Source organism: Coprococcus sp. RTP21428st1_C9_RTP21428_210409, from assembly GCF_040227395.1.
GTDB classification, from domain to species: Bacteria; Bacillota; Clostridia; order Lachnospirales; family Lachnospiraceae; genus Coprococcus; species Coprococcus aceti.
In genome coordinates, this window is sequence record NZ_JBEHVV010000010.1 from 1 (window position 1) to 44,531 (window position 44,531).

At 40.1% G+C, this 44,531-nt stretch carries 39 protein-coding genes and 2 pseudogenes; 5 read left to right on the forward strand and 36 right to left on the reverse strand.

What is annotated here, in order from left to right; all coding sequences use genetic code 11:
• Both ABUA34_RS03460 and ABUA34_RS03465 read right to left on the reverse strand, forming a co-directional pair.
• On the reverse strand, positions 1 to 1,655 hold a 1,655-nt coding region (locus ABUA34_RS03460), incomplete at its 3' end, for an HAD-IC family P-type ATPase (RefSeq protein ID WP_349822833.1).
• 37 nt (positions 1,656 to 1,692) lie between these two features.
• Positions 1,693 to 2,013 (reverse strand): DUF6110 family protein, encoded by a 321-nt coding sequence (locus ABUA34_RS03465; protein WP_022217250.1) that lies wholly within the window; start codon positions 2,011 to 2,013, stop codon positions 1,693 to 1,695.
• 387 nt (positions 2,014 to 2,400) lie between these two features.
• On the opposite strand from ABUA34_RS03465, the gene ABUA34_RS03470 reads away from it, so the two are divergent.
• Entirely contained in the window at positions 2,401 to 3,375 is a 975-nt protein-coding gene (locus ABUA34_RS03470) for a putative ABC transporter permease (protein ID WP_022217249.1), read from the forward strand.
• Positions 3,376 to 3,462: 87 nt separating this feature from the next.
• Here ABUA34_RS03470 and ABUA34_RS03475 read toward each other — a convergent pair whose 3' ends face one another.
• Positions 3,463 to 5,553 carry a transglutaminase domain-containing protein gene (locus tag ABUA34_RS03475; protein WP_349822834.1) on the reverse strand — a complete coding sequence of 697 codons (2,091 nt, stop codon included), beginning with the start codon at positions 5,551 to 5,553 and terminating at the stop codon, positions 3,463 to 3,465.
• Between the two features lie 33 nt (positions 5,554 to 5,586).
• On the reverse strand, positions 5,587 to 8,358 hold the full coding sequence (locus ABUA34_RS03480; protein WP_349822835.1) for a transglutaminase domain-containing protein: 2,772 nt from the start codon (positions 8,356 to 8,358) through the stop codon (positions 5,587 to 5,589).
• A gap of 415 nt (positions 8,359 to 8,773) precedes the next feature.
• Between ABUA34_RS03480 and ABUA34_RS03485 the strand changes: the two genes are divergently transcribed.
• The gene (locus tag ABUA34_RS03485; protein WP_349822836.1) at positions 8,774 to 10,810 is read left to right on the forward strand and encodes a beta-galactosidase; all 2,037 of its coding nucleotides are present in this window, start codon (positions 8,774 to 8,776) and stop codon (positions 10,808 to 10,810) included.
• Between the two features lie 119 nt (positions 10,811 to 10,929).
• Here ABUA34_RS03485 and pap read toward each other — a convergent pair whose 3' ends face one another.
• The 4 genes from pap to ABUA34_RS03505 form a co-directional block, all read right to left on the reverse strand.
• On the reverse strand, positions 10,930 to 12,414 hold the full coding sequence (pap, locus tag ABUA34_RS03490) for a polyphosphate:AMP phosphotransferase (protein ID WP_349822837.1): 1,485 nt from the start codon (positions 12,412 to 12,414) through the stop codon (positions 10,930 to 10,932).
• 719 nt (positions 12,415 to 13,133) lie between these two features.
• Complete coding sequence (locus ABUA34_RS03495; RefSeq protein WP_022215872.1) at positions 13,134 to 13,850, reverse strand: glutamine amidotransferase; 717 nt, start codon at positions 13,848 to 13,850, stop codon at positions 13,134 to 13,136.
• A complete protein-coding gene (locus ABUA34_RS03500) occupies positions 13,850 to 15,220 on the reverse strand; it encodes a Mur ligase family protein (RefSeq protein WP_117874498.1) in 1,371 nt (456 codons plus the stop codon). Before ABUA34_RS03500 ends, ABUA34_RS03495 begins: the two co-directional genes overlap by 1 nt.
• A gap of 91 nt (positions 15,221 to 15,311) precedes the next feature.
• Positions 15,312 to 16,073 (reverse strand): helix-turn-helix transcriptional regulator, encoded by a 762-nt coding sequence (locus ABUA34_RS03505; protein ID WP_349822838.1) that lies wholly within the window; start codon positions 16,071 to 16,073, stop codon positions 15,312 to 15,314.
• 174 nt (positions 16,074 to 16,247) lie between these two features.
• On the opposite strand from ABUA34_RS03505, the gene ABUA34_RS03510 reads away from it, so the two are divergent.
• A complete protein-coding gene (locus tag ABUA34_RS03510) occupies positions 16,248 to 17,279 on the forward strand; it encodes a glycoside hydrolase family 5 protein (protein WP_055147475.1) in 1,032 nt (343 codons plus the stop codon).
• A gap of 82 nt (positions 17,280 to 17,361) precedes the next feature.
• Here the strand turns inward: ABUA34_RS03510 and rlmD are convergent, their stop codons facing one another.
• From rlmD to ABUA34_RS03550, 8 genes are all read right to left on the reverse strand, one after another.
• Positions 17,362 to 18,726 carry a 23S rRNA (uracil(1939)-C(5))-methyltransferase RlmD gene (gene rlmD / locus ABUA34_RS03515; RefSeq protein WP_349822860.1) on the reverse strand — a complete coding sequence of 455 codons (1,365 nt, stop codon included), beginning with the start codon at positions 18,724 to 18,726 and terminating at the stop codon, positions 17,362 to 17,364.
• Between the two features lie 11 nt (positions 18,727 to 18,737).
• Positions 18,738 to 19,280: a prolyl-tRNA synthetase associated domain-containing protein gene (locus tag ABUA34_RS03520; protein ID WP_349822839.1), complete on the reverse strand. Its 543-nt coding sequence runs from the start codon at positions 19,278 to 19,280 to the stop codon at positions 18,738 to 18,740.
• A gap of 252 nt (positions 19,281 to 19,532) precedes the next feature.
• Entirely contained in the window at positions 19,533 to 20,030 is a 498-nt protein-coding gene (locus ABUA34_RS03525; RefSeq protein ID WP_349822840.1) for a low molecular weight protein-tyrosine-phosphatase, read from the reverse strand.
• 156 nt (positions 20,031 to 20,186) lie between these two features.
• On the reverse strand, positions 20,187 to 21,386 hold the full coding sequence (locus tag ABUA34_RS03530) for a site-specific integrase (protein WP_118669649.1): 1,200 nt from the start codon (positions 21,384 to 21,386) through the stop codon (positions 20,187 to 20,189).
• Between the two features lie 120 nt (positions 21,387 to 21,506).
• Positions 21,507 to 21,839 carry an excisionase gene (locus ABUA34_RS03535; protein WP_444108083.1) on the reverse strand — a complete coding sequence of 111 codons (333 nt, stop codon included), beginning with the start codon at positions 21,837 to 21,839 and terminating at the stop codon, positions 21,507 to 21,509.
• 176 nt (positions 21,840 to 22,015) lie between these two features.
• Entirely contained in the window at positions 22,016 to 23,449 is a 1,434-nt protein-coding gene (locus tag ABUA34_RS03540) for a relaxase/mobilization nuclease domain-containing protein (protein ID WP_349822841.1), read from the reverse strand.
• A gap of 14 nt (positions 23,450 to 23,463) precedes the next feature.
• Positions 23,464 to 23,799 (reverse strand): plasmid mobilization protein, encoded by a 336-nt coding sequence (locus ABUA34_RS03545; RefSeq protein WP_118669647.1) that lies wholly within the window; start codon positions 23,797 to 23,799, stop codon positions 23,464 to 23,466.
• 13 nt (positions 23,800 to 23,812) lie between these two features.
• The gene (locus ABUA34_RS03550; RefSeq protein WP_243102804.1) at positions 23,813 to 24,649 is read right to left on the reverse strand and encodes a DUF6017 domain-containing protein; all 837 of its coding nucleotides are present in this window, start codon (positions 24,647 to 24,649) and stop codon (positions 23,813 to 23,815) included.
• 411 nt (positions 24,650 to 25,060) lie between these two features.
• Between ABUA34_RS03550 and ABUA34_RS03555 the strand changes: the two genes are divergently transcribed.
• A complete protein-coding gene (locus ABUA34_RS03555) occupies positions 25,061 to 25,873 on the forward strand; it encodes a helix-turn-helix domain-containing protein (protein WP_118669646.1) in 813 nt (270 codons plus the stop codon).
• Between the two features lie 54 nt (positions 25,874 to 25,927).
• Here ABUA34_RS03555 and ABUA34_RS03560 read toward each other — a convergent pair whose 3' ends face one another.
• The 9 genes from ABUA34_RS03560 to ABUA34_RS03600 form a co-directional block, all read right to left on the reverse strand.
• Positions 25,928 to 26,380: a GNAT family N-acetyltransferase gene (locus ABUA34_RS03560; protein WP_118669645.1), complete on the reverse strand. Its 453-nt coding sequence runs from the start codon at positions 26,378 to 26,380 to the stop codon at positions 25,928 to 25,930.
• The gene (locus ABUA34_RS03565; protein WP_118669644.1) at positions 26,377 to 27,153 is read right to left on the reverse strand and encodes a P-loop NTPase family protein; all 777 of its coding nucleotides are present in this window, start codon (positions 27,151 to 27,153) and stop codon (positions 26,377 to 26,379) included. Before ABUA34_RS03565 ends, ABUA34_RS03560 begins: the two co-directional genes overlap by 4 nt.
• Before the next feature lie 18 nt (positions 27,154 to 27,171).
• A complete protein-coding gene (gene abc-f / locus ABUA34_RS03570) occupies positions 27,172 to 28,701 on the reverse strand; it encodes a ribosomal protection-like ABC-F family protein (protein WP_118669643.1) in 1,530 nt (509 codons plus the stop codon).
• A gap of 424 nt (positions 28,702 to 29,125) precedes the next feature.
• Positions 29,126 to 30,184: a hypothetical protein gene (locus tag ABUA34_RS03575; protein WP_349822842.1), complete on the reverse strand. Its 1,059-nt coding sequence runs from the start codon at positions 30,182 to 30,184 to the stop codon at positions 29,126 to 29,128.
• 86 nt (positions 30,185 to 30,270) lie between these two features.
• Complete coding sequence (locus ABUA34_RS03580; protein WP_118669781.1) at positions 30,271 to 30,534, reverse strand: hypothetical protein; 264 nt, start codon at positions 30,532 to 30,534, stop codon at positions 30,271 to 30,273.
• A complete protein-coding gene (locus tag ABUA34_RS03585; protein WP_349115487.1) occupies positions 30,518 to 30,931 on the reverse strand; it encodes a hypothetical protein in 414 nt (137 codons plus the stop codon). The genes ABUA34_RS03580 and ABUA34_RS03585 overlap by 17 nt, the downstream gene beginning before the upstream one ends.
• Before the next feature lie 2 nt (positions 30,932 to 30,933).
• Positions 30,934 to 31,803, reverse strand: coding sequence for a TIR domain-containing protein (locus ABUA34_RS03590; protein WP_182439181.1), 870 nt, complete (start codon positions 31,801 to 31,803; stop codon positions 30,934 to 30,936).
• A gap of 10 nt (positions 31,804 to 31,813) precedes the next feature.
• Positions 31,814 to 33,760 carry a S8 family serine peptidase gene (locus ABUA34_RS03595; RefSeq protein WP_349822843.1) on the reverse strand — a complete coding sequence of 649 codons (1,947 nt, stop codon included), beginning with the start codon at positions 33,758 to 33,760 and terminating at the stop codon, positions 31,814 to 31,816.
• A 294-nt stretch (positions 33,761 to 34,054) separates the two neighbouring features.
• Positions 34,055 to 34,663, reverse strand: a complete 609-nt coding sequence (locus tag ABUA34_RS03600; protein WP_349822844.1) for a hypothetical protein — start codon at positions 34,661 to 34,663, stop codon at positions 34,055 to 34,057.
• Positions 34,664 to 34,958: 295 nt separating this feature from the next.
• Here ABUA34_RS03600 and ABUA34_RS03605 point away from each other — a divergent pair.
• Positions 34,959 to 36,232, forward strand: a pseudogene (locus ABUA34_RS03605) (IS110 family RNA-guided transposase).
• Between the two features lie 155 nt (positions 36,233 to 36,387).
• On the opposite strand, the gene ABUA34_RS03610 reads toward ABUA34_RS03605, so the two are convergent.
• The 11 genes and pseudogenes from ABUA34_RS03610 to ABUA34_RS03660 all read right to left on the reverse strand — a co-directional run bounded on the left by ABUA34_RS03610 (position 36,388) and on the right by ABUA34_RS03660 (position 44,430).
• A complete protein-coding gene (locus tag ABUA34_RS03610; protein ID WP_118669776.1) occupies positions 36,388 to 36,678 on the reverse strand; it encodes a DUF7669 domain-containing protein in 291 nt (96 codons plus the stop codon).
• Positions 36,679 to 37,250: 572 nt separating this feature from the next.
• On the reverse strand, positions 37,251 to 38,072 hold the full coding sequence (locus ABUA34_RS03615) for a hypothetical protein (protein WP_349822845.1): 822 nt from the start codon (positions 38,070 to 38,072) through the stop codon (positions 37,251 to 37,253).
• 130 nt (positions 38,073 to 38,202) lie between these two features.
• Complete coding sequence (locus ABUA34_RS03620) at positions 38,203 to 38,415, reverse strand: tyrosine-type recombinase/integrase (protein ID WP_349822846.1); 213 nt, start codon at positions 38,413 to 38,415, stop codon at positions 38,203 to 38,205.
• A 227-nt stretch (positions 38,416 to 38,642) separates the two neighbouring features.
• Entirely contained in the window at positions 38,643 to 39,452 is an 810-nt protein-coding gene (locus ABUA34_RS03625; RefSeq protein WP_349822847.1) for an endo alpha-1,4 polygalactosaminidase, read from the reverse strand.
• Between the two features lie 333 nt (positions 39,453 to 39,785).
• Positions 39,786 to 39,899, reverse strand: a pseudogene (locus ABUA34_RS03630) (transposase); the annotation flags it as partial.
• Positions 39,887 to 40,306: a recombinase family protein gene (locus ABUA34_RS03635; protein WP_349822848.1), complete on the reverse strand. Its 420-nt coding sequence runs from the start codon at positions 40,304 to 40,306 to the stop codon at positions 39,887 to 39,889. The gene ABUA34_RS03635 and the pseudogene ABUA34_RS03630, both read right to left, overlap by 13 nt.
• 194 nt (positions 40,307 to 40,500) lie before the next feature.
• Positions 40,501 to 41,202: a hypothetical protein gene (locus ABUA34_RS03640; RefSeq protein WP_349822849.1), complete on the reverse strand. Its 702-nt coding sequence runs from the start codon at positions 41,200 to 41,202 to the stop codon at positions 40,501 to 40,503.
• Between the two features lie 81 nt (positions 41,203 to 41,283).
• Positions 41,284 to 42,090: a hypothetical protein gene (locus ABUA34_RS03645; protein ID WP_349822850.1), complete on the reverse strand. Its 807-nt coding sequence runs from the start codon at positions 42,088 to 42,090 to the stop codon at positions 41,284 to 41,286.
• 65 nt (positions 42,091 to 42,155) lie between these two features.
• Positions 42,156 to 42,443 carry a helix-turn-helix domain-containing protein gene (locus ABUA34_RS03650; RefSeq protein ID WP_022263216.1) on the reverse strand — a complete coding sequence of 96 codons (288 nt, stop codon included), beginning with the start codon at positions 42,441 to 42,443 and terminating at the stop codon, positions 42,156 to 42,158.
• Positions 42,430 to 42,795 (reverse strand): type II toxin-antitoxin system RelE/ParE family toxin, encoded by a 366-nt coding sequence (locus ABUA34_RS03655; protein ID WP_349822851.1) that lies wholly within the window; start codon positions 42,793 to 42,795, stop codon positions 42,430 to 42,432. The genes ABUA34_RS03650 and ABUA34_RS03655 overlap by 14 nt, the downstream gene beginning before the upstream one ends.
• A 297-nt stretch (positions 42,796 to 43,092) precedes the next feature.
• Positions 43,093 to 44,430, reverse strand: a complete 1,338-nt coding sequence (locus ABUA34_RS03660; RefSeq protein ID WP_055280443.1) for an aspartate kinase — start codon at positions 44,428 to 44,430, stop codon at positions 43,093 to 43,095.
• Between the last annotated feature and the right edge of the window lie 101 nt (positions 44,431 to 44,531).

A 44,531-nucleotide genomic window follows, 5' to 3' on the forward strand; every position in this document is an offset into this window, starting at 1 on the left:
GCAATAGCCTTGGCCGTTCTGTCACTGTCTCCTGTCATCATGACAACCTTCTTGATTCCCAGCTTCTTGAGCCTTGAAACAACCTCAGCCGACTCAGGTCTGACCGGATCCTTGATGGATATGACTGCTGCCAGCCTGCCATCGATTCCCATGAACAGATGTGAATGAGTCTTGGACAACGACTCGTACAGCTCTATCTTATCCTCAGGTATCACACAGCCCTCATCCTCAAATACGAAATGATAGCTTCCTATGACAACCTTCTTGCCGTCTATGCTTGATGAGATACCGTGAGCCACAACATACTCAACCTTGGAGTGCATCTCCTCATGCTCCAGCCCCTTGGCTGCAGCTCCTGCCACAACCGCTCTTGCCATGGAATGAGGGAAATGCTCCTCCAGACATGCAGCTATCCTGAGCAGTTCATCAGGATCTCTTCCGTCAAATGATACGACGCGTACAAGCGTAGGTGATGCCTTTGTAAGTGTTCCTGTCTTGTCAAATACTATCGTGTCTGCATCAGCTACAGCCTCCAGGAATTTGCCGCCCTTGACTGTGAGGTGATGCTTGTTTGCCTCCTGTATAGCAGACAATACCGCTATAGGCATGGACATCTTCAGTGCACATGAATAGTCGACCATGAGCACCGCAAGTGTCTTGGTGATATTCCTTGTTAAAAGGTATGTGAGGATAGTTCCACCGAGAGTCCATGGCACAAGACCATCTGCAAGATGCTCTGCCTTGCTCTCAAGTCCTGACTTAAGCTTCTCAGACTCCTCTATCATCGCAACAACTTTATCATATCTGCTGGTCTTACCAGTCTTTACAACTCTGACTACCAGCTCACCTTCCTCAACAACTGTACCTGCATATGCACTGTCTCCGTGTCCCTTGTGGACCGGTACTGACTCTCCGGTGAGGGATGCCTGATTGACCATGCCCTCGCCCTGATCCACAACACCGTCAAATGGAATGACATTGCCCATATGAACCACTACCAAATCATCCTTTGCGATCTTCGCACTGTCCATAAGTACATCACAATTATCCACACGCACCCATACCTTATTGATATTGAGTGACATGCTTCTTGCCAGTCCATCCACCGACTTCTTATGTGTCCACTCCTCAAGGATCTCACCGATCTCCAGAAGGAACATGACTGATCCCGCTGTCGCGAAATCATTTGTCAGAATGGATGCTGTTATGGCTGTTGCATCGAGAACCGGCACCTCAAGCTTCCTGTTCGCAAGACACTTGAGCCCCTTGCCTATATACTTGAGAGCTTTGACGGATGTCAGACAATACCGAAGCGGCATTGGCATGATCCATTTCTTGGTCATGTACCAGGCGGTCTTCCAAAACAGCTTGTCCTCATACTGTCTGTTCATGACTCTGCCTGATGTCTCTGTGAGATCCGCCGGAACCTCCACCCTGTCATATCCAAACTGTCTCAGCGCATCTATCACCGCTGCACGGTCACCATCATATATGATGATCGCGTCACAGGTTCTGTCGTGCACCTTGACCTCTTCCACTGCCTCACAGTTCTCCAGATAATACTGAAGTATGTCGGCCTGTGCCATGGTCATACGGCTCTGTGCCATGTGTATACGCAGACGATTCTTTGTTTCATTTAAAATAGAAAACTTCAAGATCTTCGCCTCTTTCTTATGTTTTGTCTTATACTGATTACTCTTCTACAGTCTCTGCTGCGTCAGCGCTCTCAGCCTCTGTGCACTCAGTATCCTCAAAGTCAGCCTCTGCTGCCTTCTGTGCTCTTGCCTCGTTGATATCCTTTGCTCCTGCGTAGATATCACCACAGTTCTCCTGGATAGTATTTGCTGTCTTCATGACACAGTCCTTTGCTCTAAGAACACCAGCTGTACAATGTGTATATACGTTCTTTGCATCCTTGCTTGAGAGAACCTTGATACCAGCTGTTCCAAATAATACTCCACCTGCAAATATTCCAAGCTTCTTCCAGTTTACCTTCTTTAATGCCTTCATCATGATTTTGTCCTCCTTGATTATATATTTATTCTGATTAATGATATGACCACTTATACGCATGATAGATTATATGACAGGCTTCGCCGTGATTCGATTTTTCTAATCACGGTTTGTTCAATCAAACTCTCCTTAACGTAAAAAATGCATTCTCGATCTTCGTACTGTAGAAAGAGTCTGCATCTGTTTCGTGGCTTTTTATTTGCTGTAAGTATAGCACTGTCCCCGGCGTTAGTCCAATATAACATTCGCAATTTAAATGACTTTTTTTCTCAATAAGTATCAACAAGCTATCTTACACTTGTGACATTTTGTAAGGTTGCTTTTTTTCCTTCTATATACTATCTTATTACTATTGGCAAAGTCATATATACAAAGGAGATTCCATGTATGGATAATTTCAATATCAAAAGTATTCTGGTAATATTATTTTTATTTTTCATAGGATGCATCATGGGCTGGTGCATTGAAGTCATATTCAGAAAGTTCTTCTCCAAGAGCAACCCAAGCCACAAATGGATCAACCCGGGATTCCTCATCGGGCCTTACCTGCCTCTCTACGGTTCAGGCCTTGTGGTGCTGTATCTCCTGTCCCTGATCCATATAGATGCTGTTGACGCCCATCCTGTTTTGCAAAAGGTTCTGGTGGTACTGATCATGGCCATCGCCATGACCGTTGTGGAATACATTGCCGGACGTATATTTATAATAGGAATGAACATCAAGCTGTGGGACTACTCAGATGAGTGGGGCAATATACAGGGCATCATATGTCCGCTGTTCTCATTCTTCTGGGGTGTGATCGCGGCACTGTACTATTTCTTCCTCCATCCACACATACTGAACGCTGTGTACTGGCTGGCGGATCACCTGACATTCTCCTTCTTCATCGGTTTTTTCTACGGGGTATTCGTAATCGACTGCGTTGTATCATTCAACCTGATGAACAAGGTGAAGAAATTTGCGAAAGAGAATGATCTTATTGTCCGTGTTGAGGAACTCAAGTCCCGACTGGCTCTGGATCGTGAGAAGTTCAAGGAGAAGCCAAGCTTCCTTCTCTCTCTTCACGATACAGCATCGATCAAACGAGCATTTGAGAATAACCCTGAAAGCTTCTCCATAACAAAGAAGATCAAACTGAAGGCTGAGCAGCTTACAGAGAACGTAAAGGAAAAAAGCGCTGTGATAAGTGAAAATCTCAAGGAAAAGAGCGAGGTGATCACCGAGGGTATCAAGGCTGCCGGAACTGAGGCAAAGGCCCGCATAGGCGAGACCCTGAATCGAAATGATTCATCAGATGTGGCCGACACAGATCTGTTCGACAATTCCCACAGGGACATAACAGAACACAAGAATGAAAAATAATATCATTCTAAGCATATAACAAAAGCAAAAATACCATGTACAGGCGAAATGCTGTACATGGTATTTTTTACGCGCTCTATTTACTTTTTATCTGTACTTGACACTAGCCTTCTTGTAGGTTCCTGCCGTCTTTCCTTTGTATGGTTTTACAAAGTATGTGTACTTTGTTCCTGACTTCACACGGCGGTCAAGATATGTTGTGGTCTTTGCTTTCACAACCTTCACACATTTGAATCTGCCGCTGCCTGTCTTTTTGTATATCTTATAGCCGGCGGCTCCCTTTGTCTTCTTCCAGGAGACTCTTACTCCCTGTGAGGTATTCTTTGCTCTTGCGGTCGTGCAACCTATATAATACTGGCTCTTTGCCTTGGAGCCGCCCTTTGTATAGCTGTTGTATGCCGATACTCTGTATGTGTAGGTCTTTCCTCCTACAACAGATCTGTCTACCATTGATCTCACAGAGCTTCCCTTCACTGTCTTTATAAGTCTGTATGCACCCTTGCCTGTGCGTCTGTATACCTTATAACCGGTGGCTCTTGAATCGGTATTCCAGGTGAGGCTTATTCCCTTACCTGCATTCTTCGTTTTGACCGTCACCGTCGCAAGCTTCAATTTGTCAAGTGTGACATTCTTGGTATATCCGCAGTTGCTGCATTTGTACTTCTGCGATCCCTGGGATGTGAATGTCGGATGTTTTGTAACCTCTCCCGCCTGCCATTTGTGGCTCATACATGCTCCGAGATAGTAAGCGTCCTTTCTTTTACAGGATGGAGTGTCGGAAACCCAGATCACAACATCATTTCCGTAATATCCCATTCCATATATGTTTACACCTGATACATACTTCTGTCTTATGTCATATATAGCCCACGCCTTGCGCTCATTTACCTCAAGATCTATCCATGCAACATACCTCGATGTGCAGAAATAGAGCTTTTCCTGTGCAAGGAACAGTGTTCCATACTGTTTGTTAAGTGCCGTACCATCTGTATCCAGCCATTCATCCTGCCCGGTAAATATCGTTGTATTTACACCGTTGCTGAAGCTGTACTTGTTTATCTGATAGTATGTTGACTGGCTGCCCTGCTTTATGCTGTACCAGTAGCCCTTTCTATAAAAGATGACCTTCTCAACGCCATTCCAGAACTGGCCTTTTTCATATCGCTTATCCGTGGCATTGCTGTATGTTCCCTTCCATACATTTCCCACCTTTGTGTCATATCTGCCAAGATAATAATCGCTGCTGGCGGCCTTAGTCTTACTGTTCAAGGTGTCAAAGCTTACAAGGAAATAATCATGCATCGACCTTCCCGGTATATCACTTGCGGGATCATCCCAGGTTGCGTCAACGTGATACCACTTTCCACCTATATTTACAACATTCCACGCATGGTTTACATACCGGCTTGTGGCAACTCCACTCGGAACCCCGGCTTTCCTGAGGAAATACCACATGGTCTCCGCATATCCCTGACACACGCTGCTCCTCTTAACCAATACACCATACATATCATACATGTGGTCTCTTCCGGTTGTTGGATCAAATTCCTTAGCCCCGCTGGTGTCATATGCAACTGTAGATGTCAGGAACTCATGATATGCAAGCACGATCTCTGCCGGCTTCATGTTCTTTGTATTTATCTGCTTGTTCACTTCCGCTATGGCTGCATCCAACTGCTTCTTTTCGGTTCGGGCATTTGGCTTGTATGAGAACTTCAGATACACGACCTTTCCTGTGGTCTGGTCATACAGATAACTGTATCTTGCCACATACACGACCTCGGGATGCGCATTCATTGCGGTTGTGACTACATTTGCAACATTTCGTGTGGTCAATCCCCAGCTCTTTACATTGAGTCTCGGTGAAAATTTCTCCACAGCGCCGACAATGGCACTCTCATATTTCTTTGAATTTGCCGCTGCCAGTGACGCTTCCGATGAATCCGATGCTTCATCTTCTATTATCTGTCCGCCAAATTGCAGGATACCTGAAGTATCGCCCTCCTGCTCAAGCAACTGACCATAGCTGCTCTGTGATGAGTCATACTGTTCCTGAGTATCTTCCGCAAATGCTGGTATTTTTCCGCCGTACAGCACACACGCAGCGATGACGCCCACCACAAATATCATCCTGATACGCCGCACAGCTTCTGTGAGTCTTACATTTTCATATTTCATTCTTTTTCTCCCTTATAATTACGCAGTAAGCATCTACCTTTTTATTTTCTTCTGCGGTGACGCTACACTGTATGTCTTATTATTCACTGCCTTCACAATGTAATAATAAGTCTGACCTTTCTTTGCCGTTTTGTCTGTCCAACTGAGAGTTTTCGCTGTTACAGTCTTGACTGCCCTGTATTTGCCTGTTGGTGTCTTTCTATACACAATGTATTTTTTTGCACCGGCAGACTTTTTCCAGGAAAGTTTCACTCCCTGTGCTGACTTCCTGACCGTGACAACCGGAGCCTTGATGTAGAGAATACTTGCCTCTGTATATCCACTGAGTACATTTCCATTATATGCCTTTACACAGTAGTAATACCTGTTTCCTGACTTGACTGTCTTGTCTACATAGCTTGTCGTTCCCGACTTGACTGTCTTGATGCATACATATCTTCCCTTGGCGGTTCTCCTGTATATCTTGTAACCAGATGCCCCTGACGCTTTATTCCAGGTAAGCTTTATCGCGCCGGCCTGCTGTGCAGACTTTACGGTTACCTTCGCAAGCTTCAGCCTTGCAATTGTGACCTGCTTTGCTGCGCCACATGTCTTGCACGTATATTTCCTGACTCCTGTAGCTGTATATGTAGCTTTCTTAGTAACCGTTCCATTATCCCATGCATGGGTCGTACATACAAGCTTGGCTATAGTCTTGGTCTTTGTCTCGCCACAGTTTGTACAGGTGTACTTTCTTGTTCCCTCTGTCTTGTATGTTGGCTGTTTTGTCACTACTCCGGCATCCCATGCATGATTTATACATACAAGCTTGGCTATAGTCTCAGTCTTTGTCTCGCCACAGTTTGTACAGGTGTACTTCCTGGTTCCCTCTGTCTTGTATGTTGGCTGTATTGTCACTACCCCGGCATCCCATGCATGATTTGTACATACAAGCCTGGCTATAGTCTCAGTCTTTGTCTCGCCACAGTTTGTACAGGTGTACTTTCTTGTTCCCTCTGTCTTGTATGTTGGCTGTATTGTCACTACTCCGGCATCCCATGCATGCTTTGTACATACCAGCTTGGCTATCGTTTCGGTCTTGGTTGTTCCGCAATTCTTACACGTATACTTCTTGGTTCCCTCTGTCTTGTATGTCGGCGCTGTCACAACCTTGCCGCTATCCCACACGTGGCTCGTACATACAAGTTTGGCTATCGTTTCGATCTTGGTCTCACCGCAGTTTGTACAGGTGTACTTCTTGGTTCCTGTACTTGTGTAGGTCGGCTCCTTTGTCACCACTCCAGCATTCCACTTGTGGCTTATGCATATCTCGAATGTATACTCGGCATACTCCTTGTTATACTTGCTTGAATTGCTTGAATCCTTAGTTTTCTTTATATTAGGAGAATCTGTAATAAAATACACCAGCTTACCATACTGTTCTCCAAACGCATATAAATTATTTCCTGTTGAACTATTATACTGTGTTCGTATATTTATAAGCTCTGTAGGAATTACATTTGTCGATGTTATATCTATCTTGTTCAAGCTATCCGGAGTAGTAAAATATAAATTATCACCTCGGAGATATATTGAACTATAAACACCAGGATAATACCCACCACTCGGAGTTGTCCATTTTGCAGTGCCCGAATACAAAACCTTGTTTATGTTAGTCGAATACTGGTACTTATTTATGTTAAATGATGTTTTCGAACTGCCCTCACTTATGCTGTACCAATAACCGTCTTTATAAAAAATAGCTTTCTCAATACCATTCCAGAACTTACCACTCTCATAAGTGGTGTCCACCGCTGTCGTATATGTATCTCCCCACTGTGCGCTGACAACCATATCCGTTCTGTCCTTAGTATGGTTGATGAGTGTATTCTTATTCATTGTATCAAAGCTGACAAGGAAATAATCATGATATGATCTTCCAGGCATATCCCACACCGGATCATCCCACGTCGCATCTATGTGATACCAGTTGCCACGGATCTTAACTATGTTCCATGCGTGATTGATATTTTCACTTGATGCGATTGCACATGAAAGACCAGCCTCTCTTAGCAGATAAAACATAGTCTCGGCATATCCCTGACACACACAACTATGTTTAACCAAAGCTCCATACATATCGTACCCGTGATTTGCAGCGATCGTTCCATTGAAATAATCCTCATATGCATATGCAACTGTGGATGTGAGATACTCATGATATGCAAGTACTATCTCTTCAGCGCTCATTCCACTGGTATCTATCTTGCTCTTGACTTCCTGAAGTGCAGCATCAAGCTCCTGCTGCTCCTCCTTTGCATTTGTCAAATATGTAAATTGTATTTTGGTGATTGAAGAGCCAGAAGTCCAATATGTATAGCCTCCCGACAGACTGATAAACTCGGGATGAGAATTGATAATAGATCTTACTGCCCCGTTATCAATATCGTCTCTCGTAAGGCCAAGTTCCGATACATCTATACTCGTCTGCCACGCCTTGATTCCTTCAACAATAAGCTTCTCAAGTGCTGTTGCATCATATGTAGATGCCAGTGAAGCCGCACCATCCTGCTGCTCAACGACAACGCCAAGTCCGCCTTTCTGCAAAGTGTCGTCCAGATCATCATACCCTACCGTAACCTGACTCTCATCTGAACTTACCCGTGTCTGATCAGATGCATATGCTCCCACTTTACCGCCTGGCAATAGCACAACCGCCGCTGAAAATGCCAAGGCACCGATACAGATTTTTCTGCTCAGCCCCCTTAACAACTCAGACCTTATACTGCCTGCCACCACTCTATATGATTTCCTCTTTTTTATCATAAAACTCCTCCTTAAACGATACGTTCCAACCTTATATTTCCGTTCATCCCTCAATACTTTTATTATATAGATTTTTGACACTGTTCGATAGCTTTTTACCTCACTTTTGTACATCTTGTAGGAATTGACAAATTGCGCAACTTTGAGCAATTCATGATATCTTAATCATAAGCAATTATATCTCTTATTTCAAGCCGTTTTTCTTAATTATATACAATATTGTCCTGATGAATGGCAGTGTATATATTTTGTATATTTTGCACAAATTAAAATGTATTGTCAAATTACAATTGAATTATTTGTCTATTTGTGCTACCTTTAAATAGCAAGCTGTGCAACCGTTTGCGCATATATTCTACACTAAAAACAGATCACATAGAGCACATTACCTTTATTTATAGGAGATGACAGATAAATGAACAAAAACAAGCTTTTTCCACAGATAAACGGAATACTACACGGCGGTGATTACAATGCTGAACAGTGGCTCGACCGCCCTGATATTCTGGCAAAGGATATCGAGATGATGAAGGAGGCAGGAATGACTTCCGCTACTCTTGGGGTTTTCTCATGGTCAGCATACGAACCTGTTGAGGGCAAATACCATTTTGACTGGCTGAAGGATGTTATGGACAACCTGTATAATGCAGGCATTTACACCGTTCTTGCCACGCCATCAGGCGGCAAACCGGCATGGATGGCACAGAAGTATCCTGAGATCAGGCGTGTGGATTCATATGACGTCAGGGAACATCAGGGCGTCCGTGAGAACCACTGCATGAGCTCACCTGTATACAGAGAAAAAGTTGCCAATATCATCCGTCAGCTCCACGCCCATTTGGGAAACCATCCGGGACTCATCATGTGGCATGTGTCAAATGAGCTTGGCGGGGAGTGCTACTGTCGTCTCTGTGTGAAAAGATTTCAGAATTACCTCGCAGAGAAGTTCGACCACGACATAAACAAGCTGAACAAAGCATGGTGGACCACCTTCTGGAGTCACTCATACAACAGCTTCTCACAGATTGAGCCGCCATACAAAAATGGTGATTTCAGTATCATGGGGCTGAACCTCGAATGGAAGAGATTTACCACATGGAACATGAACGATTACATGAAATCAGAGATAACGCTCCTCCGTGAACTCACCCCTGAAATACCTATAACAACCAACTTTATGCAGCTCTATGACGGTCTCGACTACAGACCGATGGCAAAGGAGCTGGATGTGATCTCATGGGATTCATACCCTAGATTCCACAATGACTACGAGAGTCTTGCGGATGTCATGGGCCAGAATACATTTGACCACGCGGTCATGAGATCCATGAAGAAGGATAAGCCTTTCATGCTCATGGAGAGTGCTCCGGGGCTTGTAAACTGGCATCCATACAACAAACTCAAAAGACCGGGCATCCACAAACTGTTCTCATACAACGCTATAGCCTGCGGTTCTGACACTGTTCAGTACTTCCAGTGGCGAAAGGGCAGGGGCTCATTTGAACAGTATCACGGTGCCGTTGTTGACCATCTCGGAACAAATGACACCAGAATATTCAAGGAGGTTGCCGCCCTCGGCGCAGAGCTTGATGGGCTCTCCGAGATAACCGGCACACTCATCAGATCAAAGGTTGCACTGCTGTTCGACTGGGACAATATGTGGGCCATAGATGATGTCAAGGCTCTGGGGCAGGAATCAAAAAAATATCCTGAGACCTGTATGTCTGTATACAAAGAGCTGACAAAGCGCGGCGTTGACGTGGACGTCATTGCATCCGATGAACCACTCGACGATTACGATGTGGTTGTTGCACCTATGCTCTACATGCTGAGAGATGGCGCAGCCGAGTCTCTTGCCGCATTTGTAAAGAGGGGCGGACAGCTTCTATCCACTTACTTTACGGGCTATGTAGACAAGGATCAGCTCTGTATACTCGGTGGATTCCCGGGAAATGGACTTGCAGATGTATTTGGAATCATCAGTGAAGAGATAGACACCCTGTATCCATCTGACAGAAACAGCGTGAGCTTCACAGATGGCAGTTCATGCGAACTCCGTGACTATGCTGAGATCCTGAGAGTCGGAACGGCGGATGTACTTGGAACCTACGATTCTGATTTCTACGCCGGAAATGCAGCAGTGACAGTGAACAGCTACGGCGAGGGCAAGGCCTACTACGTGGCTGCAAGAATAGATTACAGTAAACTCGGTGAGATCATGGAGCAGATGATGGTGAACGCCGGTATCGCCATAAAAGATCTCCCTGACGGAGTTCAGTATCACTGCAGATATGCAGATGACGGAACTGCATATGGATTTTACCTGAACAACACCAACGAACCTCAGACAATATCTGAAGTTCACGGAACCGACATTCAGACGAAGAATATATTTGATGGCAAAATGGAATTGGCTCCGTTTGGAGTATCCATCATCAAGGAAAATAATTAAATCTGATAATAACTTTTTCCTTCCTTAAACCTTTTTGAAAAAGGCGGTGATACTTCTGTTGTGTATCACCGCCTTATGTGTTCTATTTCCAGCATGGACTCTCAGTCCTATATGCATTTTTAGTTCTTTTCAACCTGCTCCAGCTTATCCTCTATCGCCTTGATAACGATCTTGAGGGCTTTTATTCTGGCATACTTCTTGTCATTTGACTCCAATATGTGCCATGGCGCAAAGCTGGTGTTGGTCTTTTCCAGCATCTCATCCACCGCAGTCTCATAGTCATCCCATTTGTCACGGTTGCGCCAGTCCTCATCTGTGATCTTCCAGCGTTTCTCAGGCGTGTTCTGTCTGAGTGTGAATCTCTCAAGCTGTGTATCCTTGTCGATCTGAACCCAGAATTTGATGACGATCGCACCCCAGTCGTGGAGTTCCTTCTCAAATTCATTTATCTCATTGTACGCCCGCTGCCAATCATTCTCCGAGCAGAAACCCTCAAGTCTCTCAACCATGACTCTGCCATACCATGTTCTGTCAAATATAGCCACATGCCCAGACTTTGGAAGTCTTGTCCAAAATCTCCACAGAAAATGCCTTGCCTTCTCGTGTGGCTCCGGACTTGCTATAGGATTTACCACATAACCTCTCGCATCAAGTGCCTCCGCTATCCTTTTGATATTTCCACCTTTGCCTGCCGCATCCCAACCTTCGTAGCCTATGATAACAGGTATCCTCTTCTGGTAAAGCTCGTTGTGCAGTCTGCCGAGTTTCTTCTGCAGCTTGTCAAGTTCCTCCTTGTACTCCTCATCCGTCAGTTTCTTGTCGAGAGACACCTCGGAAAGTTTCGGGATCTTCTTGAGCGCAAATGTATTCTGCAGTATAGGTACAGCATGCCCCTGATTGAGCAGCGCAGTCTCTATTCCCTGATTGATGATATCGAGTATCTGAAGTTCTGCCCATTTTCTCTCCTTTGCATCTATCATGTACCACGGTGCATTTGACAGATTGGTGTCATACATAAAGCTGTCAAATGCCTCAAGATACTCGTCATACTTTTTGTTCTGCTTCAGATCATGCTTAGACACTCTCCAGTTTGTCGTATCATCTTCAAGAAGTGTTTCAAGCCTCTTCTTCTGCTCGTGCTTGTCTATCTGGAAGAAAAATTTCATGACCAGATATCCGTTGTCCGCCAGAGTCCTCTCAAATCTCTTGGTGCTGTCAACTCTCTTCCGGTATTCCTTATCTGACAGCTCCCCGGACATCTTGCCACCTACTATGTCCCTCATCCAGCCACCATCCAGAAATGCAAACTCCCCCTGTTCCGGTATTCTCGTAAAATACTTGTACAGGAATGGTCTGCGTTTTTCCTCGTCTGTGGAATATTTCACTGACTCAACGTTGAAAAATCTCGGATCCATATTCTTGATGATCCTTCCGACAAGACTTCCCTTACCTGCAGCACCCCAGCCTTCAAATATGACAAATACAGGTATCTTGCCTTCCTTTACCTTGATCTGATTGCGTGTCAGATTCTCTCTGGCGATCTTTAACCGAGTGTCTATCTCATCATCCGATGGACGCTCCGGCTTGTTCCAGTCCTTTAACATGTAACCCACTGCTCCTTTCACATTGTCTCTTCATTTGTTTTTATGAATAATATACCCCGATTTACAGAAACTAATGCCGCTTCGCATTTACTAATACAAATGCCGCTTCGCGTCGCGCATTTTTCTTCTTGCTTTTGGCAGACTCGAACCCTCGCGCTGCCGCGCTCCATGTTCGGCTCCGCCGAACGGGTTCTCGTTGATATCGCAAGAAAAAAACAAATGCCGCTTCGCGTCGCTTGTTTTTTCTTCTTGCGATATCATTATACTACTTTCTTTTGAGTTGATACATCTGAAAAAACATTAAGATATGTGAGGAAAATGAATGTTGCGAAGGTAAAATTCATATGATATAATGTCAGCAACAATGAAACAAGAAATTCTGACATATGCTTTCCCAAAAGCATAACGAAAACCCCAGTAGTTGGCGCTACTGGGGTTTTCTCCGTCTTTTAAAGGCGACGTACTCCTTGGGCTGATTACCACTTACTTATCTCCGTTCTGCCACTGCAATCCTCCCTTTCCTAGCCTGTCTAGGGGTGGCAACATCTGTATTGTGACATATTATCTTTTTCTTTTCAATGGGTTTACATAACTATACAAAATGTATAGTTTTATACATTCCTACATATAAAATCCCCGGCAGCATACTGACATGTGTCCTGGATTTCAGGTACATATCAAAGGCCACCGGGGCTTAATTATCACTATAATTCTCTATATTATGACAGCTCCAGATCAGGCTTGCCATACTCAGCAAGCTTCACATCATATGCCTTGCGCATAGCTGCCTCAAATGGTATCTCTTTCATAGGAGCATCCAGTTTTTCCAACAGATAATGTACAAAATCAGGATTCTGAATGAGCAGTGGTCCATGAATGTATGTCGCAATTACTCTGTTCTTGCAGATTCCCTCATTCATGGTATCAGGATTGCTGCCCTGTCCGATCTCCACCTTGCAGAATGTCATATCATCAGGTATTCCGTAAGTGTGGGCAAATCGGCTTGTGTATCCGATGAGTGTCATATCGTTGAACTTCGCCTTGATGAGCGTGTTGAAACGATTCGGAGTCTGGCGGACTGAGTACATGCCCGGAACAACGCCAAGTCCTGTAACTCTGGTTCCATCCTCTCTCTTGATATAATCACCAAGGAGTTCCATGGAATTGCCAACCAGAAGGAAAAGCGCCTTTCCATCCTTCATGCATGCTGCGATCTCGTCCTTGTACTGCATCAGTCTGTCAAGCACGAGCTCCTGGCTCTTCTCGCTCATGGAACACATATACACCATGTCTATATTCTCTTTGAGGAAGAGTGGCTTCTCATTAAGTCCTGTTGTCACAAATTCCGCATCCGGCAGACATTTCTGCAGGTACATTGTATTTCCTTTGTCACCGTAGAGTGTACATATTTCCGGATATAAAATCTCAATCTTCATTATTTGTCACCCTCCAGTCTCTTGATTATCTTCTTCTTCATCTCACATGACATTCCGTAATTCTCACAGTCGTACAGGATATATATTCTGTCAACACCATCTATAGTCACATCGTCTGCCGCAGCGACCTCGCTGAGATTTGTGAGTATCTTCTCCTCAGGGATACCAGCCAGTAAGCATCTCACCTTGTGGTCGTAGCATCTAGGTCCTGTGCAGACGACCTGTACAACATCATCCCTGTTGAACTGCTCATACTCCAGATCGTATATCCAGCCTGAGAACTCTATACTCTTCTGTCTGTCCTCAAGATCGTCCATCGCAAGGAGGATAGCCTTCTTGCCCTCCTCATTTGCCACATACTCAAATGTTCTGGATGAAGAAACCGCACTCTGTCCCTTTGAGAGCGCCTGGATTACTGTAACACCATTCACTGTAGTCTCGTTGTGGCGGGAATCCGGTATATGGATCTGACCCATGAGTTCCTTGATTCTCTCAGCCGAGAGACCGATCTCGCGCAGTGCCGAGATAACTGTAACTTCATTATATATATTGAAGAGAGCTGTATGGATCAGCGGATAAACTGTCTTCTTGTCTCCCTCCTGTATAGTAATTGTCATCTTCTCTCTGTCTATGTCGGTTGCCAGATACTTCTTGTCTGGTGAGTGAAGTCCACACTTCGGGCATACCACATCGCCGATGTGATGATATCTGAGGTAATTGTACTTCAGCTTCTCGCCGCAGTTAGGGCAGATCTGGTAATCCGCGATAAGGTTGTATGGCTCGGTCTTGTCATCAGGCTGCTTGCCGATTCCATAGAACACTCTGTAGCTGTCTTTCTTCAACATGCTTGAGCAAAGCTCGTCCGCATTCAGGATAACCTTTGCAGAATCAGGGCAGTAGGTATCTATGACACTGAAAATATAGTCAGGGTGAGCATTTCTCTTGAGTGAATCTCTGAAAAGTCCTGTTACAACAAGATAATCCGGCTTCACATATGGAAGTATCAGCCTTGAAGCACGCTCGTCCACCTCAAATACAGTGGCATCCACTCTGACCTTTCCCGTAAATGTAAGGCTGTTGATGACATTTGTCGTACAGCCAGGGACGATATTGGAACCTGTTCTGTTGCTGACAACTCTTCTTCCATCCTTCTCCAAAACATCAGTTATCAGGTTACTACAGGTGGTCTTACCATTTGTTCCTGTGACACATATCGTAAGCGGTGCCTTGGGCGCCTGTGCCAGGAAATCCGGACATATCTTCAGGGCGATAACTCCAGGTGTATGCGTACCGTTCCTACCCAGGAGCTGGATGAGTCCCTTGCTCAGTTTTGCGGCTGCGAGAGCCACATGAAATCTAAAAGATGACATAGCTATTCATTCTCCTTATATATACAAATAAAACTCATGTAATTCTACAACCTTTGACAGATGTTGTCAATTATACCAGCACATAACAAGACTATGATTTCGCCTCTTTCCAGTGTTTCCTGTAATTTATCCTGCGATATGAATTCGGAGTCGATCCATATTTTGTCTTGAAGCATTTTGCAAAATAGCTTCCGCTGGCAAATGCCAGATATTGCGATATCTCCATACAGGAAAAATCTGAATACAGGAGCATATTTCTGGCAGTCTGAAGCTTCTTCTCCATGATGTAATCTGAGATTGTCTGACCGACCTCCTTATGAAATAGTTTGCTCAGATAAGAGCGTTCCACTCCCACAAATTCTGAGATCTCTGTAATTTCTATTCTTTCATGCAGATGATCATACACATAGTCCATCGCCCTTACACAATGAGGTGATATAGCCGCTTTCTTTTTCACCTTTTTCATCCGCCTGGCATAGTCCATAATCAGTTGGTTATGTACATCTATGATCTGCCGTTCTGTCTGCGCCTTGTCCAGCTTATTAATATAGAAGTCACTGAGATTGTAACTCTCCATCTCCTCCATCCCCTCTTCTATGCAAAATCTGGAAATCATTGCCACTAGCACTATCTCGTGATATCTCCTATTGCGAACCTTGTCATCTGACAATATTCCTCTTGCAGCAAGAACAGCCTCATCCTCATCGCCTGTCAGCAACATTCCAGACAAAGCTTTCACATCACCGCTGCTCACAAGCTGATAAAAATCAAGCTCATTGTCGTATGTGGAATGTGCCAGTCCATATTCCCTCTGGACAAACTGCTGTTTTACTATCTCATTCGATATCTTCATTGTCTTTCTGCCTTTCCTCTGTGATATTCATATATCTCTATCACACATTTGTTATATAATTAACACATTTATTATATTCTCTTATCAACGCAAATGCTACTATAAACTCACAGAAAACGAAACAGACAAATGAGTGCAATATATATTTTATTATTTCACAGGAGGTTAAAGATTATGAGAACTTTAGACGGATTCAAAAAAGGCGTAAATTTAGGTGGATGGCTTTCACAGGGACCACTTGACAAGGAGCATCTCGACACATTTATCACAGAAAAAGATATTGCAAGAATAGCATCATGGGGACTTGACCACGTTCGTCTTCCTATCGATTACGATAATTTTGAAAACGAGGACGGAAGTGATAAGGAATACGGCTACGCTTACATCGATTCATGCATTGAGTGGTGCCGGAAGTACAAACTCAACATGGTCCTTGACCTGCACAAGACATATGGATATATATTTGACGACGAGGCTCATCTTCTTGAATTCTTCCATGAGAAACCTCTTCAGGAAAGATTCTATGGAATATGGAGAAAGCTCATAGACAGATACGCAAAGGATGCAGACATAATGATGTTCGAGCCGCTGAACGAGGTCGTAAGTCCGACCGTTGTAAACGAGTGGAACGAAATATCAAGCAAATGCATCGAGATCATCCGTGCGAAAGCACCTACTGCCAAGATCCTACTCGGTGGGGTTGGCTACAATGCTGTTACATCTATAAAGCTTCTCCCTCATCACAACGATGAGAACATAGTTTACAATTTCCACTGTTACGAGCCAATGGTATTTACCCACCAGTCTGCTTACTGGGTAACAGGTATGCCTTCAGATTTTCATATCGAATATCCGGGGGATTTCAATGACTACATGGAGAAATCCCGCCAGATCGAAGGGTGTATGCATGGGGCCATCACCGAGAGTAGCCTTGGACTTAATTCCATCGGACCTGATTTGTTCGAAAAAATGTTTCTCGACGGCATCAAGGCTGTTGAAGAAAGAGACGGATTTATGTACTGCGGCGAATATGGTGTTATAGATCAGGCACCACTTGACGGAACTCTGAACTGGTACAAAGATATCCATTCTGTATTTGAAAAGTACGGAATAGGCCGCGCCGCATGGAACTACAAAGAAAAAGACTATGGTCTTGAAGGCGAACACTACGCTCCTATCATCGATGAGCTTGTCAAATATATGTAACGTGATTTAATTTACGATAAAACCTTCCATTTTTATAAACGGAGCCGGTTCTCACTCATAGAGAACCGGCTTTTTGTTAATTTTATCCACGATGTACCGCACCCGCCCTTGTGAGGAGCACCACGGTCTCTACCCCGCGGGTGAGCGGGAACATGTCCACAGGGGTCATCTTGATTACCTGATAGCCGTGCTTTGTCATATATTTCAGATCCCGGGCAAGACTCTCCGGGCCGCAGGATATATACACAACCCTTTTAGGTCCAAGTGTGATGACCGATGACATGAACTCCTCTGTACTTCCAGATCTTGGAGGATCCATGAATACCACATCTATGCTGTCACCCTCCTCAGCGACATCGACCATAAATCTGCCGGCGTCGTTGCTGTAAATATCAACATTCTGTATCTTGTTCATCTTCACATTCACCCGGGCATCGTGCACAGCGGCTTCATTCAACTCCACGCCTATGACCTTCTTTGCACGGTCGCTTGCAGCTATGCCTATGGTTCCTATACCGCAGTAGGCATCGATCACGGTCTCCTTCTTCTTGAGATCCGCGTACTTGATGGCTTTGCCATAGAGGACCTCCGTCTGCTCCGGATTCACCTGATAGAAACTGCCCGGTGATATACGGAAACGCTTTCCGCACAGAATATCCTCTATATGCCCCTTGCCGTAAATGACCTGGTTCCTGTCTCCAATGACCATGCTTGTGTCCTTCATGTTTATATTCTGGACAACCGTTGTGATCTCCGGATGAGCTGTCACAAGTGCATTTGCAAGGTTCTTCTTGGACGGAAATACCGGCGATGCGGTGACTATGATCACCATGATCTGTCCGGTCTTTCTTCCGACTCTTATCTGCAAATGCCTTATGAGCCCGGTTCCTGTATCCTCGTTGTATATCTGCAGCTTGAACGACTTTATCAATTCGGCAAATGTTCTGATGATGGCCGCAGCCTTCTCATCCTCCACATAACAGTTCTCGACTGGAAGTATATTGTGCGTCCCCTCCTCGTACACCCCGGAAATTATTTCTCCGCTCTTCTTTCTCCTGAATGCCGCAGTGACCTTATTCCTGTAGTGATACGGATTCTCCATGCCTATTATCTTGTCCACCGGGCCAAATGCTCCGAGCAGGCCATCTATATACTTCTGTTTCTCGGCGAGCTGCTGCTCGTATGGAATGTCCACATACTGACAGCCACCGCACAGATGGGATATAGGGCATTTGCTGTTTGGGTTGGGCTTATATTGTGATGAGTGTGCCTGCCGCGGTTTTCCCTGTACATTTTTACCTTTGCTTCCTGTTTTTATTTGTTTCTCTCCACCTGTTACATCGTACTTTCTGCTATGTGTCTGTCTTTTTCTTTCGTTTACGCTGCCACTCGTTTTATTGTTTTCTTCTCTGCGAGGCTTGCCCCCGTTTCTTCGCTCTGCCATCATTTTTACCACTCCTATTCTCCAGTGAGCGTCACCTTGATCATATCGTGGTGAACCGCCTCAAGAAACTTCCCAAATATATCCTCCGTCCTGACCTTCATACTTGATGTGTTCACACACGGATGGCATCCAAGATACTCGCCCTTCTTAACATCCTCGTCAACAAGCAGCTGCACATGATTCTCATGGTCATTCATGAGACCCATGACGCTGACCGCCCCCGGCCTGATATCCAGATACTTCTCCATATCCTCCGGCGATGCAAATGAAAGTCTCGCGCTGCCTATCTGCGATGTGATCTCCTTTGTCTTGAACGGCTTGTCGCCCGGCATCATGAGCAGATAGAACTGTGTCTTCTGCCTGTTGCACAGAAACAGATTCTTACAAATGGTTGCCCCAAGCACCGCATCTATCTCGCTGCAAACTTCCATTGTGTCTGCTGGTGCATGATCTGTGCGCCAATACTCTATGCCGTGATCATCAAGGAAATCATAAACTCTGATCTCCCTCTCAAGTCGTCCTTCATTTGTATCCGGTCTGCCTTTGTATAATTCCATTTGTGTGCCCTCCGTTGGTGGTTTATATATTTTCTCTCATGCATTTACGCGTAAATCATATCACGTTTCTTGTGGTGTTGCCATATAAAACAAGCAATATAAAATCAATATAAAACCATGCCTTCGAGAGTGTAAACACATACCGGCAATACCTTGTCAGAATAAAAAGGAACAATCTGACAATATCAAATGCACCTGCGTTCAGCTGGTGCACTCAATAATATCCCATTGTTCCCATTTTGATAATATTATCTACAGCCTATTGCCTTGCCTGAGATAATCAAGAAAGCCCTCACATCCCTGACACACATCCCTGTATGTCTCATCAAATCGTCCTGTATACCACGGATCAGCTATAGATTGTCCATGTCTTCCCGCGTAATCGAGCAGCAAATGTATCTTGTCCTGGTAGTCCGGACCGGTTATGCGCATTGTGTTCCTCACATTTGCTGTATCTGCGCAGAGCAGGTAATCATAATATTCATAATCCCGCCTTGTAGCCTGTCTTGCCCGCTTGCCACTAAAGTCTGTATAAGCCGTCTTACCTATGCCATGCGCCCTCAGCACTTCCTTCGCCGGCGGATATATCGGATTGCCTTTTCCGCCCCAGATCTCCTCAGTGCTGGTGGCCGCAGAGGCTATCTCAAATTTATCTGCTATGCCGAGCTTTTCTACCATGTCCTTGAGGACGAACTCGGAGATGGGGGAACGGCAGATGTTGCCGTGGCAGATGAATAAGACTCTAATCATACGCTTTTTCCTTTATTTTCAAGTGTTTCAGCCATTTTTATACTCTGCTAACTTGGCATATATTGGTATAACATGGCATAGTTTTGTAAGCAAAAGGTGTAAAATAAGGTGTAAAAATATCGCCTTTACACCTCGGTATTTTACACGGTAAATGGATTAGACATTTGCAATTCTTTCAATCTCAGCCTTGGCATCCTCAAACTTAACATGGGTATAAACATTAAGTGTCACACTTATATCAGAGTGCCCCATAAGGTACTGTAAAGCCTTAGGATTCATTCCGGACTTAGCCATGTTTGTACAATAGGTATGACGGCATACATGCGAAGTAATGGTCGGAAGCTGCACCTTATAGATGCCATTGTATTTATCAAGAGCATGCTTGAAATAATGCTCCCAATGAAGCGAATAAGAAATGCTTCCATCCTTATCAAAAAATAAGAAACCACTTCTGCCATCCACCATCGGCTCAATCTTCGGAGGATTACGATTCTCAATAATACGCTTAAAGCATTCCTCTACATCCGCTGACATCGGCAATACTCTTGTTCCGCTGTCAGTCTTGGTTTCCTCAATATAGTATCCATGCTTCCCCTTTTTCTGCAGCTGATGATCTACATTAATTCTGTGATTCTTGAAATCAATGTCTGACAAAGTTAAACCGCAAAACTCAGAGATTCGAAGTCCCGTCTTAAAAAGAATATACATTCCGTCATAATATCGACAGTAATGTGCATCTTCTTTTATAAACTTCATAAACTTTCGTTCTTCCTCTCTGCTGATGGCTTCTCTTTTGATGCTGTCATTGATAACCACATCAACAAGCTGAAATCCAAATGGATTTTTGCGAATCAAATCATCGTCAACTGCTAACTGAAATGCAGGTCGAAGCACTCCACGAATTGTATGAATGGAGCTGTAACTCTTTCCATCCTTCTGCTGAAGCTTAATAAGCCATGCCTTTGCATCTGAGATTTTCACAGTATCAATTCTCTTTCTGCCAAACGGATCCTTCTTAAGAAGATTAATTACTGTTCCATATCCAGCCATTGTAGTAGGTCTTACTCCGTTCTTTACCGAAATATACTTTTCTACAAGTTCAAGCACATTAAGTTTGCCTCCGTTTACAACAATGTGATCAAACTGATCTGCTTCGATTTTCTTTTCCATTTCTCTGAGAGATTCTGTATGTTTCTTTCCCACCAGCATTCTGTCATTATGGTCAAGTCGCCAACTGTAACAATAACGCTCATCCCCATAATTATCTACATACTTATATCTGTACTGTCCGGTGGAAAGCTGAACCTCTCCTGTGTGTAAAATACGTCCTCTGTTATCTCTTCTCTTTTCGCTCATATTCGGTCTCCTTTCTATTTTCCAAGTAAATAAGAAAGGACCATCCCGTGATTGTAATTCTACCATAGGAGGTCCTTAGTGTCACGACATTTGCCGTTTGTGTCATTATATTTTCTGTTGTCATACTACATACGCTGTGCTTAAATATGTTTCAAACTCAGGTCTTTTTATTCTAATCTGAGTTCCAATCTCCATAATATATTCCGCTCCGGCATTTTCTGCTGCAAGCTGTCTTAGCCTCTTCTCACCTATGCCAAAATAAGATGCTGCTTCCTCTATGGTAAGCAGATATTTTTTCCATACCGGGATCGTCTGTGATGATTTCTTTAACGCTTTGTCCGCTTCTGCAAGTTTGCCATTCAGTCTGGCTATTGCATCATAGGCTAACGGAATACATGCAGGTATTGCTTTGGGTGCCATGTTTATTTCTTGCAAAAATAATACTTCTTTCATTTTTAAATTCCTTTCTTTTCTCAATTTATTTTTTCTTATTAAGTTCTTTATAAAAGATTGCAAGCAATGATATCCGTTAGCGAATATCGATTTTGCTTGTTGGGGACGAATTCCCCAATCCCCCCAAACCTCACCTTCGGCTCGGAGCTGCAAAACACTTTTATCAAAATCAACTCCTATAATGAGGTATCACCTTTCTTCTTTTGAATGTCTTGCTCCAGCCGATTCTGCTCTCCAAGAAAATGTTCTACATTCTGTTTTGCAGATAGAAGTTCCCCCATCTCTGTTCTTGCAATCTTGAATTCTGAATAGATTTGATTTTTCTCTTTAACCAACTTTTGAAATTCTGCATCCAGTTCCCTGATTGTAGGAATCGGTCCATCATATTTTTTGAATGCATCTTTTGCCGCCTGATATAATGTCAATGGTTCTCGATGTTCTTCAAAAAAGTTGGCATCAAATTTCCTTGTCTTATATTCCATATAGATTTTCCTCGACTTAGAATAATTGAAAATATGCTGACGAAGAGCTTTTATTTCGGCCAAACGTGCTTCAATTTCCTTTTGTCTTGCAGATAAATAATCAAATTTATCAGTTGCTTCTTTTGCTGCTTCGCTCAACTTTTCATAATCTCCAAGGCCTTTTTCACTTAAGAAAATCAAAGTTTTGGAAATAGCCTTTATATTGTGAAGCTTTGCCCAACGCTCATATCCAGGACCTTTATTCTTTGCAATGATGCTCTGAATATCAAGAACGGTATCTACCTTCTTTTCCGTTTTTTGCTCCGCTCTCTTCCCTGCAATCACATTTCTTGGATCATCTGAAACAATATCAATTACTTCACCGGCAATTCTCTTTTCAATATCTTTTTCTGTATATCCGTTTCCAAGTGAGCGAAGTCGCAGGAAATTCTTCTGTTCTTTTCCTTTAACAGAAATATATTTTCCCCGTTTAACTTCATAGCCGTTACCTTCAAGTGCTCTTAAAAATTCATCAAAGCTATCTGGCCTTTTCCTCTCAAAAATCGAATCTATCAGATTGCGGATATCATCTCTTTTGGTTTCTTTTTTCGGATAAGTTGTCCGGTTTTGCCACTCCCCCGGCTTCTTCTCAGGAATAACAGAAAGGCCATGTTCCAAGCAGATAAGATCACTTAATCGCCTTAGCGAAAATGACGACAGGAAGAAATTCTTATACTTATGCTGCGCATCCAGTGTGGTGGAATTGTAAACAATGTGGTTATGGATATGTGCCTTGTCCACATGAGTTGCAACAATAAAAGCATGTTTTCCTTTCGTCCATCGCATCGCCGTTTCGTATCCTATCTGGTTTGCCTCTTCCGGTGTAGTTTCACCGGGCTTAAAGGATTGCCTAATCTGATAAGCAATTACATCCTTTTCTTTTGGATTTCTTCCGGTGTTAACCGCATACTGATTCTTTGTGATTTCAAATTCCAAATCCACGGTACTGGGATCACATTCATAAGATGAAACAAATTGCCCGGCTTCGGTCTTCTCATCATTTTTTGCATAATCAGTTCTTTCCTTTAAGCACTGTCCCATACTCCTGCTCTTTTGCAGATGCATGGGAATTAATCTCGTCGCCGCCATAGTACCGTTACCTCCTACTGAATCTTTGCCAGTTCAGAAAAAATGCCACGGAGCAGTTTCTGGATTTCTTTCTGACCTGCGGTAAGTTCTTCAACATCACTCTTATAAACAGCTCCGGTTTCATTTGCATGTTTTGCAATCTGATTTATATTGTTGGAATTGATTCTTGCCAGCCTTTGAATCTCCTGTAAATCACCCAAATCAAGCTTTAAGATATATCCATCCATCGCCATTTTTCTTAAATATGCAGAAGGATGGTTGACTCCTGCCTCCTGCATTCTCTCACTGATACGGGCATATTCACTTTCTGTAACCCTGAAATTAATCTGTTTCGTTCTGTATTCCTTCATTTGTCATTTCCTCCTAAACAAGCCCATTCGCATGGTCATTGTTATACATTGCTTGATAATAATTACTGATTGTCAGTGGTGCATTGTAAAGCGCAGCTAACAGATATTGCTTAATGTTTCTAACCTGTGTGGAATTCTCCTTAAGACAGGACAACACATAGGATATATGGCTATAATCCAGCTTCATAAATCTGCTTTTGACTACCTCTAGTGGCTTGTCATCACCAGCAATCCGTATTGTCTTTCTCTTAGAGCAGACCGTATCAAGAATAAGCTCCATTATTTCCGTAATACTTTCTCTGTCATAAGGATTATCATGATAAAGAGCATCTACACAGAGCTGTTCATCAAAATACTGTTTATATGACCGTCTCTCATCCATATCCACATCTTCATCCGCTGATAAGATAGGATTAGTATTATTAATATCAATATAATTTTTATCAGTATTATTACCTGATGATTTTAAGCACTCTGTAGTGCTGATTTTCAGCTCTCCGGAATGATGATTTTCATCACTCTTGAATGCTGAAAACAGATTATCTGCAAAGTTCATAACATAGATAATATCCGGCTTTCCAAGCCCTTGTTTCTTACGTTCAAGCAGTCCCGCTTTTTCTAATTCACGCAATAACTTAGTTGCCTTTTGATGTGCACATCCCAACGCTTCCTGTATGCTTTCTAAAGTGCAGTAGATAAATACCCTGCCGGCTTCATCTTTCCATTCGTTCATTGCTGACAAAGATACCCGGTCTAAAAGAATTCCATATAGAATCTTTGCTTCCGCCGATAAATCTTTGTATTCGTCACTTTGGAAAAATGCTTTTGGTGTTCTATAGAAAGCAAACAACTGCGCTTGATCTCCATAAAATTAATTAAATCGCTTCTTCATCTTTCCTCCTGTTAATATTTCTTTTTGTCGTCTCCCCTCCTCAATTCCTGGCAGGTAACCTCTGGTTTCTTTAGCCCTGTGGACTGTTTTGGACTGTGCCGTTATCACGACCTTGGCTCGCTCACGGTTTTCCGGTCATCGCTTAGCTTCCCCGAATCGGTATTGATTTGGAACGCTCATTTAGTTTTTTTGTTTGTATAGCGATTTTCTCAAAATCAGAGGCCGCATCCCGTATATCCAAAAGGTAGGATTTTTTGCAAAAAAATAAGAATTTCCACGCTTATGGAAATCCTTGTTGATGTGAACTGTTGTTCTGCTGTATAATGTGTCGGTAACCTTTTGTGAGTATAAATGAAAGAAGTGATATAGATGAATTGCAAGCTAACGCTTGGAGAGAAATTAAAAGATTTAAGAACAGCTGCAGGGCTGTCCCTAGTAGAACTTGAAGAAGCTACCGGAATATCAAAATCCGCACTTGGCAGCTATGAAAGTGATGATACCAAGAAGGAAATAACCATTGCACCACTTATTACCTTGGCAAAGTATTATGGAGTAACAACTGACTATCTACTTGGTATGACAGATAATAAAGAACAGCATCTATTTCCGGTTGATGAACTTGGTCTCGATGATGCCACTGTAAAAATACTGAAAAGCGGTGATTTAAATGTCAGGCTTATTTGTGAAATGATTAAGAATCCTGCTTTTGCTAATTTCATGTCTGATATGGAGATTTATGTTGATAATCTAGCTGCTATGCAGATTCATAACATGAACAAATATATTGAATATACCAGAGCAAAACTTCAAGAAAAAGGGACGAATACTAGCGACCACTTCATGAAAACGCTTGAAGCTGCCACTATAAAGGAAGATGACTATTTTGCAAATCTTCTCGGCAACGATATCACCGGAATTGCAAAGGATATTAAAGAAGCTCATAAAAAAGATTCCAATACCGGAAGTGACACAACCGAAGTTGATGAAATCGAAGATGCCTTTGAACAGGTACAGAAGGCTGATAATGCTACACAGGCTCAAATGATTATGTACAGTAAAATGTTCAAAATCAACTTTTCCAAAATGGATCCCCATGAATTCAAGACCTTTACAGATATTCTTCAAAGATATTCAGACGCTTTTAAGGTGCCAAAAGGCAATGGAAGAGGCAAAAGAAAATAGACTTTACTACAACAAAAGGCAGATTAATACCATCTGCCTTTTGTTGTTATATTACTATCTGTGAATGTACATTCTTGTCTTTTCCGGTTCACCATCCCCTTGAACCATACATACGAATTCCCATCCATAACGTTCATAGAAACCAATGTGGTCCGTCACTAAATATAAGGTTGCTACTCCTTTGTTTGCCATATCATCAACTACTTTATTTAGCAGTTTTCCGGCTAATCCCTTTTTACGATGTTCTTCTTCCGTGTATACAGCGCATACATTCGGAGTCAAATCCTTTCTATCATGAAAGTCATTATCTATTACCCCAAGCCCAGCAACTATGTTTTCACCATATAAGCATAACCACCATCCATTCTCTGTCTTACCTGATAAATATGCTTCCATACATTCCAAGTATGCCTCTGTCGGTACGCCCCACTTGCAATGAAACCACTCAGCTGCAATTGGCGCTAATTCTGGCCTTTCTCTTAATATTATAATTTTATATTCGTTCATATATTTGTGTTCTCCAGTCCTATTTTCCTTTCTATAATTTCATAATATCCCTCAAAAACTTCTCGAAGAATTCTTCTTTCTAAATCCACTCTGTGCTCCAGATGCTTAACTAACCCTTCCATTCCTATATAGCCATGCGCTTTGAAGAATGGTGCTCCTTCAAGATATTTTATCATAACAGGAAACCACATCTCATTTCCAGCCTCATCACTTCTCTCTTTTTTTATTATTTCTTCAGCCTCTCTGACATTGTCTACAGAAAGATAAATGATTTTATATTTTTTACCTTTAAGCGTATCCTTTACTCTCCTATAAAAATCCACTATTTCATCGTCATTCATCTGTAAATATAAAATCTGATTCTCAATAATGTTCTGAAAAATAGAGCATTCAAATAATTGATTGTCCTCGCTCCAGCTAGTAAATCTACTTAAAACAATTTCTTCAAATTCTGCCTTAGATTTTAGTCCATTGTATATCTCATACTGCTCCAGTTCTTTATGGAAGTCAGGAATATCTGTGATGATTCGTGTATATGTAATAATATACATTTCACCTTCCTTCACCGTATTCTTTTTTATTTCTCCTGCAAGATTGGCATATTTCTTTATTATTATTTCATATTGTGAATGCGAAACATATGCACACCACGCCAGTTCAACTGGCGAAAAGTCGCCTTCTCTATACGCTTTAAGTTTAGGATTGTCCTGAGTCATTTTTTCAAGCATGGTGGTCTTTCCAGAACCTTGTATTCCTTCAATAAAGTAATTCATATAGCCACAATCTCCCTTCTATAATCTAATAACCTTATTTGCTATTTTTTCTTTAAAAGTCACATCATGCTCTACCAAAAGCATGGTCGGTCTATAAGTTTCAATAAGCTTTTCTATCTGCATTCTTGTAAAAACATCAATGTAATTAAGGGGTTCATCCCATATATATAAGTGTGCTGATGTGAGTAAACTTGCAGCAATCAGAACTTTTTTCTTTTGCCCCTCTGAATACTGTTCCATCGGCTTTACAAACTGGACTCTCTCAAAATCTAATTGTCGAAGAAGTGATAAGAAAAGCGTGTAATCAAGCCCCTGTAATTCACAGTAATCCTTAAGAAAGCCCTTTAAATGGGATGTATCTTGGTTAATGTATGAAATAACTAGATTCTCAGGAACTTCGAGTATTCCTTCCCCTTCATAATTTGCATTCTCTTTAACAATTCCACGATTCATATCAAGAATTGCCTTAATAAGACTTGATTTGCCGGAACCGTTTTCACCATCAATAACTACGCGGTCGCCATTATTAATTTCAAAACTTAATCCATCAAATACATTATTATCTGAATCCTTATATTTAAACGAATAATCTCGCCCAAACAGCAAACGCTCTTTATGATATTTAAGTGGCATTAATTTAAGGTCCGTCACCTCTTCGATGTCATTTAAAAGTCCTTCTTTTTTTTCAATTTCTCTGTCAATCCTACCTTCGTAAGCCTTCACCCGCTTTTGCATTTTCTTGGTTTTGGCACCAATATATCCTCTAGTATCTATAGACCGGTCGTGCTCCTTAATGGGATCAAATCCTATCTTTGTGTTTTCACTTTTCTCTGCCCATCTGCCTGCTCTTTCTGCTGCTACCTCAAGTTTTCCGATTTCTTTAAGATGCTTTTCATTCTCAACACGTGCATTGCTATCAGCTTTTTCCTTATTCTCCCACCACGAGCTAAAGTTACCTGTCTGAACTTCAATTGAAGCGCGATTAAGTACCAACACATGGTCAATACAAGCATCAAGCACATCACGATCATGAGAAACCAAGATAAATCCCTTCTTTTTCTTAAGGTAACTTTTGACTATCTCCCTAGCTTCTTTATCAAGATGATTTGTTGGTTCATCTATCAAAAGGAAATCGTTGCCGCCGGAGAATAATATTGCAAGCATTATCTTCGTTCTTTCGCCAAAACTTAATGTACCAAAAGGTCTGTACAAAAGTTCTGCATCGATAGACAATTCCGGCAATTCACACATAACCCTCCAGATTTCTACTCCAGGCTTCCAGGATTCTATAAGCTCGCCGGCAGTTTTAGTCAGCTCTTCTGAATTAACAATGTACGGAAAGTAGTCAAAAATCGTATTGGTACTAATATTTCCTTCATATTCATATTTCCCAAGAAGCAAATTTAAAAATGTTGTTTTACCCTTTCCGTTTCTTCCGACAAAACCTAACCTCCAGTTGGTATCAATAGAAAAAGAGGTATTCTCAAATACATTATCGAAACTACCTTCATATGCGAAGGTAAGATTATTTACATTAATTTGTGCCATATATTTTCCTCCTTCGCCTGCCCTCAATACATAACAGCATTCATTGTACACGACATGCATAACAAAAGGGGGTCTATCTTGCATACGCAAAATAGACCCGCAAAAATAACTCTATATTTATCCTACGATAAGTATAAAGTGAATTCGGATGCGATAATCTAATTTAAGCGTACACAAACAGCCCGCCATCGGCAGGACTTAAAACTAAATGTGATAACTTAAACTAAACTATCTAATTCTCATTTCTTCACCTTACACTCAATGTGCTCTTTCTTTTTGTTTATTGTCGAAATAATACCATTGTATATGACCAATGTCAATATGCCAATTTGTTTTGGACTATGACTCAAGTTATTCAAATTGCTTTACCTTTTACAATTATTCTTTTGTCTCAATGCTATTAACAACAATGATAATCAGTGTATTAACTTTTCAATCTCAGCAGATACAATATTGAATATGCACGATTATATAAATACTCTATAAACTGTGAATCATTCAATGGTTCTCTTTTCTCCTTAGCAGCATTTAAATAATCATTATGTCTTACATCAAAATATTCATTGGATAACTTCATTAATTCATCCAATTCTTTTTTCACAACCGCATAAACTTTGCCATCCATATTATCGCTCACACTCAGAGCCAACGCTTTATACTGTTCATTTCTAGTATCTCCTTTAGTTGATATTAGATATTGAAGCGCATCTATAATAAAATCTAATGCGCTTTTCTTTTCCATTATATCTTTACTATTAATCATTTCCTCCGAAAACTGTATTTTTCGTTCAAACATTCTATAATTAATAATTTTATCAATAGGAGAAGTTGATTTATAGCCTTGCTTTATTACAATCCCATTTTGCAACCTATATGGCAATTTGAATATTTTAAATCTATCATTAACCTCTATAGTAAATTTATAATGGCATTCTCCCGTGTTAATTATCCAGTGCTTATATGCGATCTCTATAAAAGCCTTTATATCTACAAAGTCACCAGTATTATTCTTTAACGAACTTGGATAAACTGTACCTCTATATAAAGTAAATTCATGGTCATAATCCAATTCTATGAACCACATTCCTCCATCCCAATTATCCCACCGCAAATATTTACCATCTAACAATTCCAAGCCAGGTAATTCTGTTTCGAACCAATGAATAAATGAATTCCAAAATCTTTTCTCCTTAACATTTTCTTCGATTCCTTTACCTTTATATTCAATTCCATTATCAGCCAAATACTTTATCAGCATTGCTCTCACAATATTTGCATCACGTATTTCCGTTCCTGTTCTTATCAACACACTCGTTTGTAAATTTGGTATATCATTCTCAAAAACATTTGATATTTCAATAACAAGATCAAATATTTCATCATTTGAACCTATTGTCGCGTTATAAGTTTCAATTGCAGTATCTATTTTTCTTATGTATTCATTTATAAATTCCTCTTTAACGGAATTAATTATATCTGGCATTATTTCACCTCTTTTTAAATGACAGTAACCATGCCTACGCCATTTCTGACTTAGGCGGCAGGTCAAGGCAGTATTAATCAAATATCTCATTTATGGTAATATTCAAATAATACACACTGTTTTTCCTGCCTAAGTGCATACATCTCCTCATATTCATTTTCACTCAAAGTTGTATAATGAACTGGAATATTAAAAGTATCATAAATGGCTTCTGCCAAAACATCTTTTAGGCGTTTCATTGCATCATAATTTGCAATGCTATATATAAGAATTAAATCAATGTCATTTGCTTCTTCTGTATATTGAAACGAACCCATCAAAAAAACATCAGCCTTAACCGATTCTTCCAAATCCGACGCCTGCTCTGTCATTATCCTCTCTATCAATTGGCCTAATATATACACTTGGTTTTGCACAATTTAAAGCCCCCATAAATTCACTCATAGTAAAAACGCCAATTCCATTTCTTCTACCTAATTCATATGCATCTTGCGTCACCCTATTCCAATTTGAAATTGTAACAAGGCAATCTATTTGATACTCACTTGTTATTTCATAATAATCCGATACACTAAGCGCATAATAATTTGATACAAATACAAATATTGGTGGTAAATCTTCTCTTTGTATTTCGTAATAACTATCACTTATTTTTTTACATCTAAGCACCTTATTATGTCCGTACATAGCGCTCTCAAAGTACTGTATACTTTCCACTCTTGGAAATTTTATAAATTGATCTGGCATATTTATTTCTCCCCCTTAATCATCTGCTCAAATTCTACCGGAAACCTTGGAGTTCCCTCTCGTATAATTTCTCCTTTATTACAACTTTCAAAAGCTTCGGCATGAATTTTAAATTTCTTGTATACTTCCACTTCTTCCATAGAAAGAACCGAAATATTACTTTCAAAAGCTTCCACTATTTTTCTATTATTGGGAATAATAATATTTTGCTTAAACTGATTCCATGTATTGATAGCTGATGACATAGGGTTATTAATTGCAACCAACGAATCTGGACCAAATTGTTCTAGGATTTGTTTATTCTCACAAAGCAAAATCTGTGTTTCCCTGAACAAATCCGTTTTCTTTTTATTCCCGCAAAAACCAATGCTCTTCTTTCTTGGCTTTGTTTTTTTATTTGCGACATCCGGAAAATCTATAATAGGTTCATCTAACAATTTAGAAAACAAATCATCCCACTGCTCATCGTCAGATAGATACACTATTTCCCTATTGCCTAAAGCAGCTGGATTAATCCTAGTTACAACCTCATCATTAATTGGGACAAACGATGCAAAAATAAATTTCTTAGGACATGTTTTTATCTCTTCTAATATTATCCTATACTCATCGCCTACACCTCCTATAAATTGGTCAGCACGCTCTTTATATTTTGGTGTCAATAATACAATTACCTTATTGGCATTTGGAATCATTTTAGCCATCATTTCATTAAAATCCACTGCCGTTTCCTTTTGCTTTAAATATTCATCCATTATGGCATCATAGCCATGCTTTTCTCTTAAACAACTTACAAATGCCACCACTTTTTTATTAAACTCATCGCTATCGTGTGCATAGCTAACTGCCACAACCAAATTATCTGTATTCATGACTATCTCCTTACTCAAACTCAATTTCTTCCTCAGCCCGTGTATAGATATCAACCTGATTCTGAACATCAAGTCTTGTTACAAGCCAGTTACGTGCCATACAACTCTTAATAAACTCATTTATTCTGTTTTTACCGTACATTTCCTTGAGAGTAATAACTAGGCCAAACTGCAAAGCCTCTTTATTCTTTGTCGTCACACGATCTTTGGTTAAAATACTGATTCCCCACATCCCTGATTCGTAGGATTTTCTTGGAACAGCACGCCCCTTTATTTCTTCACATACACGTTTGACATTATCCCATTTACGATATATTTCTCGTGCATCTTCTTCATAAAGAACTTGCCCCTCTTCGGATTGCTTATTATCGTCAATTGTTTTCAATTTTCCGTTTGGCTGAACTCGACCGAAATGAATATCCATTTCAGTACTAGTATAGTCAACGCCCTGATTACGGTCACAATGAGGAAAATATATCATTACAGCACGCGCATAAAATGGATGTTTTCCATCTACAACCAGGACAGGCAAATTATAATTGTATGTTTCATAATCCTCTGTTGTTCCGGTGATGAAAAATTTTATTTCATCATCACTTGTGCTTAAAACATCCTCAATTCGTTTAGGAACTACTCCATATCCTATAGAATCAGATATTCTACCGTTCGCACTCCACTTTGCGGCAGAATCTATTAGTAGAGCCTTTGCAACTTCTCTTGTTAATCCCATTACATGAATCAAGTATGCCATTTTTCGAGTAATCCAAGGGGCTGCAAATGAAGTTCCCGCTTTATAAATTGCCCCCATGTTATCTATGCATAGTGCAATCTTTGTGTCCTGCCTGTTTCCATCTCCTCCGTAGTAGCTGACATCAGGCTTATGGAAAAAAGACAATACCGGTCCTCTTCTCGAATAAGAAGCACTTTCATTTTCCATTGTTACAGAATTTACAACCATTGCATTTAATGAATCTGCCGGTGATCCTACTTTCATTTCAGGATGAACTAAACCATCTGGAGTATTAGTTCCTGCAACAATAAAGATTACGTCATATTCACTTTGAATGCGATCAAGCTCAGCTGCTTCAGGTGATATAAAATTATCCTTGATAGGTTCTGGCGAACCCAAAGAAAGATTCCAAACCTTTATATCAGGATTATTAGCCACAATTTCTCTAATACTCCTCAGAATAGCAAATGAACTAAATCCACTCTGTGTCGCTACTCCAAAGTGACGAACTCTAAAACGACCACAACCATCATCAAGCTTAGGATTACCTTTCGGCCCATCAACAATGATTGATGTTACAGCTGTTCCATGGTAATAGTCCTTTTTTTCAAGCTGAATATCGTTTGAAAGCATATTCTTATATTCCACCCATTCATGAAAATATACCTTCTCATTGAACTGAGTATCTATAACACCGACAATTGGCTCATTACCTGGTACAGGTATTTTTCGTTCACTATCAAAGTCAATTTCTTCATCATCGACAATATCTTCTAATTTCACTTGAGTTAAATCCGTAACACTCATTGAAATAAGATAAGGTGCACGTCTATACAAGGTCTGCATCTGTCCTGGTTCCAACAAAAGTGTGGTTCCATCAATGATTTTATCTTTAGATACAGTAATTCCAAACTTTTCAAGTAGTTCTGTTGTTTCAACGTCTGTTTTGTAAATTGTTACAAGCATATTCTGGGTTACATCGTCACTCGGTCTATCAACTATTTTAGTACAAGCCTTAACCGCGTCAGCCGTTATCTCTTTAGGATGATTAAAATGTGTATTTATCCATAATGGCTTATACTTTTTAAAAATATTTATCAAATCATCGGTTATCCGCATTGGATTTACCACAATAGCTCTTGTACCAATTCTTATTATTTCTATATGTTCTATTTCTTGAAGAGTTGACAATATCTCATCTAATTCATTGTCACCTATCTTATTCATCTAAACCCTCTCCCATAACGAAATAAAGTTTATTTCTCGAGAATATTAACCTTGCTTAATCAAATTATACAATTTAATTTATCTCGCCGCTGCTTCATTATCTACAAGCATACATGCCAACAAGATTCTTAACAAAAAACATTTTAATCACAACAGTATAACCTCTCAGCTCTAATATGTCTATGCTCCTATACAAACAAGCCAAAAGCATAATACAAAATGAATCTTTTTCACCTAATATTATCTATTAATTCTTCGATAACACCATAATACTTTACGTCAAGTGAATACCCCTTATTGAATTCCCTCAGAAGATAGGCAATATCTTTTTTTGTAATCTCCACTTAAAGTTTCAACACTCCTCGTCTTATTTAGAATAAATTCATAAATTTCCTGAAGAATACTGTATCCTAGCTCTTCATTTCCCCCTATCCACTTAATAAGCGAACGATGAAATAATCTTTGCATATTCTCCCAATCATCTGTATTCTCTTCTTCTAAAATATTGGTGCATCTCACCACCTTTTCCGCAATATCTCCATCCGTAAAAGCCACACCAATCACATCACAATCATTAATCTCTTCTCTTGTAATTTTATCTCTAAAATCCAAATCCAAACACAATCCATCACTATAAATAACTATCAGAATCCCCAATGGTCTTTGCGTTCTGCTTATTAGAACAACTTCTCCAAAATTAAATATAAATTCTCTCACCAGCTCCTTATCCATCCTTTTTAACACCAAATCTATATCGGAAAATTTATGAGCGGTATCTTTTTGAATTGAACCTTTCAATATCGCCTTGCAGTTTTTTTCTTGAAAAAAACAAAAAGCATACTCTAAAAACTGCTTATGCGTATCCGATGGACACTTTTTTATAATATTTTTCTTAATGTTCATACTAATCTCCATTCCGCCGCCTTCGGCTGGCGGCACAAATAGTAATGAAAGTGTTACAAATTCTACTCCGTGATGTAAAACAACTTAAAAGAAACTACACTACAAAGCACGGGAGGAGGAGTTGTAATAACTTTCTTCGTTTTAGACAGCATACTAATCAGTGTAAGTTCTGCCTTTTCAAGCACAAATAAGTGGCGCCATGAGCCCGTACACTAAGAATTGTTTTAACTTCTTCGTTAAATTGTGTGGCAGTTCAGTCAATGGCTTCTTATCTTTTACGAAAGGAGCATTTGCTATGAAAGTTACTTATCAAACCTGTTGTGGTGTCGATGTTCACAAATCATTTCTCGTTGCCACAATAGTAAAAACTACTGGCGGTATTGAACCTTCTTATCAAAAGAAACGCTTTTCTACATTCAACAATTTTATTCTTGAATTTAAGCAATGGTTGCTAGAAAACAATTGTCATGATGTCTGCATGGAATCTACGGGTAAATACTGAGTTCCTGTCTTTAATCTTCTTGAGGATGAAATCAATGTCGTAATTGCTAACCCTAAATGGGTAAAAGTTGTCAAAGGCAACAAAGATGACACCAAAGATTCTAAATGGATTGGAGATTTATTCCGTCTTGGACTTGTAAAAGGCAGTTACATTCCTTGCAAAAAAAACGTATTCTTAGAGAATACACAAGATATCGTTATAAACTTATTTCCTGCCGTTCCAGCGAAAAGAATCGATATCAGAATGCACTTACTGTTTGTAATGTCGCACTAGACTCTGTAGTTTCCGATATCTTTGGGAAGTCATCCACATCCATTATTGATTATCTACTTCAACAATCGGATACTTCTATCAACCACGAAGAAATCGCTTCAAAACTTCTTAGGAGCCTCAAATCCAAAGAAGATTCTGTGATTGAATCCATAGAAGGATATCAGATGACTGATTCCCAAAAATATCGCATGTGCCTCGTCCGCGCACATATGAATTATATCATAGCAGAAATCAATGATGTAGACTCTATGATAGAAAATTTGATTTCTTCTGATCCTGATTATGAAAATGCTATCCAGTTTCTTTCTACCATTCCGGGTGTTAAACGTGATAGTGCAATCACTATCATCTCCGAAATAAGTATTGATATGTCTCAATTCTCCAGTTCCAAACGTCTCTGTTGCTGGGCTGGTTTAACACCAGGAAGCAACGAATCTGCTGGTAAGAAAAAATCTGTCCGTATAACACGTGCCGGTGTTTACCTCAAACCTGCATTAATACAGTGTGCCCATGCAGCCGTGAAATCGGATAAATCTCCTTACCGCAAAAAGAAATATGAATCTCTTGCGAAACGTCGTGACAAGAAAAGAGCCATTATCGCTATTGCTCGTATGATTCTTACCGCTATCTACCAGATGCTGTCTACTGGAGAAGTTTGGAATCCGAGCGACTTATACAAAATCGATATGCCTATACCACTTGTTGAAAAACAAAAAGCTAAGGCTATCAAACAAGCCAAGCCTTGTCTTCCTATATGCAATACCGTGAATCACAAATGGAAAATTCTACTTTAACAACAAATAAAGAAACAGCATGTGACGATATGTCACTTGAAAACCATAATATGGATTTAGAAACCACCAAAAATCGATTACTATTGTTTAATGATACATTACAAAAAAAGAAAGGGAATGACTAATCCAGTCATTCCCTTCTTACTTGATAGGAACTAGAACTTATCATCCTGCTCCACTTCCTTAATTTCCGTTTCCCAATTTATAACTTTATATTTGCCGTTACCAATCTTTTCATAATCATCATACATTGGTTTATAACACCGGGTAGGAATATTCGCACAACATCTATATGTTAGATGAGCACTCACAGTTCCTTCCGGATACTTACCTCCACTCCTACGCATAGCTGCAATGGCTTCAGCTCTACTAAACTCATTTTCTCCAGTTTCAATAACAAAAGCTCGCATAACTGCAAGTAATTCCTCTCGACAATTTTTATACATATGTATTCTCCAATCTCAATTTTATTATGAGTTTGGGCTCTTAAAATCATCGTTTCACAAGTGGTAAATAAGTGGTAATCGTTAATTACCGTTGAAATATTTCCCACAGAATCAAGGTTTTCACTGGATATTCAAATGCTGCCCCAATAGTTGCCGTTACCAGTTTTTAAAAAAATCCACTTCTGTAATCTTACGCTAAAATATACCTCATTTCAGTACATTTTCAGCCCTAAAAAACTGCCTTTCAAAAGTGGTAAACAGGTGGTAAACTTTTTTCAAAAATTGGATTTTTGCCCGTAAATCAAGGCTTTTTCAAAGAAGTTAGTATAGTGCCGTGGCAGATGAAGAGTACTTTAATCATAAATTTCTCCTGTTCTGAAATGCCCTGTATTGCCGTGTTTTGCGTTGATTTATCGACTTTTCCGGGCATCGTATTTTTATTTTCTAAAACTACACTTTTTGCAAAATAATGCAAAACGGAGCAAACGGATGCCTTGTGTAGTAGACAAATCGTAGTCAGTTAAGGGGGGGCAGACTACGGATGGAGGTGTGCATTATTTATAATTTTAATGTTAATCCTCGTTGTCTAATTTCAACTGATTTTCGTAACCATATAATATCTCCCTTATATCTACTCTACTCCAACAAAAATGGCCTCCCTTACTACTATTATTTAAAGGATAATGAATTCCGTCACACTTCCCAAGCAAAGTTAAATCCTTTGGACGATTTCTCCTCGAGCTCTCATAAATATGCATTTGGTATCTATTACCTGTTTTTCCTATATGAAAGCATACTCTTTTCGATGTACGAAGAGCATCTATACTTTCGGGTTTATCTTTAGTTAAGAAAAAGTATACATCTGCTACTTCATCAGCCACTCCTTTTACATTCCAATCCCTCAAATATATTTTGTTCACATAAAACAAAGCATACCAACCAAGATATTTTTCATAACTCTCTATTTTCTCTTTAATTTGAAAAAAATATACATCTCCCTCTTCCCATCCCAAGACATATGGTTTATGAACAGGAATTTTTTTATATTCCGGCATCGTCTCTTCTAACTGCACTTTCAACTTGTCCAATACCTTACTTCTCTCATACCTAATTCTTTCTGTTTGCCAACGTTGCGATACTCTATCTTCTTCTATCAACTGAAGTGCTATTGTTTTAATTTTCTCTGTCAATCTTCCCTTTTTCCACAACGTATCTGCCAGACCAAAATAAAAATCATATTTGCAGTCGATATCCTCCATGTCCTCCTGATATTCTGATAATATTTCCTTCAGAGCAACTTCATCACTTTTCCCCGACTTAAGTTTTGCAATATAATCTTCTTTCACATCTGCACTTATGTCATTTTGATAAATGCCTACTCCCCATGTTCCCATCAAATCTCTCCTTAACAAAATATTTTTTGTTTTCAATTTACATTATATCGGCCAAGGCATATTTTTACCAGTCAAAAAGGCACCCAAGCTATATGCCTGAGTGCCACCAGTTCCCACCAATATTCTATTATCAAATCACCTTGAACATATTCTGTTTCAAAGGCTTATCATCCTTGTCCGGAATCCCCATCTCTTTTCTTGCATTTTCCAACCCCTGCATCTTCTGAAGTTCTTTCTCCGCATCCTCAAGTCCAACATGGGTGTAAACATTAAGTGTCACGGCAATATCCGAATGCCCCATGAGGTACTGCAATGTCTTAGGATTCATGCCAGATTTCGCCATGTGACGGACGGCTCGCAATGCTATCAACTTTTTAATTCAAATAAGCACCTCCAAAGCTTTATGTTTCTTTTTCAAACTTGCTGGCGGCGAACAGCATTTTATGCTGTTTGCGGACGGCAAGTCCACAGGGGATAGCCGCTTTAGCGGCGCAAGGGGGTGTAGCCACCTTGACAGAACGAAGTGACGAAACTTAATTTGCTCATCTTTTTCGTATTTCTCAACACTCATTATCTAAGTTCAAGGGAACTGGAAATATAAAAATGGAAATCTTGCTCCTTGCAGTATTCTTTTATTTTTTGAATCAGTTTTTGATTAGTTGTATATTCCCAAAGATACACTTCCACCCCATCCGCCTTGCACGTTTCCAAATATTTGCAGAAATAATCTCTCGTCTCGCTCGTTTGTTCACCAAAAGTTCCGCTATCAAAATCAATACTGCTCCATACTGATTCCTGATTTACACCTGTCATAATCTGATCAATCGCCCCATAGCGTTCCCTATATTCCGCCACATAAGTATCTCCACCGTTGATGATGACCGCTTTTCCAAACGTCATTATGTTTTGTAGAATCGCTGTAATGCCTTCAAAAATACTCTCGTGCGGATCGTAATAATATACATCACAATTATCTATAAAGAATCCGTCAACACCTTTTTCATATAGTTCCTGAGAAAGCTGTCCTATAAACTTCTGCCAGTCTGGGTTTGCTACATCTACCCATTCTTCTTCCTCCCAGTGCTCATACTCACCGATTGCCAGTTCCGCATAGGTTGTATAGTACTCCCTGAAGTTTTCAATCGACCCAATATTTAGATATGTATATACGACTGTTCCATTTTGATGGAGCAATTCAATATCCCTTTTCGTAAAATACTGTGCATCAATTACAATCGTTTCATACATTTTAAATCGTTCCAAAGATGAGGCATCCGCATTTAAAAACACCCCATAATCGTTTTTCTCAAATTCCTTTGCTTGATTGGCTTTCACAAAAAAACATACGCCAATAAACATTAGAACAAATAATACAGCCAAGGCTACTGGTTGTTTGGTCCTCTTCCCGCACAATGCCTCCCTCACCCTTTCGGTAATTCTCGTTTTTTCCTCATGACCATCACATTTTACACATTGATGATTATATTTTCCCAGATTTGTTGCTCAATTTGCATTCAAATTATACCATAACACTTGTGAACAGTTCTACCGTCATTTTGGAATATATGAGAAAAGTCCGAACGGTTTTCTGCCCGGACTTTCTCGCTTTTTCTCATAACTTACGCTCCTTTCTTCGGTTTTCACAGAAGTTTTACCATGCGTTTTCTGTGCTTTCTGCCTACGGTGGTTCAGATACATCCGCATTGCAGCCTTTGAATTACGGATCTGATGGATGATACACTGCTGAATCTCTGTTTTTTGATAAACAGCCTCGATTGCCTGTGGAAATCCATTTAAACCATCAACGCATGCAATCAGGAAATCTCTGCCTGAGCCACAGCTGCATATAGTTCTATAAACATATTATTGATGGTTTCCATCAGTATCCTAGCCATAGCATTATCAAGCTTTGATAAATCCATAAGCGTAGTAGGAAGCTCCAGTATTTTTACACAAATACCATTATCCCTGTAATACTGCAATTCCTTTAATGTCTCCTGCTTATTTCTGCCAAGCCTGTCTACCTCAGTAATAATCAACTCGTCACCAGCTCTTAATACATCCTCTTTCAATACCTGATATCTTGGATGATTAAAATTCTTTCCTGTCTGCTGGTCAGTAAATATCTTTTCCAGTTCCAGATTGTTCTGCTCACAATAGGTTGTAATCTCCTTGATGCCTCTGTCTAAATGCTGTTCTCTTGTACTTGTTCTGTGACAACCATATCTCTTCATGATATTAGCTCCTTCCTTAGTCCTGAAATGTGTATTTTTTGAGACCACTAAAAAGGACTGCTAAACAGTCCCAAAATGTATGGACATACCTTTATGGAACATCCCAATATTTATGTATGCTTTTTGACACCACATCCTTAAAAATGAGTATAAAAAAGAAGGTGTATTTCAACCTTCCATAATTAATCTATTCTTTATTTGTATATAATCAACCTTCCTTCTCTATCACACGCAGCATCTTCAAGTTTCATTAATCTTGAAGTTATTATCTTCTCATCATCTGGTAATAGCCTATATGTTTTCTCATGCTTAACAACTTTGTATTCTTTGCCATTATAAAAAATCTTAGCTTCAATTGGTATAGGCTTTCCTTCGTTATCGCAATAACCAGTATATTTAATAGGTTGATTATGCTCATATCTAATCCGATGCAATGTATATGATGTGCCCAATGCTCCATAGATTAAATATGCAACAGCAATAATAGCTTGTACTTCAATTTGTATTTCTAATCCGTTTGCATACTCTATTCCTAGATTTACTGCATATAGTAAAAAATAAACAGTAAAAAGAAAATCAAGTAAAATGTCTATATACGATAATTGCATGTAATAAGCAATATCACATTTTCTATATAAATTTTGAAATAACAGACTGTATGTTATCCATATTCCGAAAATAGCTATTCCACTTTTATGTAATAACATTCTGTATTTTGCGGCTAATAATGGGGCACATGACAGATTTATATATTCCAATACATTCCAATATGAACTACAAAATGCAATAAACAATATTATTATGCATGCCATATACCTAAGTATTCTTAATTTTCTTAAAAATGGCTTATCTCCATTTAAGGATTTCCTTACCATTTCATAAATCTTATCTAACATAGAATCCCCTTTCACCTAAAATGCTCTTCTGTTCTTTAAATCAATTTGAAACGACTCAACATTCACCTATCATAATATTTTCTATTTTACAAAAGGTTCTGTCATTTTATAAATAAATCTCCTCAAAATATATTTCTTATATACTGGATACATTAAATTTCTGTCTTTAAAATATATTTCATTTATATCCTTAGCCTGTATTGGGACAGCTATATCTCTCAATGATTTCTCCAAATCTAATGTAAAACATTTATCATTATCATTTATAAATGTGATTCTAAACTCATTTTGATACTTAAACTTATTTTTATCTTTTTTAAATGGATGCCAATGATTAACACCAGGTTTTATATCGTGATATTCAACAAATCCAAGCTGTGCCTTTTTAATTTCATTCTGTTTTTTTAGTGCTTTTTCTATCCTATCAAAAAACTCTTGCCTATCCAATATAATAATCCCATATTCACCGAACTCTTTAGACATATTATCAGCAAACGGAGAAACCTGTTCATTATCAGAATTTATATACATGGTATAAAAAGACATAACCTTTCTCCTTCTATTTTCAGCTGGTGAGTAGCTAAACACGTTGCTCTTTCTGTATTCCGACATATTATTTGTATAGTCCTCTTCTATCAAGCATACTTGACCATTGATAATTTCATATCTTAATGACGACGTTGATTTCTCAGATTCATTAACAACTATAGCATTTCCCTCATGATGGTCACTTCGTCCTGCATCATCACATCTTGCAAAAAAATCAGATGTATTAAAAAACAGTTTTCCATCGAGAAATCGTTGCTGATAACGGTATTTACTGGTAAATTTCATAAGCAAATAGCCATTATAATCCTTTATCCAATCTCCCATTCCAATATCTATCATTTATCATCCTCCATATTAATTAATAAAATAACCTCACCAGACAACATTCCAGTGAGGTCATATAATCACGCTTTCTGTTTAGGTACAAACTCAATCTTAAGAGCCATTCCCATACCATCCGCTAATCTTTTAAGCAAATTAACCGAAGGATTCCTTGTTCCATTCTCAAGCTTGCTGATATCTGCCTGGTTAATACCAGTACGTTCTGCAAGCTCCTTCTGTGTCATATTCTGAGAAGTACGAGCATCTACTATAGCTCTTATAACATCCATCTCAGGCTGAATAGCTTCATATTCTTTTCTGAACTCATCATCTTTTAACTGCTTAGAAAGCATATCATCAAATGTTCTCATCCTTCATAACCCTTTCTATGAAATCTTTTCTTCTATCCTTTGCAATCTGAATCACCTCTTTAGGAGTTTTCTGTGTCTTTTTAACAAATCCGTTCGTCAGTATTATTTTTCCCTCATAATAGAAAAAATATAAGACTCTGGTAATATCACTCCCGAATTTACAACGCAATTCAAATATTCCGTCATCCAGATGTTTACTGTAAGGTTCTCTAAGCATATTTCCCTTTTCTTGTAATATACCCAGCAATCCAAATATTTTAGCTCGCATCTTAGGATTAACAGAACCAAGAAACTGCTCTACTGGAACTTCGCCATTTTCCTTTTCATATGCTATCAGTTTAAATTCTGTCATATAATCTCCTTTGTAAATATTATATGGCATATATACCATGATGTCAATTATCCATTTAATATATTCATACCGAGCTATTTCTCTAAAAAACGTGTAGTAAGTGTGTAGTAGAGCACTTTTTCAACTAAGAAATGGCTTATTTATGGGCTTTATAGGAGTATCTAGTAATGTTGCCGTGGCAGATGAATAGCACCTTTATCATAGTTCCATCCCACTCCTTTTGCCAGAGAAAGCCACCAATAAAATAGGGGCAAGCACTAATACGTGCCCACCCCTACGATGCTTAGCAATCTGTTATTACTTGTCTGTTATAAATGTGTTGTATATTGCCTTTATAGCTGTATCAAAATCACTGTTCTTTACTCCGATTATGATATTCAGCTCTGATGAACCCTGGTCTATCATCTTTATGTTGATGCCTTCCTTTGCAAGTGCGCTGAACAACTTGCCTGCTGTACCACTTGCTGACTTCATTCCACGGCCTACAACAGCTATAAGCGCAAGTCCTGACTCAATCTCAACTGAATCCGGCTCTGCAAGTCTATGGATGGCAGATATAACTCTCTGCTCCTTGTGTACGAATTCATCAGCATGAACTACGATAGTCATCGTGTCAATACCTGATGGCATATGCTCAAATGAGATATCATTCTCCTCAAATGCCTGAAGCACCTTTCTTCCAAATCCTATCTCTGAATTCATCATAGCCTTCGTAATAAATATTGTGCAGAAATCCTTCTTACCTGCAATACCTGTTACAACATAATCCTGCTTCTGGCAGGTACTCTCAACTATCCAGGTTCCTGCGTCCTCAGGCGCATTTGTGTTGCGGATATTGATTGGGATACCACAGTGGCGTACAGGGAATATCGCATCCTCATGGAGAACTGATGCACCCATGTATGAAAGCTCACGAAGCTCTCTGTAAGTAATATATTTGATCGGCTTTGGATCTGGAACAATACGTGGGTCAGCTACAAGGAAGCCTGAGACATCTGTCCAGTTCTCATATACATCGGCTCTGCTTGCCTGTGCGACTATCGAGCCCGTTACATCTGAACCGCCTCTGGAAAATGTCTTTACCTTGCCATCCTTGCCAAGTCCATAGAATCCTGGAACAACCGCATGCTGTGTCTTGGCAAGTCTCTCACCAAGTACCTTCTCCGTCTTATAGCTATTGAGATTGCCCTCTGCATTGAAAAAGATAACCTCTGCAGCATCTATAAACTCAAAGCCAAGATATGCAGCCATAATCTTACCATTGAGGAACTCTCCTCTTGATGCCACATAGTCCAGTGTGCACATTGGGTCCGGATTGGTAAGATCCTCCAACTGCTTTGTAATCTCCTCAAAATCCTTATCAAGTGAAAAATCCTTGATCTCAAGGCCTGTGATGATCTCATCATATCTGGCCTTGATCGCCTTCACTTCCTCTGTGAAATCATTCCCTGCCTTCGCAGTTTCATACACATGAAGGAGCATATCTGTTACCTTTGTATCATCTGAAAATCTCTTTCCAGGTGCAGAAGGAACAACGTATACACGGCTCTCATCTGATGTGATGATTGCTCCAACCTTTTTAAACTGCTCTGCACTTGCCAATGAACTTCCGCCAAATTTTACTACCTTTTTCATAATTCCACTATTTCCTTTGCCATATTCTTATTTGAATGTCTTTCTTCTTAAGATTCGCTGGCGAATCTTGCCGCAAGCTAGTCAGCTCTGCTGACATATAT

Excerpts from the sequence above, each read along its gene's own strand:
- ABUA34_RS03465 (WP_022217250.1), bottom strand. The coding sequence starts at position 2,013 with ATGATGAAGGCATTAAAGAAGGTAAACTGGAAGAAGCTTGGAATATTT.
- ABUA34_RS03470 (WP_022217249.1), top strand. The coding sequence starts at position 2,401 with ATGGATAATTTCAATATCAAAAGTATTCTGGTAATATTATTTTTATTT.
- ABUA34_RS03475 (WP_349822834.1), bottom strand. The coding sequence starts at position 5,553 with ATGAAATATGAAAATGTAAGACTCACAGAAGCTGTGCGGCGTATCAGG.
- ABUA34_RS03480 (WP_349822835.1), bottom strand. The coding sequence starts at position 8,358 with ATGATAAAAAAGAGGAAATCATATAGAGTGGTGGCAGGCAGTATAAGG.
- ABUA34_RS03485 (WP_349822836.1), top strand. The coding sequence starts at position 8,774 with ATGAACAAAAACAAGCTTTTTCCACAGATAAACGGAATACTACACGGC.
- pap (WP_349822837.1), bottom strand. The coding sequence starts at position 12,414 with ATGTTAAAGGACTGGAACAAGCCGGAGCGTCCATCGGATGATGAGATA.
- ABUA34_RS03495 (WP_022215872.1), bottom strand. The coding sequence starts at position 13,850 with ATGAAGATTGAGATTTTATATCCGGAAATATGTACACTCTACGGTGAC.
- ABUA34_RS03500 (WP_117874498.1), bottom strand. The coding sequence starts at position 15,220 with ATGTCATCTTTTAGATTTCATGTGGCTCTCGCAGCCGCAAAACTGAGC.
- ABUA34_RS03505 (WP_349822838.1), bottom strand. The coding sequence starts at position 16,073 with ATGAAGATATCGAATGAGATAGTAAAACAGCAGTTTGTCCAGAGGGAA.
- ABUA34_RS03510 (WP_055147475.1), top strand. The coding sequence starts at position 16,248 with ATGAGAACTTTAGACGGATTCAAAAAAGGCGTAAATTTAGGTGGATGG.
- rlmD (WP_349822860.1), bottom strand. The coding sequence starts at position 18,726 with ATGATGGCAGAGCGAAGAAACGGGGGCAAGCCTCGCAGAGAAGAAAAC.
- ABUA34_RS03520 (WP_349822839.1), bottom strand. The coding sequence starts at position 19,280 with ATGGAATTATACAAAGGCAGACCGGATACAAATGAAGGACGACTTGAG.
- ABUA34_RS03525 (WP_349822840.1), bottom strand. The coding sequence starts at position 20,030 with ATGATTAGAGTCTTATTCATCTGCCACGGCAACATCTGCCGTTCCCCC.
- ABUA34_RS03530 (WP_118669649.1), bottom strand. The coding sequence starts at position 21,386 with ATGAGCGAAAAGAGAAGAGATAACAGAGGACGTATTTTACACACAGGA.
- ABUA34_RS03535 (WP_444108083.1), bottom strand. The coding sequence starts at position 21,839 with ATGAAAGAAGTATTATTTTTGCAAGAAATAAACATGGCACCCAAAGCA.
- ABUA34_RS03540 (WP_349822841.1), bottom strand. The coding sequence starts at position 23,449 with ATGGCGGCGACGAGATTAATTCCCATGCATCTGCAAAAGAGCAGGAGT.
- ABUA34_RS03545 (WP_118669647.1), bottom strand. The coding sequence starts at position 23,799 with ATGAAGGAATACAGAACGAAACAGATTAATTTCAGGGTTACAGAAAGT.
- ABUA34_RS03555 (WP_118669646.1), top strand. The coding sequence starts at position 25,061 with ATGAATTGCAAGCTAACGCTTGGAGAGAAATTAAAAGATTTAAGAACA.
- ABUA34_RS03560 (WP_118669645.1), bottom strand. The coding sequence starts at position 26,380 with ATGAACGAATATAAAATTATAATATTAAGAGAAAGGCCAGAATTAGCG.
- ABUA34_RS03565 (WP_118669644.1), bottom strand. The coding sequence starts at position 27,153 with ATGAATTACTTTATTGAAGGAATACAAGGTTCTGGAAAGACCACCATG.
- abc-f (WP_118669643.1), bottom strand. The coding sequence starts at position 28,701 with ATGGCACAAATTAATGTAAATAATCTTACCTTCGCATATGAAGGTAGT.
- ABUA34_RS03575 (WP_349822842.1), bottom strand. The coding sequence starts at position 30,184 with ATGCCAGATATAATTAATTCCGTTAAAGAGGAATTTATAAATGAATAC.
- ABUA34_RS03585 (WP_349115487.1), bottom strand. The coding sequence starts at position 30,931 with ATGCCAGATCAATTTATAAAATTTCCAAGAGTGGAAAGTATACAGTAC.
- ABUA34_RS03590 (WP_182439181.1), bottom strand. The coding sequence starts at position 31,803 with ATGAATACAGATAATTTGGTTGTGGCAGTTAGCTATGCACACGATAGC.
- ABUA34_RS03595 (WP_349822843.1), bottom strand. The coding sequence starts at position 33,760 with ATGAATAAGATAGGTGACAATGAATTAGATGAGATATTGTCAACTCTT.
- ABUA34_RS03600 (WP_349822844.1), bottom strand. The coding sequence starts at position 34,663 with ATGAACATTAAGAAAAATATTATAAAAAAGTGTCCATCGGATACGCAT.
- ABUA34_RS03610 (WP_118669776.1), bottom strand. The coding sequence starts at position 36,678 with ATGTATAAAAATTGTCGAGAGGAATTACTTGCAGTTATGCGAGCTTTT.
- ABUA34_RS03615 (WP_349822845.1), bottom strand. The coding sequence starts at position 38,072 with ATGGGAACATGGGGAGTAGGCATTTATCAAAATGACATAAGTGCAGAT.
- ABUA34_RS03620 (WP_349822846.1), bottom strand. The coding sequence starts at position 38,415 with ATGGCGAAATCTGGCATGAATCCTAAGACATTGCAGTACCTCATGGGG.
- ABUA34_RS03635 (WP_349822848.1), bottom strand. The coding sequence starts at position 40,306 with ATGAAGAGATATGGTTGTCACAGAACAAGTACAAGAGAACAGCATTTA.
- ABUA34_RS03640 (WP_349822849.1), bottom strand. The coding sequence starts at position 41,202 with ATGTTAGATAAGATTTATGAAATGGTAAGGAAATCCTTAAATGGAGAT.
- ABUA34_RS03645 (WP_349822850.1), bottom strand. The coding sequence starts at position 42,090 with ATGATAGATATTGGAATGGGAGATTGGATAAAGGATTATAATGGCTAT.
- ABUA34_RS03650 (WP_022263216.1), bottom strand. The coding sequence starts at position 42,443 with ATGAGAACATTTGATGATATGCTTTCTAAGCAGTTAAAAGATGATGAG.
- ABUA34_RS03655 (WP_349822851.1), bottom strand. The coding sequence starts at position 42,795 with ATGACAGAATTTAAACTGATAGCATATGAAAAGGAAAATGGCGAAGTT.
- ABUA34_RS03660 (WP_055280443.1), bottom strand. The coding sequence starts at position 44,430 with ATGAAAAAGGTAGTAAAATTTGGCGGAAGTTCATTGGCAAGTGCAGAG.